Genomic DNA, 56,627 nt, shown 5'->3' on the forward strand with positions numbered 1-56,627 from the left:
GTGCCGGTGTCCTCACCGGCGGCCGGCTGACCGTCGAGGACGCCTACGCGTACAGCAAGTTCGCGCGCGTGGCGCTCGACACCAACGACATCGACTTCCGCGCGCGCGTGCACAGCGCCGAGGAGACCGACTTCCTGGCGGCCCGGGTGGCCGGCCGCGGCCGCGACCTGGACGGCACGGGCGTCACGTACACCTCCCTGGAGAAGGCACCCGCCGTCCTGCTGGTCGGCTTCGAGTCGGAGGAGGAGGCACCCGGCGTCTTCCTGCGGCTGCGCAAGGCCTGGCGCAAGCACAAGCAGCAGGTGTTCGCGCTGGCCACGCACGCCACCCGCGGCCTGGAGAAGACCGGCGGCACGCTGCTGCCGGCCGCTCCTGGCACCGAGACGGAGTGGCTGGACGCCCTCGCGGGCGGCGTCGGCCTGGAGGAACCCGGCACACGCGCCGCCGAGGCCCTGCGCGCCGAGGGCGCGGTCATCGTCGTGGGCGAGCGGCTGGCCGCCGTGGCGGGCGGCCTCACCGCCGCCCTGCGCGCCGCCACCGCGACCGGCGCCGGACTGGTCTGGATCCCCCGCCGCGCCGGTGAGCGCGGCGCCGTCGAGGCGGGCGCGCTGCCCTCGCTGCTGCCGGGAGGCCGCCCGGCGACCGACCCGCGCGCGCGGGACGAGGTCGCCGCCGCCTGGGGACTGGCCGAACTGCCCCTGCGCTACGGCCGCGACACCCAGCAGATCATCGAGGCCGCCGCCGGCGGCGAACTCTCCGCGCTCGTGGTCGCCGGTGTGGAGGTCGCCGACCTGCCCGACCCGGCACGCGCGCGTGAGGCGCTGGAAAGTGTCGGCTTCCTGGTGTCGCTGGAACTGCGGCCCAGCGAGGTCACCGAACGCGCCGACGTCGTCCTTCCGGTCGCCGCGGTCGCCGAGAAGGCGGGCACCTTCCTCAACTGGGAAGGCCGCGTCCGCTTCTTCGAGGCCGCGCTCAAGCCCGACCAGATGACCCGCAGGCTCGCGCCGACCGACACCCGCGTCCTGCAGATGCTCGCCGACGCCATGGACGTCCACCTGGGTCTGCCGGACCTGCGCACCACGCGCGCGGAGATCGACCGGCTCGGCCCCTGGGACGGCCCCCGCGCCTCCGCACCCATGGAGTCCGCGGGCGTGCTGCCCCGCCCGGCCGTCGGCGAGGCCGTACTCGCCGGACACCGGCTCCTGCTCGACCGGGGCGTCCTCCAGGAGGGCGACGAGGCGCTCGCCGGCACCCGGCACGCCGCACGCGCGCGCGTGTCCGCCGCGACGGCCGCCGAGGCGGGCGTCGAGAACGGCGACGCACTGGCCGTCACCGGCTCCGCCGGCACGGTCGAGCTGCCGGTCCAGATCACCGAGATGCCCGACCGGGTGGTCTGGCTTCCGCTGAACTCCGCGGGCGCCGGCGTCGCCTCCGACACCGGGGCGCGGCCCGGTTCCCTCGTCCGCATCGGCCCGGCGGCAGTCGCCGGAGAGGCCCCCAAGGAGGTGGAGGCATGAGCACGTACCTCGCCGCTGAAGACCTCTCGATGTTCGGCCGCGACCCCTGGTGGCTGGTCGTCGTCAAGGCGGTGTTCTGCTTTGCCTTCCTGATGGTGACCGTGCTGTTCTCCATCGTCTGGGAGCGCAAGGTCGTCGCCTGGATGCAGCTGCGCATCGGCCCCAACCGGCACGGCCCCTGGGGCATGCTCCAGTCGCTCGCCGACGGCATCAAGCTGATGCTCAAGGAAGACGTCATCGTCAAACGCGCGGACAAGGTGGTCTACGTCCTCGCGCCGATCGTCGCGGCCATCCCGGCCTTCATGGCGATCGCGGTGATCCCGTTCGGCCCGGCCGGCAACGAGATCTCGATCTTCGGCCACCGCACCACGATGCAGCTCACCGACCTGCCCATCGCGATGCTGTACGTCCTCGCGGTCGCCTCGGTCGGCATCTACGGCATCGTGCTGGCGGGTTGGAGTTCCGGATCCACCTACCCGCTCCTCGGCGGCCTGCGCTCCTGCGCGCAGATGATCTCCTACGAGATCGCCATGGGCGCCGCGTTCGCCTCCGTGTTCCTCTACTCGGGGTCGATGTCGACGTCCACCATCGTCGAGCAGCAGCACGACCGCTGGTACATCCTGCTGCTGCCGGTCTCCTTCATCCTCTACATCGTCACGATGGTCGGCGAGACCAACCGGGCCCCCTTCGACATGCCGGAGTCCGAGGGCGACCTGGTCGGCGGCTTCAACACCGAGTACTCGTCCATCAAGTTCGCGATGTTCATGCTCGCCGAGTACGTCAACATGGTCACCGTCTCGGCCGTCTCGACCACCCTCTTCCTCGGCGGCTGGCGCGCCCCCTGGCCGATCAGCGGCTTCTGGGAGGGCGCGAACCACGGCTGGTGGCCGCTGCTCTGGTTCGTCATCAAGGTCCAGCTGCTGCTGTTCTTCTTCATCTGGCTGCGCGGCACGCTCCCGCGCGTGCGCTACGACCAGCTGATGAAGCTCGGCTGGAAGGTCCTCATCCCGGTCTCCGTGACCTGGCTGATGCTGGTCGCGACCGTCCGCGCCCTGCGCAACGAGAACTACGACTTCGCCGACATCGCCCTCTACGTCGGCGGCGGTGTCCTCGCCCTGCTGCTCATCTCCTTCGTCGCCGACATGTTCCGCGTGAAGGCGAAGACGGCCGAGCAGTCCGCCGACCAGCAGCCGGGCTTCGACCCGCTGGCGGGCGGATTCCCCGTACCGCCGCTGCCCGGACAGGAGCTGCCGGCGGTGCCGCGGCGCCGCCCGCGCCGCGACCGGGAGCTGATTGTCAGTGGCGGGTCGGAGACTGTCAGTGACGGATCTACGGATGGAAAGGAGGCGTCCGATGGCTGAGGAGCCTCAGGAGCCCGGGCAGACCAAGCCCGGCTTCCAGAACCCCGTGGCCGGCTTCGGCGTGACCTTCAAGGCCATGTTCAAGAAGCGGCTGACCGAGCAGTACCCGGAGCAGAAGAAGACCACGGCTCCGCGGTTCCACGGACGGCACCAGCTCAACCGCCATCCGGACGGCCTGGAGAAGTGCGTCGGCTGCGAGCTGTGCGCCTGGGCCTGCCCCGCCGACGCCATCTACGTGGAAGGCGCCGACAACACCGACGAGGAACGCTACTCGCCGGGCGAGCGGTACGGCCGCGTCTACCAGATCAACTACGCCCGCTGCATCCTGTGCGGACTGTGCATCGAAGCGTGCCCCACGCGCGCGTTGACGATGACGAACGAGTTCGAGCTGGCCGACTCCAGCCGCGCCAACCTCATCTACACCAAGGAGCAGCTGCTCGCCGGCCTCGAAGAGGGCATGGTGGACACGCCCCACGCGATCTTCCCCGGGACGGACGAACAGGACTACTACCGGGGCCTGGTGACACAGGCCGCTCCCGGCACGGTCCAGCAGGTCGCCGTCTCCAAGGGCGAAGTCCCGCAGGAGGCCGCGTCCACCTTCGGCGAGGACGAGCCGGCCTCGGAGAAGGTGATCGGCCGATGAACGCGCAGCACCTCGCCGCCTACACCACCTCCACCGGTGAGGCCTTCCAGTTCTGGGTCCTCGGCACGATCGCGGTGATCGGCGCCCTGTGCACCGTCTTCATGAAGAAGGCCGTGCACAGCGCGCTCTGCCTCGCCGGGACCATGATCATCCTGGCGATCTTCTACCTCGCCAACGGCGCCTACTTCCTCGGGATCGTGCAGATCGTCGTCTACACCGGCGCGATCATGATGCTGTTCCTGTTCGTGGTGATGCTCGTCGGCGTCACGGCCGCGGACTCCCTGAAGGAGACCATCAAGGGCCAGCGCTGGCTGGCCCTTCTGTGTGGCGTCGGCTTCGGTGTCCTGCTGTTCGCAGGCATCGGCAACGCGTCCCTGAAGGAGTTCAACGGCACCGGCCAGGCGAACGCGAACGGCAACGTCGAGGGCCTCGCGTCCCTCATCTTCACCAAGTACGTCTTCGCCTTCGAAATCACCGGCGCCCTGCTCATCACGGCCGCCGTCGGCGCCATGGTGCTCACCCACCGCGAACGCACCGAGCGCGCCAAGACCCAGCGCGAGCTGTCCGAACAGCGCATCCGCGAGGGCAGGCACGTCCCGCCGCTGCCCGCCCCCGGTGTCTACGCCCGGCACAACGCCGTGGACATCGCGGGCCTGCTGCCCGACGGCACCCCGTCCGAGCTGACCGTCAGCAAGACGCTGCGCGAACGCGGCCAGATCCGTGATGTGTCCACGGAGGCGCTCAACGACCTGCGGGCGCTGGAGCAGCGCGCGGAGGAACGCCTGGAGCGCACGGCCATCGAGCCGGAGACGTTCAAGCGGCCCGAGGAGGCGTCGAAGTGAACCCGGTCAACTACCTCTACCTCGCCGCCCTGCTGTTCACGATCGGCGCGACCGGCGTCCTCATCCGGCGCAACGCCATCGTGGTCTTCATGTGCATCGAACTGATGCTGAACGCCTGCAACCTCGCGTTCGTCGCCTTCTCCCGGATGCACGGCAACCTCGACGGCCAGATCATCGCCTTCTTCACGATGGTCGTCGCCGCCGCGGAGGTCGTGGTGGGCCTCGCGATCATCGTGTCGCTGTTCCGTACCCGCCACTCGGCCTCGGTCGACGACGCCAGCCTGATGAAGCTGTAAGGGGTCGGAAGAATCGTGGAGAACCTGATCGCGCCGCTCATCGCGGCGCCCCTGCTCGGAGCGGCCGTCCTCCTGGTCGGCGGCCGGCGCCTGGACCGCGTCGGCCACTGGATCGGCACGCTCCTGTCGACCGCCTCCTTCGTGTTCGGCCTGATCCTCTTCGCCGACCTGCTCGGCAAGAACGCCGAACACCGCACGCTGACCCAGCACCTGTGGACCTGGATCTCGGTGGGCGGCTTCCAGGCGGACGTCACCTTCCGCCTCGACCAGCTGTCCATGACGTTCGTCCTGCTCATCACGGGCGTCGGATCACTGATCCACCTGTACTCGGTCGGCTACATGGAGCACGACGAGCGGCGCCGCCGCTTCTTCGGCTACCTGAACCTGTTCCTCGCGGCGATGCTGCTGCTCGTCCTCGCCGACAACTACCTGCTGCTGTACGTCGGCTGGGAGGGCGTCGGTCTCGCCTCCTACCTGCTGATCGGCTTCTGGCAGCACAAGCCCAGCGCGGCCACGGCCGCCAAGAAGGCATTCCTCGTCAACCGCGTCGGCGACATGGGCCTGTCGATCGCGATCATGCTGATGTTCACCACCTTCGGCAGCTTCGCCTTCGGCCCGGTCCTCAGTCACACCGGTGACGCCTCCGAGGGCAAGCTCACCGCGATCGGCCTGATGCTGCTGCTCGCCGCCTGCGGCAAGTCCGCCCAGGTGCCGCTGCAGTCCTGGCTCGGGGACGCCATGGAGGGCCCGACCCCGGTCTCGGCCCTCATCCACGCCGCGACGATGGTGACCGCGGGCGTCTACCTGATCGTCCGCTCCGGCGCCGTCTTCAACGCCGCCCCCGACGCCCAGCTGGCCGTCACCGTCGTCGGCGCCGTCACGCTCCTGTTCGGTGCGATCGTCGGTTGCGCCAAGGACGACATCAAGAAGGCGCTGGCCGGCTCGACCATGTCGCAGATCGGCTACATGGTCCTCGCCGCCGGCCTCGGCCCCATCGGCTACGTCTTCGCGATCATGCACCTGGTGACGCACGGCTTCTTCAAGGCCGGACTGTTCCTCGGGGCCGGTTCCGTGATGCACGGCATGAACGACGAGGTCGACATGCGCCGCTACGGCGGCCTGCGCAAGTACATGCCGGTCACGTTCATCACGTTCGGCCTCGGCTACCTCGCCATCATCGGCTTCCCGGGCCTGTCCGGCTTCTTCTCCAAGGACAAGATCATCGAGGCGGCGTTCGCCAAGGGCGGCACCGAGGGCTGGATCCTCGGCGGCGCGGCCCTGCTGGGCGCGGCCATCACCGCCTTCTACATGACACGCGTGATGCTGATGACGTTCTTCGGAGAGGAGCGTTGGAAGAACCAACCCACTCGCTCCCCGGAGGCGCCGAGCGCCGAGCCCGCCGCCGAGACCCGCGGCGAACACAGCGAGCCGCACCCGCACGAGTCCCCGAAGGTCATGACGATCCCCATGATCGTGCTGGCCGTCGGATCCGTCTTCGGCGGTGCCTTCTTCAGCATCGGCGACCGCTTCCTGCACTGGCTGGAGCCTGTCACCGGCCACAGCGAAGGCGACTCCCCGCTCAGCGCGACCGCGGTCACCGGCGCCACCATGGTCTGCCTCGTCATCGGCGTCGCCATCGCCTGGGCCCGGTACGGCCGCAAACCCGTCCCGGCCGTCGCCCCGCGCGGCTCGCTGCTCACCCGCGCGGCCCGCCGCGACCTGTTCCAGGACGACTTCAACCACGTGGTCCTGGTGCGCGGCGGCGAGCACTTGACGCGCTCCCTGGTCTACGTCGACCACACCCTGGTCGACGGGGTCGTCAACGGCACCGCGGCCGGCTTCGGCGGCCTGTCCGGACGACTGCGCCGGCTCCAGAACGGCTTCGCCCGCTCCTACGCGGTCTCGATGTTCGGCGGTGCGGCACTCCTCGTCGCCGCGACCCTGCTGATGAGGGCGGTCTGATACCGATGTCCTTTCCTCTGCTGACAGCGACGGCGGCGCTCCCGGCGCTCGGGGCCGTCGCCACGGCCGCCGTGCCGGCCGCACAACGCACCGCCGCCAAGTGGCTGGCGCTGCTCGTCTCGCTCGCCACACTCGCCCTGGCGATCACCGTGCTGCTCCGCTTCGACCCGGACGGCGCCCGCTACCAGCTCACCGAATCCCACGCCTGGATCAAGGACTTCGGGGTCAGGTACGAGCTGGGCGTCGACGGCATCGCGGTGGCGCTGATCGCGCTGACCGCCGTACTGATCCCGTTCATCATCCTCGCGGGCTGGCACGACGCCGACCCGCTGGAGACCGGCAGCCGCCGCTGGCGGCCCACCCAGGGCTTCTTCGCGCTGATCCTCGCCGTCGAGGCGATGGTGGTCATCTCCTTCGAGGCCACCGACGTCTTCCTCTTCTACATCTTCTTCGAAGCCATGCTCATCCCGATGTACTTCCTCATCGGCGGCTTCGGGGACCGTGCCCACGAGCACGGCGAGGAGACGGCGGCCACCCAGCGGTCGTACGCCGCGGTGAAGTTCCTCCTCTACAACCTGGTCGGCGGCCTGATCATGCTGGCCGCGGTGATCGGCCTCTACGTGGTGGCCGACAACTTCAGCCTCCAGGAGATCGCCTCGGCCCGCGCGAACGGCTCGCTGCACATGGCGACCAGCACCGAACGCTGGCTGTTCCTCGGCTTCTTCTTCGCCTTCGCGGTGAAGGCGCCGTTGTGGCCGCTGCACACCTGGCTGCCCAACGCCATGCAGGAGTCCACCGCACCGGTCGCCGTCCTCATCACCGCGGTCGTCGACAAGGTGGGCACGTTCGCGATGCTCCGCTTCTGCCTCCAGCTGTTCCCGGAGGCCAGCAGGTGGGCGACGCCCGTCATCCTCGTACTGGCGCTCATCAGCATCGTCTACGGCGCGCTGCTCGCCGTCGGCCAGCGGGACATCAAGCGCCTGGTGGCCTACGCGTCGATCTCGCACTTCGGCTTCATCATCATGGGCATCTTCGCGATGACCAGCCAGGGCCAGTCCGGCGCCACGCTCTACATGGTCAACCACGGCATCTCCACGGCCGCGCTGATGCTGGTCGCCGGCTTCCTCATCTCCCGGCGCGGCTCGCGGCTCATCGCCGACTACGGAGGCGTGCAGAAGGTCGCCCCGGTGCTCGCCGGCACCTTCCTGATCGGCGGCCTCGCCACCCTCTCCCTGCCCGGACTCGCGCCGTTCGTGAGCGAGTTCCTGGTCCTGGTCGGAACGTTCACCCGCTACCCGGTGATCGGCATCATCGCCACCTTCGGCATCGTCCTCGCCGCTCTGTACGTCCTCGTCCTGTACCAGCGGACGATGACGGGACCGGTGAAACCCGAGGTCTCCGCGATGCCCGACCTCCGCGTGCGCGAGCTGGTCGTCGTCGCCCCGCTGATCGCGCTGCTGATCTTCCTGGGCGTCTACCCGAAGCCCGTCACGGACATCGTCAATCCGGCGGTCAAGCAGACCATGTCCGACGTACACAAGAAGGACCCCAAGCCCGAGGTGGAGGCGGCCAAGTGAGCGCACCAGCCGTCCACAGCCTGTGGACAACAGCGGCCGAACCGATCTCGAAGATCGACGCGCCGAAGATCGAATACGGACAATTGTCGCCGACGCTGATCGTCGTCGGTGCGGCGCTGATCGGGGTCCTCATCGAGGCGTTCGTCCCGCGCAAGTCCCGCTACTACGCGCAGGTGTTCGTGTCCGTCGTCGCCCTGTGCGCCGCGTTCGCCGCGGTCGTCGCACTCGCGGCCGACGGATACGGCACCACGAAGGCGCACATCGCGGCCATGGGCGCGATCGCGGTCGACGGCCCGGCCCTCTTTCTCCAGGGCACGATCGTGCTGGCCGGCCTGGTCGGCCTGTTCACCTTCGCCGAACGGCGCCTGGACCCGGTCGCGCACGGCAGCCGCGTCGACTCCTTCGCCGCGCAGGCCGCCTCCGTGCCCGGCAGCGACAGCGAAAAGGCGGCGGTGAAGGCCGGCTTCACCACCACGGAGGTCTTCCCGCTCCTCCTCTTCGCGATCAGCGGCATGCTGATCTTCCCGGCGGCCAACGACCTGCTGACCCTGTTCGTGGCCCTGGAGGTCTTCTCCCTGCCGCTGTACCTGCTGTGCGCACTGGCCCGCCGCAAGCGGCTCATGTCACAGGAAGCCGCGGTCAAGTACTTCCTGCTGGGCGCGTTCGCCTCGGCGTTCACCCTGTTCGGCATCGCCCTGCTGTACGGCTACGCGGGCTCGGTGTCGTACGCGCGGATCGCCCAGGTCGTCGACGGCACCGTCACCGACGTCGACCCGGCACTGGCCAACACCATGGGCAACGACGCGCTGCTGCTGATCGGCGGCGCCATGCTCGTCATGGGCCTGCTGTTCAAGGTGGGCGCGGTGCCGTTCCACATGTGGACACCCGACGTCTACCAGGGCGCGCCCACCCCGGTCACCGGCTTCATGGCGGCGGCCACGAAGGTGGCCGCGTTCGGCGCGCTGCTGCGGCTGCTCTACGTCGTCCTGCCCGGACTGCGCTGGGACTGGCGGCCGGTCATGTGGGCGGTCGCGATCATCACCATGCTGGGCGGTGCGATCGTCGCCATCACGCAGACCGACATCAAGCGACTGCTGGCGTACTCGTCCATCGCACACGCGGGATTCATCCTCGCGGGTGTCATCGCCACGTCGAAGGACGGCGTGTCGTCGGTCCTCTTCTACCTGGCGGGCTACTCGTTCGTGACGATCGGCGCGTTCGCGGTGGTCACCCTGGTGCGGGACCCGGGCGGCGAGGCCACCCACCTGTCGAAGTGGGCCGGTCTCGGCCGCCGCTCGCCGCTGGTGGCGGCCGTGTTCGCGGTGTTCCTGTTGGCTTTCGCCGGTATCCCGCTGACCTCCGGGTTCGCCGGGAAGTTCGCCGTGTTCAAGGCGGCGGCGGACGGCGGCGCGGTCCCGCTGGTCGTGATCGGTGTGATCTCCTCGGCCATCGCCGCGTTCTTCTACATCCGCGTGATCGTGCTGATGTTCTTCAGCGAGCCGAAACCGGAAGGCCCCACCGTCGCCGTACCGTCCCCGCTGACCATGCTGGCGATCGGCATGGGCGTGGCGGTGACCTTGGTCCTCGGTGTGGCACCGCAGTACTTCCTGGACCTGGCGAACCAGGCGGGAGTCTTCGTGCGCTGACGGGTTCCTCACACACGCCGCTGCCCGGCGCCCTCCGGATCGAGAGCGCCGGGCAGCGGCATGTCCCCGGAACGACGGGCCGGCGCGGCAGCCCGGCCCCGCGGAACGCCCGCCCGCCATCCACGTCACGACACGCCCCGTCACCAAGAGTGACGCCAGAGACCGGACGAACCTGTGGATAACTCCGAGGCTGTCGGTCCGGACCCCTATGGTGGAGGCAGCGGTCGTAAGACGACACACGGGGGACCGACGGGGGCCAGGACGATGGGCGTGACGGGCGGGATCAGCGAGATGCCACAGGTGACCGAAGGGCCGGGCACGGCCGACAGTGAGGCGCTGGCCACGCTGCACCGGGTCTTCGGATACGAGGCCTTCCGGGGTGAGCAGCAGGCGATCATCGAGCATGTCGTGGCGGGCGGCGACGCCCTCGTCCTCATGCCGACCGGCGGCGGCAAGTCGCTCTGCTACCAGATCCCGGCCCTGGTCAGACCCGGCACAGGCGTCGTGATCTCGCCGCTGATCGCCCTCATGCAGGACCAGGTGGACGCCCTGCGGGCCCTCGGCGTCCGGGCGGGCTTCGTCAACTCCACGCAGGACTTCGACGAGCGGCGCATGGTCGAGGCCGAGTTCCTGGCCGGCGAGCTGGACCTGCTCTACCTGGCGCCGGAGCGGCTGCGCCTGGACGCCACGCAGGATCTGCTCTCCCGCGGCAAGATCTCCGTCTTCGCCATCGACGAGGCGCACTGCGTGTCCCAGTGGGGCCACGACTTCCGCCCCGACTACCTCACCCTGTCCCTGCTCGGTGAGCGCTGGCCGGACGTCCCGCGGATCGCCCTCACCGCGACGGCCACCCGCGCCACCCACGAGGAGATCACCCAGCGGCTGAACCTGCCGGCGGCCCGCCACTTCGTCGCCAGCTTCGACCGGCCCAACATCCAGTACCGGATCGTGCCCAAGGCAGACCCCAAGAAGCAGCTGCTCGCCTTCCTCCGGGAGGAACACGCGGGCGACGCCGGCATCGTGTACTGCCTCTCACGCAACTCCGTCGAGCGGACGGCGGAGTTCCTGACCGCCAACGGCATCGAGGCGGTGCCGTACCACGCGGGCCTGGACGCGGGCACACGCGCGGCGCACCAGTCCCGGTTCCTCCGCGAGGACGGCCTGGTCGTGGTCGCGACCATCGCCTTCGGCATGGGCATCGACAAGCCGGACGTCCGCTTCGTCGCCCACCTGGACCTGCCCAAGTCGATCGAGGGCTACTACCAGGAGACCGGCCGCGCGGGCCGCGACGGCCTGCCGTCCACGGCCTGGATGGCGTACGGCCTGAACGACGTCATACAGCAGCGCAAGCTGATCCAGTCCGGCGAGGGCGACGAGGCGTTCCGCCGCCGGGCCGCCGCCCACCTCGACGCCATGCTCGCGCTGTGCGAGACCGCCCAGTGCCGCCGCGGCCAGCTGCTCGCCTACTTCGGCCAGGACCCCGACGCCGCGGGCTGCGGCAACTGCGACACCTGCCTCACCCCGCCGGAGACCTGGGACGGCACGATCGCCGCTCAGAAGGTGCTGTCCACGGTGGTGCGGCTCCAGCGGGAGCGCGGCCAGAAGTTCGGCGCGATCCAGATCGTCGACATCCTGCTCGGCAAGCGCACCGGCAAAGTGATCCAGTTCGACCACGACCAGCTGTCCGTCTTCGGCATCGGCCAGGACCTGACCGAGGGCGAGTGGCGGGGCGCCATCCGCCAGCTCTTGGCCCAGGGACTGCTCGCGGTGGAAGGGGAGTACGGCACGCTGGGGCTCACCGAGGCGAGCGGCTCGGTACTGCGGCGCGAGCGCGAGGTGCCGCTGCGCAAGGAACCCAAGAAGCCGGCCGCCACCCGGCAGCGGTCCGCCGGCGCCTCCGCAGGCTCCGGAAAGGCCAAGGCCGCCGCGGTCGAGCTGCCCGACGAGCTGCTCCCCGCCTTCGAGGCCCTGCGGGCCTGGCGCGCCGAACAGGCCAGGGAGCAGGGCGTCCCGGCGTACGTCATCTTCCACGACGCCACCCTGCGGGAGATCGTGACCCGCAGGCCCGGTTCGGTGCGGGACCTGGGCACGGTGAACGGCGTCGGCGAGAAGAAGCTGGCGACGTACGGGGAAGGCGTGCTCCAGGTGCTGGCCTCCCTGGACGGTGCGGCGCCGGCCGCGGCCGACGACACACCGGACGCCGACTGGCCCGAGCCGGCCGACGAGCCGGAGCCGGACGACTGGATATAGCCCGGCCCGGCCGGCCTCGGCACGGGACTCACAGCCCCCGCGCCGCGTAGGCCCGGACGTCCGCGTCCGAGTCGGCCGTGGCCGTGGCGAGTGCCGCCCGCGCCTCCGCCGAGGCCCGGTGCCGGCCAAGGGCCAGCACCGCCGCCTTGCGGACGTCCGCGTTGACGTCCGCGAGGGCCTTGGCAAGGGCGGGCACGGCCGTATCGACGGCCGCGGCCGACAGCGCGCCCGCGGCGCCCGACCGGACCTGCCAGGCCGGGTCGGACAGGGCGGCCACGGCACGGGCGGCGAGCGGCGGCGGGCAGCCGGTGGCGGCCAGCGCGCCGAGCGCCGCACCACGCACCAGCGGGTCGGCGTCCTCGGTGAGCCGGCCCAGCGTGACGGTCAGCAGATCCCGGTCGGAGGCGGAAACGGGCGCCGCACCGAGCGTCGCCAGGGCCTTGGCCACGGTGACCCGGACCTCCCGGGAGGGATCGTCCGCCGCGGCCGACACAGGCCGGACCGCGTCCACCGAGACCAGCGCCCGTACGGCCTCCGTCCGGACGGCGATGTCGGGGTCGTCCAGCGCCGCCGCGAACACCCCGGCCTCGGCGAGCCGCAGCGCCCGCAGCACATCGAGGGCGGCGGCACGGACCACCGGATCCGCCTGGGCGAGCGCACCGGTGAGGGCGGCACCCAGAGAGGGTTCGGGCGGCAACGTCTCGACGAGTTCACGCAGTGAGGCGGCGGCGGTCGCGCGGACCTCGGCATCGGGATCGGCGAGCGCACCGGCGAGGGCCTGCCCGGTGCCCGGCGGCAGGGTCTCCGTGAGCACCGAGACGGCGGTGCGGCGGACCGCGGGATCCGCGTCGGTCAGATAGGGCTCGACCGCGGCGAGATCGGGCTCCGCCTCGGCCAGCCCCAGCAGCTCCAGCAGCCGGGGCGAGGCGGAGCCGCCGGCGTCCGTCCGGTCCACGAAGCCGGCGGCACGCGCGGACGAGGGCCCCGCGGCCACCGGCGCCACCTCGCGCGGCCCGGCCGTGGCCACGTGTTCGGGACGGACCTCGCCCAGGTGCCGGGAGGGACCGCCGACAGGCGTGAACTCCTCCACCGGAACCAGATAGGGAGCCACGGGACGAGCCGTGAACTCCATCGCACCAGAGGGGGACTTGTGCAGATCGAGATGGTGGAACCAGGAGACGTCGTCGCGCCCGGGGTGGTCGAGACGTTCGTGATAGAGGCCCCAGCGGGACTCGGTACGGGCCAGGGAAGCGCGGGCGGCCATCTCCGCGCAGTCACGTATGAAGGTGACCTCGGCGCAGCGCATCAACTCGTGCGGCGTGCGGGCACCCATCGCGTCGATGTCGGCGCGCATCCGCTCGAACGCCTCCAGCGCCAGGGAGAGCCGCGCGCCGGACTTCGGCGGTGCCACGTAGTCGTTCACGAAGCGGCGCAGCTTGTACTCGACCTGGGGCTGCGGCGGGCCGTCCGGGTTGCGCAGCGGACGGTAGATCAGCTCGTGCGCCTCGCGCACCTGGTCCGCGGGAAGCTCGCCTTCGTACGCCGAGTACCGGGCGGCGTCGGCACCGGCGAGGTCACCGAAGACGAAGGCGCCGATCATGTAGTTGTGCGGGACGCAGGCGAGGTCGCCGGCGGCGTACAGACGAGGGACGGTCGTGCGCGCGTGGTCGTCGACGCGGACTCCGGAGGCGGAGTGGCCGCCGCACAGGCCGATCTCGGAGATGTGCATCTCGATGTCGTGGGTGCGGTAGTCGTGCCCGCGGCCGGCGTGGAAGGTGCCGCGGGTCGGCCGCTCGGTGGAGTGCAGGATGGACTCCAGCGCGGAGACGGACTCCTCGGGCAGATGGCTGAGCTTGAGGTAGACCGGGCCGCGGTCGCTGGCGACCTCGGCGGCGAACTCGGCCATCATCTGCCCGGACCAGTAGTCGGAGTCGACGAAGCGCTCGCCGTGCCGGTTGACCTGGTAGCCGCCGAAGGGATTGGCGACGTAGGCACAGGCCGGCCCGTTGTAGTCCTTGATCAACGGGTTGATCTGGAAGCACTCGATACCGGTCAGCTCGGCGCCCGCGTGGTAGGCCATGGCGTACCCGTCACCGGCGTTGGTGGGGTTCTCGTAGGTGCCGTAGAGGTAACCGGACGCGGGCAGGCCGAGCCGGCCGCAGGCACCGGTCGCGAGGATCACCGCGCCCGCGCGGACGGTGACGAAGCCGCCGGTACGCGTGTTGAAACCGACCGCGCCCACGGCCTGCCCCCGGGCGGTGAGGACCCGGACCGGCATCACCCGGTTCTCGATCCGGATCCGCTCCCGCATCTCGCGCCGCCGCAACTGCCGGTACAGGACCTTTTTGACGTCCTTGCCCTCTGGCATCGGCAGTACGTACGAGCCGGAGCGATGGACCTGGCGGACCGCGTACTCGCCGTGCTCGTCCTTCTCGAACTTGACCCCGTACGACTCCAGCCGCTGCACCATCGCGAAGCCACGGATGGCGGTCTGACGGACGGTGGACTGGTCGACGATGCCGTCGTTGGCGCGGGTGATCTCGGCGACGTAGTCGTCGGGCTCGGCACGACCGGGGATGACCGCGTTGTTGACGCCGTCCATGCCCATGGCGAGCGCGCCGGAGTGCCGGACATGGGCCTTCTCCAGCAGCAGGACGCTCGCGCCGCGCTCGGCGGCGGTCAGCGCGGCCATGGTGCCGGCGGTCCCTCCGCCAATGACGAGGACGTCGCAGGTCAGCTCCTCGGCGTCGGTGACGGCGGGAATCTGCAAGGGGGTGGGCGCGGGGGAGGTCACCGGGATGCCTTTCAGGAACCGAGCGAGGTCAGGATGTCGCGGCGCAGCGCCGCGCGGGCCGGATCGTCGAAGGCCGTACGGTCACGGGGGCGCGGCACCTCGCGCACGGCGGACACGCGCCCGGAGCCGATCAGGGCCACACGGTCGCCGAGGAAGAGGGCCTCGTCCACGTCGTGCGTAACGAAGACGACGGTCGCGCCCGTACCGCGCAACACCTCCACCAGCAGGTCCTGCATGCCGGAGCGGGTCTGGGCGTCGAGGGCGCCGAAGGGCTCGTCCATGAGGACCGCGCGCGGGCTGTCGGCCAGGGCTCGGGCCAACTGGGCGCGCTGGCGCTGCCCGCCGGACACCCGGTGCGGCAACTGCCCCGCCTGCACGCTGAGGCCCACCCGCGCGAGCCACGCCTCGGCCCGGGAGCGCCGCTCCGCGCGGGGGACGCCCCTGATGGCGAGGGGGAGTTCGACGTTTCCGCGCAGGGTGCGCCAGGGCAGCAGCGCGTCCTCCTGGAAGACCAGCGCGCGGTCGGCGGACGGCCCGGTGAGCGGCCTGCCGTCCACCTCGGCCGTGCCGCCCAGCGGCGGCAGCAGCCCGGCGAGCGTGCGCAACAACGTGGACTTGCCGCAGCCGGAAGGGCCGACGACGGTGAGGATCTCGCCGGCGGCGACCTCCAGGTCGACGCCGTCGAGGACCGGGGCGTCCGGGCGGCCGAGGACGGCCGAGCGAAAGGCGAGGCGGGTGCCGCGCACCGCCTTGGGTGCTGGTGCGGCGGGAGCGGTGACGGTCTCAGACGAGGTGCTCATCGCGGGCCTCCTCGGCGTCGTTCTGGCCCTGTTGCTCGGACTGGGCCTGCTGCTCGGGATCGTTGTCGGGGTGAGCGGGGGCGGCCAGGGGCCGGGGAGCGCGGGTGCGGCCTGCGGGCACGTACGAGGTGCGGGGCAGCCAGCGGGTCAGCCGGCGGCCGAGGAGTTCCACGGCCGTCGAGGTGATCCAGCCGAGCACACCGATCGTGACCATGCCGACGAAGACGTCCGGGTAGTCGACCACCGTGTAGTCCTGCCAGGTGCGGTAGCCGACGCCGTACTGGCCGGAGATCATCTCCGCGGAGATCACACAGATCCAGGACACGCCGATCCCCACCGACAGCCCGCCGAAGATGCCGGGCAGCGCGCCCGGCAGTACGACCGAGCCGAGGATCCGCAGCCGGCCGCCGCCCATGGTGCGCACCGCCTCCTCCCAGACCGGGGTCAGCGCGCGGACCGCGTGCCGGGTGGAGACGAGCACGGGGAAGAAGGCGGCGGTGCAGGTGATGAAGACGATGCCCTGTTCGTTCGAGGGGAACAGGAGGATCGCGACCGGGACGAGGGCGATCGCCGGGATCGGGCGGACGACCTCGAGCACCGGGCCGAGCAGGTCCTCGGCCAGACGGGAGCGGGCCACGAGCACGCCCGTCGCCACGCCGAGGACGGCCGCGAGCGCGAAGCCGGTCAGGATGCGGGTGAGGCTGTCGGTGAGGTCGGTCCAGTAGTCGTCCCCGGAGAGCCGGCCGGCGAAGGCGTGAGCCACGTCGGTGACCGTCGGGAACTGCGAGAAACGCAGCCACAGGTCGATGTCCAGGCTGGTCAACAGCTGCCACAGACCGAGAGCGGCGGCCAGGGAGGCGGTCCGCAGCGCATACCGGGACAGGGGCCGCCGGGTCATGAGGCCCGCTCCAGGGCCTCACGGTACGACACCGTCCGCGCGCCGCCGTGGGCGGAGACGTAGTCCTGTGCGGTGGCCGGTGTGACGAAGGGCAGTAGCTGGTCGCCGTCGGACACCCAGACCGCCTTGTCGGCGAACCAGAGGGTGCCGGTGGTGGCGTCGGGCACGTAGGCGGCGCGGATGCCGTCCTGGTGTGCCGCCAGGTGGGCCAGCAGTTGCTTCGGCGACTTGAAGGAGAGTGTCTTGTCGCTTCCCTCGGCCCAGGCCTCGCTCGCGGCCGGCGGGGGCGGCGCGGTGAGCCGCTTGGCGTACGACGCGCCGAGGGCCTTCTTCACGTACCGGTCGTCGACGAAGGAGTCCACGTCGATGTCGCCGGTCAGTTTGGCGGCCTTCAACACGGACACGTCCTTCTTCAGGGCGGAGACCAGCCGCGGTGCCAGAGCCGGGTTGAACGTGGCTATGCCGTGGGCGCCGTTGTAGAGGTAGACGACCTCGGCGGGCAGGCCGGTGGCCTCGGCGACCTTCTCGGCGGCGGTGACGGGATGGCTGTCGAGGTAGTCCGTCGCCTGGTCCTGGGCCTTGAGGAAGGCTTCCAGGACGGCCGGGTGCTGCTGGGAGAAGTCCTCGCGGGCGGTGACGCCGTGGAACGTGGGCAGGTTCAGCTGGGCGCCGTCGTACAGGGCCTTCGCCTTGCCCTGGTAGGCGAGCAGGCCCGGCCAGGCCACGAACTGGGACAGTGCGTCCACGCTGCCGGAGGACAGCGCTGAAGCGCCTACCGCGGGCTGCTGGTTGAGCTTGGAGATCCCCTTGTCCGGGTCGATGCCGGCGCGCTGCAGGGCGCGTACGAGGGTGCCGTCGGCAGCCGAGCCGACGCTCGTGGAGACCTTCTTGTCCTTCAGTTCCTTCAGGGACGTGAGGGTGGAGTCCGGTGCGGTGACGACGGTGTTGAGTCCGCCGCGCAGGTTGTAGCCGGTGACGGAGACCAGGTGGGTCGGGCGGCCGAGCTGCTTGCCGCGGGCCGCGTTGAGCAGCAGCGGGAAGTCACCCATCGAACCGATGTCGATCTTGCCGGCGGTCATCTGTGCGGTGATCGGGGCGCCGGTGGCGTAGTCCTGCCAGTCGACCTTGTAGGTGTGGCCGTCGTGCAGGGAGTTGAGCTGCTTCTCGAAGTATCCGAGGGAGCGCAGCAGGGTCCCCGCGGTGACGGTATTGATGGTCTTGGACTGGTAGCCGACGGTCACGGTGACCGTGGAGCCGCTGCCCGCCTCCGCGCTGCCGCCGCAGGCGGTCAGGGGCAGCAGGAGCGTGGCGGCGGACAGGGCGACTGCCGTGCGTCGTTTCATGGTGGTTGTACCTCTCACCGCAGCAGGTAGGGCATGTTGACCGTGACGGCCCCGGTGGGGCAGCGCGCCGCGCACGGGCCGCAGTACCAGCACTCGTCGACGTGCATGTACGCCGTGCCGCTGCTGTCGTCGATGGCGAGGGAGTCCAGCGGGCACATGTCCACGCAGAGGGTGCAGCCGTCGATGCACTTCGACTCGTCGATGGTCACGGGCACGTCGGCCCGCTGGGGCGCCAAGGGCATGGCTGTCTCCAGGAAACGTGCAGGCAGGGTGGTTACGACCGGTGCAGCAGGCCGCTCATGGTGATGCGGTCGCCGCGGAAGCGGATGAACTCCAGGTCGACGGGGCGGCCGTCGGCGAGGTGTGTGAGCCGCTCCAGCATCAGCACGGCGGCGCCGCGCGGGGCCTGGAGGACGGCCGCGGAATGTGCGTCCGCGTTCACCGCCTCCAGGGTGATCTCGGCGTGGCCGAGAGGCCGGCCGGTGATGGCTTCCAGGAGCCGGAAGACATCGGTGTTCTCCAGGTCGGCGCCGAGCAGGGAGGCGCCGATGTCGAGCGGGATGTAGGTGACGTCGAGAGAGAGGGGGAGGCCGTTCAGGCGGCGCAGGCGTTCGATGTAGAGGACGTCGGCGCCGGCCGGGACGCGGAGGCGTTCGGCCACGGGGACGGGTGCGGGAGCGGGGCCCATGGTGCGGACCTCGTTGGTGACGCGGCCGTGTTCGCGGAGGGTTTCCGCGAGGCCCATGAGGCGGTCGAGCCCGTGGGGGTATTTCCGGGCGACGACGACGGTGCCGACTCCGGGCAGCCGGTCCACCAGGCCCTCGGCCCGGAGCAGGTCCAGGGCCTGACGGACGGTGTTGCGGGAGGCGCGGTAGTCGGTGGCGAGGATGGACTCGTGAGGAAGGGTGCCGCCGTCCTGGTAAGCGCCGGTGAGGATCTGGCGGCGTAGTAGGTCGGCGAGCTGCCGAGCCCGGTCCGCACGCAGCCGACGCCGTGCGCGGTGGGCTGCGACGGTAGTCGCGGCGCCCTGCCCGGCATGGTCTCGGGGGCGGTCGTTGGCTGGCATGGCTGGAACCATACCTATGAGGTAGGGAAAGACGTGTTGCTGAAGTGTTGCGCCAGGTGACGATTCCTCGGATAAGTCGCTGACATGGGCTTTTACCTCCGGGCGGGGCAAGATCTGCCACCCGGCGGCACGGTCAGGACAGCGCCGTCAGACCCGGAGCGAAGGTGATCAGCAGCGGCAGCAGTGGCACCAGCGCCGCCACCGTCGTCGTCAGCGCCCGGTGCCGGCGCAGCAGCCGTGGTGGTGGCTCCAGCAGGCGGTCCACGCGTTCCCCGAGGAAGCGGCGGCTGGAGTCGCAGGAGAGGACACCCCGGTGCTGGTTCAGCTCGATCAGGGCGAGGGCGGTGGTGAGGTGGCCACAGCGCCGGGACGCCGTGTCGTCGGCGGCCAGCTCGACCAGACGGTGCGTCTGGTCGCAGAAGTGGGTGAAGAGCGGCACGCGCGGGAAGCCCGTGGCGAGTGCGGTGGACAGGTGCAGCAGCCAGTCGTGGTGGGCGCGGGCGTGCCCCCGCTCGTGGGTGAGGACGGCGTCCAGTTGCAGGTCGGTGAGGCGGTGCAGCGCCCCCGTGGTGACGACCAGTTGCGGCGGGTGTCCCGGCATCCACCAGGCGTCCGGGTACTCGTCCTCGAGCACCAGCATCGGCCCGCGTGCCGCGGGCAGCCCGGCTGGCAGCTCGGGGGCGCGTTCGCGCAGATTCGCCCGGGCCTGGCCCCGGCTGCGGCGGGCCTCGACGAGTTCGCGGGCCAGCATCGCCGTCGTCCAGGCGGCCCCGCAGGCCAGCACCACGGTGAGTACGGCGGCCCACGCCGGTGCGGTGGACAGGTCGTAGGCGGCGGTGACGGCGGGCGGCGCGGGGGCGAACACGCGGTCGCGGACGGTGTGGAAGACGGCCGCCGCGCCCAGGACCAGTGCGGTCAGGCAGCACAGCAGGACGGTGGCGACCAGGCACTGCCACACCCACAGCGCGACGACGGGGTCCCGCTCGGGCCAGGCCGCCCGGGTCAGCGCACGCGGCGCCGGCACGGCGGCCGTCAGGGCGACGACGCTCAGCAGGAGCAGGCAGACGGTCATGCCGGGGCTCCGGTTCCTGGTCGGAGAGTGTGCGGGTGTCGGTGGTGCCGGGCACGCGGTGCACGGCCGTGTGCCGTGCGGGGTGCGTGTCCCTGTCAGTATGGCGAAGACGGGCGGTATGAGTCAGGTGCCGGCGGCGATCCGCCCGTATGGCGGCACGCGCGCGTGAGCGGCCCGCCGGACCCGGTGCACCGGCAGGCGTTCCCGTCGGCCGTTCCCGGTGCCTGCGCCTGGATGGCGAAGGCACCGGCGGGCCGGCTGCGTGAGGCGGGCGCGAAAGCACGTGCCGTGTACCCACCGCCTGTATCGAGCGGTGGGTACACGACGCTTCCAGGGCGGACTTGTCAGCCGCTTGCCGCGGGCCGGCCGGCGGTGTCGCCGCTCAGCCCGTCACGACCCGTCCGACGACCTCGCCCAGCCCGACCCGGCGGCCGTCCGCGCCCGGTGCCCATGCCGACAGGGTCACCACGTCCCCGTCCTCCAGGAACGTGCGCTTGCCGTCCGGCAGTTCGAGGGGGTCGCGGCCGTTCCAGGTCAGTTCCAGCAGCGAGCCGCGCTGCTGTTCGGCCGGACCGCTCACCGTGCCCGAGCCGTACAGGTCCCCCGTGCGCAGCGAGGCGCCGTTCACCGTCATGTGGGCGAGCTGCTGGGCGGCCGTCCAGTACATGGTGGAGAACGGGGGCTCGGAGACCACGTGGCCGTTGATCGCGACGGAGATGCGCAGGTCGTAGCCGTCGGGTTCCGCGCCGGGTGCCGAGTCGTCCAGGTAGGGCAGCAGCGGGTGCGTACGCTTTGGAGGTGCCACGCGCGCGTGCTCCAGCGCCTCCAGCGGGGTGATCCACGCCGACACCGACGTCGCGAAGGACTTGCCGAGGAACGGGCCGAGGGGGACGTACTCCCAGGCCTGGATGTCCCGTGCGGACCAGTCGTTCAGCAGGCACAGCCCGAAGACGTGCTCCCGGAAGTCGCCGAGCGGGACCGGGCTGCCCATGTCCGACGGCACGCCGACGACGAAGCCGACCTCGGCCTCGATGTCCAGCCGGATCGACGGGCCGAAGACGGGTGCGGGGTCGGCCGGGCCCTTGCGCTGCCCGGAGGGCCGTACGACGTCCGTGCCGGAGACGACGACCGTGCCGGAGCGGCCGTGGTAACCGATCGGCAGGTGCTTCCAGTTCGGGGTGAGGGAGTCGGCGGCGTCCGGGCGGAAGATCTGACCGACGTTCCGGGAGTGGTTCTCCGAGGCGTAGAAGTCGACGTAGTCCGCCACCTCGAAGGGCAGGTGCAGGGTCACCTCGGACAGCGGGCGGAACAGCGGCTCGACCGTCTCGCGGTGTGCCGGGTCGGTGACCCAGGACGTGACGGCGCGGCGTACCTCCGACCAGGTGGTGCGTCCTGCGGCCAGCAGCGGGTTGAGCGTGGGCCGGGCGAGGAGCGCCTGGTGGGGTGAGCCGAGCGCCGCGGCCGTGGCGCCCGCGTCGAGGACGTGGTTCCCGAGTCGGACGCCGATCCTCCGCTCCGTGCTGCCGGCAGGCGAGAACACGCCATAGGGGAGGTTGTGCGGGCCGAAGGGGTCACCCTCGGGGACGTCGAAGGGGGGCATGGGGTACTGCCTCGCTCTCATCCGGGCCATGCATGGCGATGCGTTCCATGTGGTCGAGCCACACGTTACGGCCGTACTGCGTGTCTTGGGCAGTGCCTCACGACGTGCTCGAAAGGTTGCTCGCACAGTGCCTAAAGAGTTCTTGATGCCCGAATAAGTCTTGTTGGCGGTGGTAATTCTGGCTTAGCCCCCTTTGGGGCACGGGCGGGGTGGGTCCGTGCCGCTTGGGGGACACGTGTACGCCATCACCGAGGACATACGCCGGCGGCCTCCTCGCGTTAACTGAAGAAGGCGTTCGTGTGGCGGACGACCGGTGCGGAGGACCAGGGCCGCCTTGCCCGCCGCCTGGCCGGCAAGCAGGGGCTGCACGAACTGTCGGCCACGAGCTGCGCACCCGGCTCGCGGTGAGCCGCGGCGCACCACGGCTCGGCCCGGGTTACGTCTCCTCCGTACCGGGCCTGTACTTCACCGGCCTGCCGTCGGCGCCGTCGTACGGCCCGGTGATGCGCTCCGTGTGCGGTACGGAGTTCGCCTCCCCGCGCCTGGCGAACCACCTGGCCGCGGCCCATCGTTGAGCACGCTCGCCGTACCGGGCCGCTTCGTAGTCGTCATCGGCCCCTCGACAGAGGGAACTTGGGGCGGACCAGCACGTAAGTACGTGGATCCGGTGGTGAGTCGGCGGTGTGTGGTGTCCGTATTCTCTGATCATGGATCCCACCCCGGCATATGCACTGATCGCCACGGACCTGGACGGGACGCTGCTGCGCGGTGACGACACGGTCTCCGACCGGTCGATCGCCGCGCTCGCGCGGGTGGCGCGGGCGGGTGCCCGGCACCTGGTGGTGACGGGCCGCCCGGCACCGCGGGTACGGCCCCTGCTCGCGGACCTCGGCTGCACGGGGCTCGCGGTGTGCGGGCAGGGGGCACAGGTCTACGACGCCGGTGCCGGCCGTCTGCTGTGGTCGGTCCGGCTGGACCGGGAACTGGCGGAGACCGCGCTCGGCAAGATCGAGGCGGAGGTGGGACAGGTCTACGCGGCGGTCGACCAGGACGGCGTGGACGGGCTCACGCTCATCGAGCCCGGCTACCTGATGCCCCACCCGACGCTGCCCGCGGTGCGGGTCGGCCGGCGCGACGACCTGTGGTGCGAGCCCATCAGCAAGGTGCTGCTGCGGCATGCCACCCTGTCGGACGACGAGTTGGCGGCCGTGGCGCGCGCGGCGGTGGGCTCGCTAGCCACGGTCACCATGTCGGGGCCCGGCACCGTGGAGCTCCAGCCGAGCGGGGTGACGAAGGCGACCGGGCTGGCACTGGCCGCCGACCGGCTGGGGATCCGGGCCGAGCAGGCCCTCGCCTTCGGTGACATGCCCAACGACATCCCGATGTTCGAGTGGGCCGGGCGCGGAGTCGCCATGGCCAACGCGCATCCCGAACTCAAGGCGGTGGCCGACGAGATCACCTTGTCGAACGAGGACGACGGCATCGCCGTCGTCCTCGAAGGACTCTTCCCGACCGACTGACCGGCCCGTCGGCGGGCACCGGCCCGACGGTGCGGCCGGGGGCCGGCCGCCGTGCGCCGGCCCCCGGCCGCGGGCTGTCAGTACGCGCCGAACACGTTGTCGATCGACCCGTACCGTGCGGCCGCGTAGTTGCAGGCGGCGGTGATGTTCGCGACCGGGTCGTAGATGTTGAACGAGGTTCCGGCGACGTGGTACGCGTTGAAGGTCGGGTCGATGACCTGGAGCAGGCCCTTGGACGGGATGCCCTTGGCGGCGTTGGAGTCCCAGAGGTTGATGGCGGACGGGTTGCCCGAGGACTCCCGGATGATGTTGCGGTGGATGCCGTTGTAAGTGCCAGGGATCTTCTTTTCGGCCATGATCGCGAGCGACTCGCGGATCCATCCGTCGAGGTTGTTCGGGTAACCGGCGAGGGTGGTGGAGGGCGTGGAGCTGCCGGTGGCGGCGGAGGCACCGGTGGCGCCGATGAGCGGCAGGGCGAGGACGGCGGCGCCGGTGCCGGCGGCGACGAGGGCGCGGACGAGGCGGCTGTTGCGGGTGCGGCGGGGCTGAGCGGCAGCAGACATGGGGAAGTTCCTCTCCGGCGCCTGCGAGGTGAGCTGTCGGGTTCGGGCGGGGAGGTGCCCGGCCGTGCCCCGGAAGGGACACGGCTTCACCCCGAGCCGTTCCGTGCGGCGAATGCCGTCCGGCCCGGCGACTTACCTGGGTCCCCCGCTCCTGCCCTACGAATGAGTTCGTCGATGGGTATGCGGGCGGCGGCAGGATTAGGCGTCCGCCCGACGACCCGGAACGTATGCGGGAGCACATGCCGGGAACAAGTACTGAATTCATACAACGTGCGATTTGACCTTGATCGTCGTCGTATGGGGCGCTTGATCCTTTGCGGTTGCCAACGCTCAACTCGCCGACGGGGCAAGGGGTCGGAGGGGGTCGGCGGGCGGGGTGGGTCGGCCGGGCGCGTGACCCAACTCACGAAATAGCAAAATACTTCAATTCAGACATGGGGGATTAGGGGGATTCGGGCCTGAAGTCTGAGTGGTGGTGGAATCGGCGGTGCGATCCGCCTCGTTGGCGTAGTGCCGACGGGGGAGAAGTGAGGGGAAAGGGGCGTGAAGAGGTCGCGACACAGTGCCCGGATTACTGTTAAGTCAGTAAATGTCCGTTCTTACCGTGTGATCAAAACCATGCCGGTCGTGATCCGATACCGCCCAGGCTGGACCGGTGGGCGCTATCGGTGATCGAAACAGGACCGGATACGCTGACTTGAGTGATGGCAGCGACCTATCGACAAACCGTGTAATCGCCAGCAGACACCAGCAGACAGGAGACCCCTCGTGACCGTCGTCGGGCCGTTCGGGCTGAGCGTGCGGGACCAGGCTCTGGAAGCCGATGTCCAGGCCGGATTGGCGGCTGTCGAGGAAGGCTTGCTCGATGCCACCAAGAGCGAGGTCCCGTTCATCACGGAAGCCGCACAGCACCTCGTACGGGCCGGGGGCAAACGATTCCGGCCACTGCTCGTGATGCTCGCGGCCCAGTTCGGCGACCCGTACGCGCCGGGCATCGTGCCGTCGGCCGTCGTCGTGGAGCTGACCCACCTGGCCACGCTGTACCACGACGACGTCATGGACGAGGCGGCCGTCCGCCGCGGCGTGGACAGCGCCAACACGCGCTGGGGCAACTCCGTCGCGGTCCTCACCGGCGACTTCCTCTTCGCCCGCGCCTCCCAGATCCTCGCCGACCTCGGCCCGGAGGCGGTACGCGTACAGGCCCTGGCGTTCGAACGGCTGGTCACCGGCCAGATCCTGGAGACCGCGGGTCCCTCGGACGGGCGCGACCCGGTCGAGCACTACCTGGACGTCCTCGCCGGCAAGACGGGCTCCCTGGTGGCGGTGTCGTGCAGGTTCGGCGCGATGATGTCCGGCGCCGACGAGACGGTCGTCGACGTGCTCACCCAGTACGGCGAACGGCTCGGGGTCGCCTTCCAGCTCGCGGACGACGTCCTGGACATCGCCTCCGACTCCCACGAGTCCGGCAAGACCCCGGGCACCGACCTGCGCGAGGGCATCCCGACCCTGCCCGTGCTCCGGCTGCGCGAACGGGCCGCCAAGCTGGGGCTGGCCGAGGACATCGCGCTGTGTGAACTGCTGGCCTCCGACCTCAGCGACGACGCCCGGCACGCCGAGGCGCTGGCCGGCCTGCGCGCACACCCCGCGCTGGAGCAGGCCCGCCGCGACACGATCCGGTACGCGGAGGAGGCGCGGGCCGCGCTGGCCCCGCTGCGCGAGTGCGACGCCAAGGCCGCGCTGATGGAACTGTGCGACGCGGTGGTGCACCGCGCCGGCTGACCCGGCCGAGGACACCCGCCGGACCTCCACCGCACACCCCGTCGGCCCCTGACCGGCCCCACCGCACACCCATTCGGGCGGCATCGTCCCGCACGACCCCTACGGGTCGGGGGAGATGCCGCCGTCGTGTGTCATACCGCAGGCGTACACGCAGTTGCCTCCGAGGGCTGACGCTTCCTCATGGCCGATCTGGTCATATGGAAACCACGGAAATCACCACTCCTCACCGATTCGGGTGAGAATGGCGGCCAGGGGGACCAGCGTGAGGACAGCCGCCGCCGACGACGGAGGTAAGGCACACATGGCACCGTACGAATCCGACGACGCAGTGGGCGCCGCGCGGGACGAGGACTCGCGCTCCGGCCGGCGCAAGGCCGCCCGGTACGCCGTACCGGTCGCGGTGGTGGGGGTGGCGGCGGCCACGATCGGGCTCGTCCCGGCGCTCGCCGACTCCGGCGACCCCGACCTGCCGAAGATCAGCGCGCAGCAGCTCATCGAGAAGATGGCCAAGTCGGACGTGCAGCAGCTGTCCGGCACCGTGAAGATCAGCACCGACCTCGGCCTGCCCGACCTCGGCGGCCTGGAGGACGGCCTGCTCTCCGGGGCGGGCAAGGGCTCGGGCGACGGCTCCTCCGCCGACCCGCAGGCCAGGCTCACCGAGCTGGTGACCGGCACGCACACCCTGCGCGTCGCCGCCGACGGCCCCGACCGGCACAAACTGTCGGTGCTGGAGAGCGGCGCCGAGTACAGCCTCATCCACGACGGCAAGGACGTCTGGGGCTACGACAGCAAGAGCAACGAGGTCTACCACTCCACCGCGGCCGGCTCCGGCAAGCACCGCGACGCCGAACCGCCGGCGACGCCCAAGGACTTCGCCGACCAGGCCCTGAAGGCGGTCGACGACACCACGTCCGTCACCGTCGACGGCACCGCGCAGGTCGCCGGCCGCGACGCCTACAAGCTGCTGATCCAGCCCAGGCAGTCCGGCACCACGGTCGGCGCCATCAGCATCGCCGTGGACGCGAAGACGGGCCTGCCGCTGAAGTTCACGCTGACCCCGAAGAGCGGCGGCGCCGCCGTGGTGGACGCGGGCTTCACCCAGGTCTCCTTCGCCCGGCCGGCCGCCTCCACCTTCGACTTCACCCCGCCCAAGGGCGCGAAGGTCACCGAGGAGGAGGACGCGGCCGAGGCGCCGAAGCACACGCCGAAGGGCGGCGAGGACTTCCCCGGGGGCCTGGACGGACTGAACGTCCTCGGTGAGGGCTGGACCTCCGTCGCCACCTTCGACACTGGCGCCAAGGGCGGACTGCCGACCGGCTCCGAGGGCGGTGACCTCGGCGGCTTCCTCGGCTCGCTGGGCGACCAGGTCTCCGGCAAGTTCGGCAAGGGCACGGTCTTCTCCACCCGCCTGGTCAACGCCCTGATCACCGACGACGGCAAGGTGTACGCCGGCGCGGTGACCAAGGACGCCCTGGTGAAGGCGGCCGACGCGGGGAAGTGATTCTCCGCGGGAACTACGGCGCGTAACCGGGCGTTGACCCTTCGGGGCACGACGAATCGAGGGGGAGCCGATGGACGAACCGTCCGCCGCGGAGCGTGATCCGGACGGCGCGCCCGCGCTCTCCCCGGAGGGCGCACCCGCGCGCGTACCGGACGGCGCGCCCGCGACCGTGCCGGAAGGCATGACCGAGCGTCACGGCACCGGCGTTCCGGAGCGTGGCCGGGACGGTGCGCCGGAGGGCGATCCGGCGGCGGCACGGGCGAGTGTGATCGTCACGCGCGGCCTCACCAAGCGCTACCGCGGCGGACAGCTCGCCGTGGACGGTCTCGACCTGACCGTCCCGGCGGGCAGCGTCTTCGGCTTCCTCGGCCCCAACGGCTCCGGCAAGACGACCACCATCCGCATGCTGATGGGCCTGATCGAGCCGACCGGAGGCACGGTCCGGGTGCTCGGCCGGCCCATGCCCCGGGCGGCCCGTACGGTCCTTCCCCAGGTCGGCGCGCTCATCGAGGGCCCCGCCCTGTACGGCTTCCTCTCCGGCCGGGACAACCTGCTGCGCTACGACGCCGCGGACCCGACCGCCGACCCGCGCACCCGTCGCGCCCGGGTCGCCGCGGCACTGGACCGGGTCGGTCTCGCGGCGGCCGCGGGGAAGAAGGCCAAGGCGTACTCGCTCGGCATGAAGCAGCGACTGGGCCTGGCCGCCGCACTGCTCCAGCCGCGCCGACTGCTCGTCCTGGACGAGCCCACCAACGGCCTCGACCCGCAGGGCATGCGCGAGATCCGCACCCTGATCAGAGAACTGGCCGCCGACGGCACGACCGTTTTCCTCTCCTCCCACCTCCTCGACGAGATCGAGCAGGTGTGTACCCATGCGGCGGTCATGGCGCAGGGCCGGCTCGTCGTCCAGGGCGCGGTGGCCGACCTCGCGGCCGGGGCGCGCGGACTGCTGGTGGTGACGACTCCGGACGCGGCCGAGGCGGCCCGCGTGCTGAAGGAACTGGGGGTCGGGGATGTGACCGCCGACGGCGACCGGGTCACCGGCGAACCGCCCGACCGGGACCTCGCCGAGGTGACCGCGGCCCTGGTCACCGCGGGCGTTCGCGTCCGGGGCCTCATCGTCGAACGCGCCTCGCTGGAGGACGCGTTCGTGGCGCTGACCGGAGAGGGTTTCGATGTCGCGGGCTGACCTGCAACTCCCGGCGGCCGCACGCCGGCCCGGTCCCCTGTGGACCTTCGGGCTGTTGCGCAGCGAGCTGTTCACCACCGTCCGCCGCTGGCGCACGCTCGCCCTGCTCGGGGTGCTGGCCGCGGTGCCGGTGCTGGTCGGGATCGCGGTGCGGATCGAGACGCGGGGCGGCGCGCCGGCGGGCGGCGGGAACGGCGAGGGCCCGGCCTTCATCACGCAGATCACCAACAACGGCCTGTTCCTCGTGTTCACCGCGCTGGCCGCGACCCTGCCGTTCTTCCTGCCGATGGCGGTCGGCGTCGTCGCCGGGGACGCGATCGCCGGGGAGGCGGGTGCGGGCACCCTGCGCTATCTGCTGGTGGCCCCGGCCGGCCGCACCCGGCTGCTGCTCACCAAGTACACGACGGTGATGGCCTTCTGTCTGCTGGCCACATTGGTGGTCGCCGTATCGGCGCTGATCGTCGGCGCGCTGCTCTTCCCGCTGGGGGAGCTGACGACGATCTCCGGCACCCGGATCAGCTTCGCCGAAGGGCTCGGCCGCGCCCTGCTGATCGCCTTGGTGGTCGCGGCCTCACTGGTCGGTGTGGCGGCTCTCGGACTGTTCGTGTCGACCCTCACCAACAGCGGTATCGCCGCGATGGCGACCACGGTCGGCCTGCTCATCACGGTGCAGATCGTCGACCAGATACCTCAGCTGCACGCGGTGCAGCCCTACTTGTTCCCGCACTACTGGCTGTCCTTCGCCGACCTGATGCGCGACCCCGTTTACTGGGACGACCTGGTGCGCAACCTCGGCCTCCAGGGCCTGTACGCGGCCGTGTTCGGCTCCGCGGCCTGGGCGCGGTTCACGGCGAAGGACATCAGCGCGTAACGGCTAGGCGCCGATGGTCTCGTGCGGGAAGCGGGCCAGGGGCGCGTCCTGCGCGAAGAACGTCTTCGCGTGCGCGAGCGCCTCTGTGTCCGTCAGTACGTCCCCGGGCTTGCTGCCGCTGCCCAGCAGGACCCCGCCGAAGCGCATGCCCATGTAGGCGGCCGAGTTGTTGAGGGTGCCCACGTACGGATCGGCGACGGAAGGCTCGCTGTCCGCCAGCGCGGCGACGCCCCAGAGTGTGCGGCCGGCCAGCGTCGCCTTGAAGTCGATGCCCGGGGTGCGCAGCCACCCGGACCAGTGGTCCAGGTAGGACTTGGTGAAGGCGGACACCGAGTACCAGTACACCGGCGACGCGATCACGATGTCCGTGGCCGCCAGGGTGGCGTCCAGCAGCAGGCCGGCCGAGGTGTCGGGTGCCGGACGCACGTGGTCGCTGTCGTGCCGCAGGTCCACGAAGTCGGGCAGCGGCTGCTCGGCGAGGCGGATCCAGCGCTGTTCCACGCCGGCGGGCAGCTGCTCGGCGGCCTTGCGGGCCAGCAGTTCGGTGTTGCCCTCGGCGCGGGTGCTGCCCAGGACGAAGAGGAAACGGCGGCTCATGGTGTCCCCCAGGTGCGTGATGTCGTACCAAAAATAAAGGCGTGTGCATTTTATGCATACGCAAGTAGATTCGGCCAGGGGCCGCTGGTGCGAGGCTGTGACGTCGCGGTGACGCGGAAGCCGAAGGTGAGGCGACACACTGGTGGGCAGGACGCGTACGACCGGATCGCGACGCCGGGGGAGTGAGGACACCGATGGCCCGACTCAGCTTCGAGAAGAAGCGGACGCAGCAGCCCGTGGGGCATCCGGCGGTACCCGTCCGGGTGTTCGGCGCGGGGAGCGCGTCGGTGGGCGGGACGTCGGTCCTGGCGGCGCCCGGTGAGGAGATCCAGCAGGCCGTGCTGAACCACCTCCAGCGCCTGGCCATCAGCCTCGGCGCCCCCATACAGGCCACGATTCAGGACGACCTCGCGGGCTGCGTGGTGCCTCTGGAGGTCTCCGCGGACGGCTCCAGCCGGATGACGGGGGAACCGGTCCCGACGGCCGCTCCGAAGGCGCCGGTCACGCTCGCGCGGACCGTGCCGCCGGCTACCGTGCAGCCGGGAACCGTACAGATGCCGACCGGCCGGTTCGGACCTCCGCCCATGATGGACGCAGCGGCGACGGGCATGGACGTGCCGGTCGTGGGCGTGGACGTGCCGGTCATGGGTGGGGACGCACAGTTCGTGGACGCGGGTGCCCGGGTACCGGCGGAAGCCCTCGCTCCCGCGCCGGCGGCAATCGTCGCTCCCGCGCCGGCGGAAGTCACCGCTCCCGCGCCTGTGAACCCCGTCGCCCTGGTGCCCGCGGAAGCCGTCGCCGCCCTGCTGTCGGAGCCGCCCGCTCCCGCCTCCACCCACACCCCGGCCCGCGGGTTCGACGCCGTCGCCGAGGAGGTGCTGGGGGACGGGCCGCTGACCGAGACCGCCGAGGGTGCGGAGCTGCTCACCGAGCCGATGAGCCGTATCAACGAGGCCGTGCGGGCGGGTCGTATCGACACGGCGGCGGAACTGGCCGACCGGACACTCACCGAGGCCTCCGCCGTGCTCGGCCCGCGCCATGCCGAGGTGCTGCACCTGCGCGAGCTGTCCGCCTACATCGCGTACCTGGGCGACGACCCGGCTCGCGCCTGCCGGCTGTCCGTGGACGTCGCCCGGCTGCGCCGCCAGGCGGGGGACGGGGACGCCGCGTACGGCAACGTGCGGAGCGCAGCCACGGCCTGGCGCGCGGTGCGCGATCCCGAGGAGGGGCTGCGGCTGGGCCGCGACCTGATCGACCTGTGGACGGACCTCACGGCCGAGCCGGGCCCCGCCGCGGACGACGAGCGCCCGCTGGAGGCCGCCCGCGCCCGCATGGTCCGCCTGACCGCCCGCGCGGCCAAGGCGGCACAGGTGTGACCGCCCGCGCGGCCAAGGCGGCGCAGGTGTGACCGCCCGCGTGATCGGGGCGGCGCAGGTATGACCGGCCGCGCGGCGACGCCCCAGCGGACTCACGTGGCCAGGGCGGCGTGGACGGGACCCACCCCGAGCGGCGAGGGCGCCGTCCGGCACTGATCGGCGAGAGGGGCGCGGTCGCGACCGGCCCCATCGGCGAGAGCCGCGCGGATGCGACCGGCCCCGGCCGGCCGCGGACCCGCGACCACACCGGCCCGCAGCCGGCCGGCCGCGGACCCGCGGGCGTCCCGGCTCCATGGTCCCGGACGGCCTAATGCACGCAGAACTCGTTGCCCTCCGGGTCCGCCATCAGCACCCACTGGCCCGAGGGCTCCTTGACCTCCCGCAGTACCCGCGCCCCCAGCGCCTGAAGGCGTGTCACCTCCTCCGTGCGCCGGTCCGGGCCGGCATGGAGGTCGAGATGGAGCCGGTTCTTGACGGTCTTCGACTCCGGTACCCGCTGGAACAGCAACCGCCGGCCGAGCCCGGTGCCGGTCTGCTGGTCGTACGGGTCGTCGGGGTGCCGTACCGCGATCAGGTCACGGAAGGCGGCCCGCCCGTGGTACTCGACGGTGGCCTCCCCGGACAGCGCGCCGGCGGACAGCAGCCGTTCGACGAGGGCGCTGTTGTCCTCGGCCGTGTAGTGCAGCGCGGCGGCCCAGAAGTCGGCCTGGGTGTGCGGGTCGGCCGCGTCGATGACGAGCTTCCAGTGCAGCGGGGCGGGCGCCTGTGTGGTCATGGCCCTCACTTATAGCCGGGCGTGCCCGTGGAGGAGGTGGTTCCGCGCCGCTCAGGCGTCCGCCGGAGCCGACGTGGGGGTCTCGACGGCGCGGGCCGCCGGCACGACGAGCCGTGCCGGCCGCCTCGCGGAGCGCAGCGCGTCGCCGGTGAGGAGGATCAGCGCCAGCCAGACCAGCCCGAACCCGGCCCACCGCTCGGCCGGCATCGCCTCGTGGAAGTAGAAGATGCCGAGGAGGAACTGGAAGAGCGGGGCCAGGTACTGCAACAGGCCCAGCGTGGACAGCGGCACGCGGATCGCCGCCGCGCCGAAGCAGACCAGGGGCAGGGCGGTGACGATGCCGGTGGAGGCGAGCAGCGCGGCGTGTCCGGCTCCGTCGTTCACGAAACTGGCGTCGCCGTGCGCGGTCAGCCACAGCAGATAGGCGAGCGCCGGGAGAAACTGGATCGCGGTCTCGGCGGCCAGCGACTCGACACCACCGAGGCCGACCTTCTTCTTCACCAGTCCGTAGGTGGCGAACGAGAAGGCGAGACAGAGGGAGATCCACGGCGGGCGGCCGTAGCCGATGGTCAGTACGACGACGGCGGCGAGGCCGACCGCGACCGCCGCCCACTGCACGGGCCGCAGCCGCTCCTTGAGGAGCAGCACGCCCATGGCGATGGTGACCAGCGGGTTGATGAAGTAGCCGAGCGAGGCCTCGACGACATGGCCGGCGTTCACCGCCCAGATGTAGACGCCCCAGTTCACGGTGATCACCGCGGCCGCCACGGCGACCAGGCCGAGCCGCCGGGGCCGGCGCAGCAGCTCCCCGGCCCAGGCCCAGCGGCGGACGAAGAGCAGCGCGACGGCCACGAACACCGCGGACCACGCCATCCGGTGGGCCAGGATCTCCACGGCCCCGGCCGGTTTGAGCAGCGGCCAGAACAGGGGCACCAGCCCCCACATCCCATACGCGGCGAAACCGTTCAGCAGGCCTATGCGGTGCTCACCCTCGGACGTCCCGGCCACGGCCCCTCCTTCTTGCCCGCGCTCCCGGCATGGGCGCGCGAGGACGAAGGTAGCGCGGGCGCCCGCTACTGTCATGTCCGTCCCGCAATACGGTCATGACAAGTGGCGTGTGCGGCCTCCGGGACCCATCTGGCGGGTCTGCCTCAGCCTCGGAACGCGAACCGGGTCTGCCTCGGCCCTGGAGCGCGACCCGGATTGGCCTCGGCCCCGGAACCCGGCCCGGTCCTGCCTCGGCCCTGGAACCCGGCGCGGTCCTGCCTCGGTCCTGGAGCCCGGCCCGGGCCTGCCTCCGCCCTGGAACCCCGACCGGGCCTGGCTCAGCCCTTGAGCGCGGCTGTGACGGCCTGCGTCAGGGGCGTGGTGGGGCGGCCGATCAGCCGGGACAGGTCGCCGGAGGAGACGGCCAGCTCGCCCTTCTCGATCGAGGCGTCCACGCCGGCCAGGACCGCGGCCAGCGGCGCGGGCAGCCCGGCGCCGGTCAGGATGCCGGCGAGGGCCTCCGTGCTGATCGGGCTGTAGACGATCTCCCTGCCGGTCTGCCGGCTCAGCTCGGCCGCGTACTCGGCGAAGCTCCACGCCTCGTCGCCGCCCAGCTCGTACGTCGTGTTCTCGTGGCCCTCGCCGGTCAGTACCGCGACCGCCGCGGCGGCGTAGTCGGCGCGGGAGGCGGAGGCGACCCGGCCGTCACCGGCGGCCTGCACGACCGCGTTGTGCTCGAGCACGGGTGCCAGGTTCTCGGTGTAGTTCTCGTGGTACCAGGCGTTGCGCAGCAGGCTGTACGGCAGGCCGGAGGCGAGCAGCACCTCCTCGGTCGCCCGGTGGTCGTCCGCCAGTGCGGCCGTCAGGCTGCCGGGGGCGCTGGTGTAGGCGAGGAGCGCCACGCCGGCCGCCTTCGCCGCCTCGATGACGACCGTGTGCTGCCGCACCCGGCCCTTGTCGAACTCGTTGCCGGAGATCAGCAGGACCTTGTCGCCGGCGGTGAACAGGTGGTCGAAGGTCTCGGGCGCGTTGTAGTCGGCGACGGCCAGCCGCACTCCGCGGGCGGCGAAGTCGGCGGCCTTCTCCTTGTCGCGCACGACGGCGGTGATCTGCTCCGCCGGGACCTTCTCCAGCAACTGCTCCACCACGTGACGGCCGAGGTGCCCGGTGGCTCCGGTGACGACGATGCTCATGGTTGAGAAACTCCTTCGGGATGCCGTGATGACACTCACCGTAGGAGATGCACTGTCTTTAAGAAAGTACCCACTTTGAAGTAAGGTACTGGCATGCGGGTAAGTGGAAATGCGGGGGACTCCGAGGCGATGTGCCCCTACCGCCTCGTCCTGGAGCACGTGACCAGCCGTTGGGGCGTTCTCGTCCTCATCGAGCTGCTGGACCGGCCGTACCGGTTCAGCGAGCTGCGCCGGGCGGTCAGCGGCTACGGCGGCCGGGGCGTCAGCGAGAAGATGCTCACCCGGACCCTCCAGACCCTGGAGCGCGACGGCCTGGTCCACCGGGACGCCAAGCCGGTCATCCCGCCCCGCGTCGACTACTCCCTCACCGCCCTCGGCCGCGAGGCGGCGGAGCAGGTGCGGGCCCTCGCCCACTGGACCGGCGAGCGCATGAGCCAGGTGGAGCAGGCCCGGCACGCCTACGACGAGAACCGCCGGGCGGTCGAGGAGAGCCGCCGGGCAGACGACGAGGCCCGGGAAATCCAGTCCCGGGCCTCGTGAATCACAGCGGAACTCAGCCGACGACCGTCCAGGTGTCCCCGCCCGCCAGCAGGGCGCCCAGGTCGCCCTTGCCGCGCTGCTCGACGGCGGCGTCGAGCTGGTCGGCCATCTGCGAGTCGTAGACCGGCCGTTCGACCGAGCGGAACACGCCGATCGGGGTGTGGTGCAGGGTGTCCGGGTCGGCCAGCCGGGACAGGGCGAAGGCGGTGGTGGGGGACGCGGCGTGGGCGTCGTGCACCAGGACGTCCGCCTCGTTCTGCGGGGTCACCGTCACCACCTTCAGATCACCGGTCTGCCGGTCGCGTACGACCCCTCTGGCGCCGTCGCTCCCGAAGCGGATCGGCTGCCCGTGCTCCAGCCGGATCAGCGCCTCCTCGGCCTGCTGCCGGTCCTTCAGGGCGTCGAAGGCGCCGTCGTTGAAGATGTTGCAGTTCTGGTAGATCTCGATCAGCGCGGTGCCCGGGTGGTCGGCGGCGGCGCGCAGCACCTCGGTCAGGTGCTTGCGGTCGGAGTCGATCGTGCGTGCCACGAAGGACGCCTCCGCGCCGAGCGCCAGCGACACCGGGTTGAACGGCGCGTCCAGCGAACCCATGGGCGTCGACTTGGTGATCTTGCCGACCTCGGAGGTCGGCGAATACTGCCCCTTGGTCAGGCCGTAGATCCGGTTGTTGAACAGCAGGATCTTCAGGTTGACGTTGCGGCGCAGGGCATGGATCAGATGGTTGCCGCCGATGGACAGCGCGTCGCCGTCACCGGTGACCACCCACACGCTCAGGTCCCGGCGGGAGGACGCCAGCCCGGTCGCGATGGCCGGGGCACGGCCGTGGATGGAGTGCATCCCGTAGGTGTTCATGTAGTACGGGAAGCGGGAGGAGCAGCCGATACCGGAGACGAAGACGATGTTCTCCCGCGCCAGGCCCAGCTCGGGCATGAAGCCCTGCACGGCCGCGAGGATCGCGTAGTCACCGCAGCCCGGGCACCAGCGCACCTCCTGGTCCGACTTGAAGTCCTTCATCGACTGCTTGGCCTCGGCCTTGGGGACCAGCTGCAGCAGCCCGTTGCCGGCGTCAGTCATCGATGGCCTCCTTCAGCGCCGCGGCGAGCTGTTCCGCCTTGAACGGCATGCCGTTGACCTGGTTGTAGGAGTGGGCGTCGACCAGGTACTTCGCCCGGATGAGGGTGGCGAGCTGACCGAGGTTCATCTCGGGAATGACCACCTTGTCGTAGTCCTTCAGCACCGCGCCGAGATTGCGCGGGAAGGGATTGAGGTGACGCAGATGGGCCTGGGCGATCGGCTCGCCGGCCGCGCGCAGCCGCCGTACCGCCGCAGTGATCGGGCCGTAGGTGGAGCCCCAGCCGAGGACCAGGGTCCGCGCGCCGTGCGGGTCGTCGACCTCGACGTCCGGGACCTCGATGCCGTCGATCTTGGCCTGGCGCGTGCGGACCATGAAGTCGTGGTTGGCCGGGTCGTAGGAGATGTTGCCCGTGCCGTCCTGCTTCTCGATGCCGCCGATGCGGTGCTCCAGGCCCGGGGTGCCCGGGACCGCCCACGGCCGGGCCAGGGTCTGCGGGTCCCGCTTGTACGGCCAGAAGACCTCGGTGCCGTCCGCGAGCGTGTGGTTCGGCCCGGAGGCGAACTGCACCCGCAGGTCGGGCAGCTCGTCCAGGTCGGGGATGCGCCACGGCTCGGAGCCGTTGGCCAGGTAGCCGTCCGACAGCAGCATCACCGGCGTGCGGTAGGTCAGCGCGATCCGGGCCGCCTCCAGAGCGGCGTCGAAGCAGTCGGCCGGAGTCATCGGCGCGACCACCGGTACCGGTGCCTCGCCGTTGCGGCCGTACATCGCCTGGAGCAGGTCGGCCTGCTCGGTCTTGGTCGGCAGACCCGTCGACGGGCCGCCGCGCTGGATGTCCACCACCAGCAGCGGCAGCTCCAGCGACACCGCGAGGCCGATCGTCTCGCTCTTCAGCGCCACGCCCGGCCCGGACGTCGTCGTCACCGCGAGCGAGCCGCCGAACGCCGCGCCGAGCGCCGCGCCGATGCCCGCGATCTCGTCCTCGGCCTGGAAGGTGCGGACGCCGAAGTTCTTGTGCTTGCTCAGCTCGTGCAGGATGTCCGAGGCCGGCGTGATCGGGTACGACCCCAGGAACAGCGGCAGATCCGCCTGCTGGGACGCCGTGATCAGGCCGTAGGCCAGGGCGAGGTTGCCGGAGATGTTCCGGTAGGTGCCCACGGGGAAGGCCTTGGCGGCCGGTGCGACCTCGTAGGAGACCGCGAAGTCCTCGGTCGTCTCGCCGAAGTTCCAGCCCGCGCGGAACGCGGCGATGTTGGCCTCCGCGATGTCCGGCTTCTTCGCGAACTTCGACTTCAGGAACTTCTCGGTGCCCTCGGTGGGCCGGTGGTACATCCAGCTCAGCAGGCCCAGCGCGAACATGTTCTTGCTGCGCTCGGCCTCCTTGCGGGAGAGGTCGAACTCCTTCAGCGCCTCGACGGTGAGCGTGGTCAGCGGCACCGGGTGGAGGCTGTAGCCGTCGAGCGAGCCGTCCTCCAGCGGGGAGCTGTCGTACCCGACCTTCTGCAGGGCGCGCTTGGTGAACTCGTCGGTGTTGACGATGATCTCGGCCCCGCGCGGGAGGTCGCCGATGTTGGCCTTCAGGGCGGCCGGGTTCATCGCGACCAGGACGTTGGGTGCGTCGCCGGGGGTGAGGATGTCGTGGTCGGCGAAGTGGAGCTGGAAGGACGAGACGCCCGGCAGGGTGCCTGCGGGGGCGCGGATCTCGGCCGGGAAGTTGGGGAGTGTGGAGAGGTCGTTGCCGAAAGTAGCGGTCTCCGAGGTGAACCGGTCACCGGTGAGCTGCATGCCGTCACCCGAGTCCCCCGCGAACCGGATGATCACCCGGTCCAGGCGCCGCACGTCTTTCGTGCCGCCCGGTTTGCGCTGCTCTCCCACGACGGTTCCGTCGGTCTGCTCCGCTGGGCTGCTGACCTGGCTGGTCACTGAACTGGACCTCCTTCGAGGCGGCTGTCCGAGGCCGGTCGTCCCACGGACCGTCCCAGGATCAACCCTACGTCGGTTAGGGTCGCCTTCCCGAGGCCGTCCGTGGATTGGACGGCGTTCGAGACGGCCTGTCGCGCTGACTTCACATCATGTCTCGCGTCGCCGGAGCGCCGCTCAAGGCGCTCCCCGCGCGTGTTCCAGGTTCTCTCCTCCGGCTGCCGTCAGGGCCCCCGACCGCCCCCTACGGGTCTCACCGGACTGTTGTCCGGGTACCCCCTGGTACAGGGGAGGGCCGAGTCGCCAGGACGCCGGCACGGTGCGGCCACGGGCGGCCGGCTAGGAGTTCAGATAGGTGAGGACGGCCAGGACCCGCCGGTGGTCCCCGTCGCTCGGCGTCAGGCCGAGCTTGAGGAAGATGTTGCTGACGTGCTTCTCCACGGCGCCGTCGCTGACCACGAGCTGGCGGGCGATCGCCGAGTTGGTGCGCCCTTCCGCCATCAGCCCGAGGACCTCGCGCTCCCGGGGCGTGAGCCCCGTCAGCACGTCCTGCTTGCGGCTGCGGCCGAGCAGCTGCGCGACCACCTCCGGGTCCAGTGCCGTACCGCCGTCGGCGACGCGTACCACGGCGTCGACGAACTCCCGTACGTCCGCGACCCGGTCCTTGAGGAGGTAGCCGACGCCCCGGCTGGAACCGGCCAGCAATTCGGTGGCGTAGCGTTCCTCCACGTACTGCGACAGCACCAGCACCCCGAGCCGCGGGTGCAGTCGGCGCAGGGCCACGGCCGCCCGGACACCTTCGTCGGTGTGGGTCGGCGGCATCCGCACGTCGGCCACGACCACGTCGGGCAGCTCGCCCCGGTCGTCGAGGTCGGCGATCGTCTTCATCAGCGTGTCCGCGTCGGCGACGCCGGCCACGACGTCGTGCCCGCGGTCGGTCAGCAGCCGGGTCAGGCCCTCTCTCAGCAGCACCGAGTCCTCGGCTATGACCACTCGCACCCTGTCCTCCACGATCTACCGGCCCCCCCAGCCCGTTCCCGCGGCGACGCCCGTCCGCACGCGCGCGTGTGTGCCGCGTGCGGGCGTGACGTGTGTCCGCGGTGCCCCCGTCGTCCGTGACGTGCGTCGTCCGTGACGTCCTACGGAGATCCAGCATTCCAGGAATCGGGCCGGACCGCCGCCGAACTCGGGGATTGCGGTCGCGGGGCCGCCGGCCACCGCCCCCGTTCGGGGACCGCGGGAGCGGTCCGACGCCCGCGGCCGGGCCGGGGAGTGCCGGGCCGTCGCCGGGCCGGGAGGAGTGCCGGGCGATGGGGCGAGGCCGTTGCCCGGCCGGGGAGTGCCGGGCGGTGGGGTGAGGGCCCGTGTCAGGCGCCCGGACGCCAGGGCAGTTCCGCGATGACCCGGGTGGGGCCGCCGGCCGGGGAGTCCACCAGGAGGACGCCGTCCACCGCGTCCAGGCGGGCCGCGAGGCCGGCCAGCCCGGAGCCCCGGGCGACGTCGGCGCCGCCCACGCCGTCGTCGGTCACCTGGAGCATCAGCCGGTCCTCCGCACGCCACACGTCCACCGAGGCGGTACGGGCCCGGCTGTGCTTGCTGATGTTCTGCAGCAGCTCGGAGACGGTGAAGTAGGCGATGCCCTCGATGGCCGGCGCGGGCCGGGCCGGCAGGTCGACCTCCACCTTCACCGGCACCGTGCAGCGGGAGGCGACGGCCGACAGCGCCGCGTCCAGGCCGCGGTCGGTGAGCACGGCCGGGTGGATGCCCCGGGCGAGGTCACGCAGCTCCTGGAGGGCCGTCTTCACCTCGCCGTGCGCCTCCTCCACCATCCGGGCCGCCGTCCGCGGATCCTCCCGCAGCTTCTCCTTCGCCAGCCCCAGGTCCATCGCCAGGCCGACCAGCCGCGCCTGCGCCCCGTCGTGCAGATCACGCTCGATCCGCCGCAGGTCGGCGGCGGCCGTGTCGACCACGGTCCCCCGGTCCGACTCCAGTTCCACCACCCGCGCCGACAGCGGCGACGGTCCGAGCAGCCCGCGCACCAGCAGTCCGTCCACGGTCGTCAGGGCTCGTACGAGCCACGGCGTGAACAGCGTGAACACCAGCCCGACCAGGGCGGTCACGGTGATCTCGAACGGGTTGTCGAGATAGACGCTGTGGTGGGCGTCGCCGTACAGCTGGAGTCCGCCCCGGCCGACGTACGCCGGGAAGACCCAGAACCACAGCGGATAGGTCAGCAGCCCCCAGCCGCAGGTCCAGAAGGTCACCGCAACCGAGAACGCGAACACCGCCCACGGGAACTGCACCAGGGCGTACAGCGCGTGCCGCCAGGAGGCACCGCTCTTGAGCAGCGCGCCCATCCAGGCCGCCGGGCCGGGCTTGCGCATCCGCAGCGGTTCCGGGTCGGCGACGTCCACCCCGAGCAGCCCGCGCGCCCGGCCCCGCTCCAGCACGCCGAAGCCCCGGCAGCCGGCGAGCGCCGCCGCCAGCACCGGGATGCCGAGGAAGGTCACCAGCAGGCCCGCGCCGAGGGCGACCATGGTCACCGTCCAGCTGAACAGCACCACGGAGACCGGCAGGCTCAGCAGCACGTAGCCGAACTCGCGCCAGGTGCGCGCCTCGAACGGCGCCCGCAGGGCGGCCGGCAGCCGGTGGCCGGTTCCGGCCGCCTGCCCGTACCCGTGTCCGTACTCCATGGCCATCGAATGTCGTCCCGTTCTCGTCGTCCGAGCGGCGGTTCAGCCGTATCTCCAGGGTCGTCCGCACCGGAACCCCGGGCCATGGAGTCCGTCGGCGTCTTGAACGGGGGGTTTTCCCCACCCCGGCGCTCCGCCCGGCACCAGGGCCCGCCCCGCGTACGCCGTCGTCCCCGCATCCACGGGCGGGGCCGCCTTTGCGGTGCGGCCCGCCTCCACGCGCGCGTGCCGCTGCCGAGCGCGCCGCACGCGCGCGTGGAGGCGTGGTGCGCGGCCGGGCGGCCGGGCGGCCGGGTGGCGGGGTGGCGGGGTGGCGGGGTGGCGGGGTGGCGGGGTGGCGGGGTGGCGGGCGAGGCTAGTCCTGCCGGTCCCGCCACGGCAGTTCCGCGGTGACCACCGTCGGACCGCCGTCGGGGGAGTCGACGACGAACAGGCCGTCCACCGCGCCCAGCCGCTCCGCGAGGCCCCGCATGCCGCTGCCGTCGTCCAGCCGGGCCCCGCCCCGGCCGTCGTCCCGGACCTGGATGAGCAGCCGGTCGTCCGCACGCCAGACGTCCACCGAGGCGGTACGGGCCTGGCTGTGCTTGCTGATGTTCTGCAGCAGCTCGGAGACGGTGAAGTAGGCGATGCCCTCGATGGCCGCCGCCGGCCGGGCCGGCATGTCCACGGTCACCTTCACCGGCACCGTGCAGCGCGAGGAGACCGAGGACAGCGCCGCGTCCAGGCCGCGGTCGGTGAGCACGGCCGGGTGGATGCCCCGGGCGAGGTCACGCAGCTCCTGGAGGGCCAGCTTCACCTCGCCGTGCGCCTCCTCCACCATCGCCGCCGCCGTGTCGGGGTCCTCCAGCAGCTTCTCCTTGGCCAGACCGAGGCCCATGGCCAGGTTCACCAGCCGCGCCTGCGCCCCGTCGTGCAGGTCCCGCTCGATCCGCCGCAGATCCGCCGCCGCCGTGTCGACCACGATCCCGCGGTCGGACTCCAGTTCGGCGATACGGCGTTCCAGCTCGTCCGAGGGCGACAGCAGCCCGCGCACCATCGCCCGGTCCACGTTCGCCATGGCCCGCGTCAGGTACGGCAGCACCGGCCACAGCACGAACAACGAGGTCAGCACGGTGCAGAAGGTGAAGATGCCCCAGGGCAGCCGGATGGCGTCGTACAGCAGGGTGCGCCAGCCCACCGGGTCCTTCAGTGCCATCCACAGCCGCTGCACCGGGCCACCGCTCCTGGCGAGCGGCAGCGGCGTCGGCTCCTCCACCAGCACCCCGAGCAGCTTCCGGGCCCGGGTCCGCTCCAGTTTCCCCAGCTGCCGGGCGCCCAGCAGACTGAGCGCGAGCAGCGGCAGACCGATCACGGTGAGGGTGAGGGCGCCGCCGACCGACAGCATGGTGACTGCGTAGATGAACCCGAACAGCGTCACCGGCAGGTTCAGCAGGAGATAGACGATCTCCTTCCAGGTGTGCGCGTCGTAGGCCGGACGGGGCGGTGGCAGACGGTGCAGGCCGTCGCGTCCGTCGCGTTCGTCGGAGCCGCCGGTCCGGTCGGCGGCGGGGCTGGGAGCGGTCATGCCGATCAGCCTGCCGTGCCCGGCACCTTTCACGCCATGCGGTACGCCGCCCTCCGCCGCCGGGGGAAAACCCCACCTCACCGGCCCCGGCCGTCTCATGGCGTGACAGGCTGCTTACCCGCTCTTTATCAGGGCCTAGACTCCCGTGCGTACAGATCCTCGAATCACGTTGCATCACAGAGTTCACCAGGACACGAGGTCAGGGAGCGAGGGACGGACCGTGCGGGAGACGTTGGGGGACTCGACGGCCGCCGCGGCGCACGTCGTCGCGGCCGGCTACTTCCGGTCGTACTCGGTGGTAGGACTGCTCGGCCTCATCGGCGTGCTGTTCGTTGCGGTCGCCTTCGGCGCCGGCCGCCTGCTGCGCCCGGTCGTGCCGACGCCGGAGAAACTCCTGACCTACGAGTGCGGTGTCGACCCCGTCGGCGAGGGCTGGGCCCACACCCAGGTCCGCTACTACGTCTACGCTTTCCTGTACGTGATCTTCGCGGTCGACTCGATCTTCCTGTTCCCCTGGGCGACGGTCTTCGCCGCCCCCGGCTACGGCGCGACGACCTTGGTGGAGATGTTCATCTTCCTCGGCTTCCTCGCCGTGGGCCTGCTGTACGCATACAAGAAGGGCGTCCTGGCATGGACGTGACCCCGGATCCCGTTTACCTGCCGGAGCCCAAGCGGCTCGGCGCGCTGGCCCGCCTGGCCCCCGAGCCGATGAAGGTGGTCCTGAACTGGGGCCGCCGCTATTCGCTGTGGGTGTTCAACTTCGGCCTCGCCTGCTGTGCGATCGAGTTCATCGCCGCCTCGATGGCCCGCCACGACTTCATCCGGCTCGGCGTCATCCCGTTCGCACCGGGGCCCCGCCAGGCCGACCTGATGGTCGTGTCGGGCACGGTCACGGACAAGATGGCCCCGGCCGTGAAGCGCCTGTACGAGCAGATGCCCGAGCCGAAGTACGTCATCTCCTTCGGCGCCTGCTCCAACTGCGGCGGCCCGTACTGGGACTCGTACTCCGTCACCAAGGGCGTCGACCAGATCATCCCGGTGGACGTGTACGTCCCCGGCTGCCCGCCGCGACCCGAGGCGCTGCTCCAGGGCATCCTCAAGCTCCAGGAGAAGATCGCCCGCGAGTCGCTGGGGGAGCGGTACGGCACCGGCGACGCCCGCCCGTCGGCCGCCGCGCTCCAGAGCGACCTGGTCAGACCCCCGGTCCCGGCGTCCGCCCCGGCCGAGGGGGACGCCCGATGAGCACGGCCGGCTGGCTGCCCGCCCCCGCCGAGGAACTCTTCGGCGCGGACGCCACGGCCGAGGAGTCGTACGACCTCCTGACCGTGGACGTACCGCCGTCCGCCTGGCTCACCGCCCTGGAGACGGCCCGTACGACGCTGTCCTGCACCTACTTCGACTGGCTGAGCGCGGTCGACGAACCGGGCACGGGCTTCCGGGTCTCCGCGCACGTGGTCGCCCTGAATCCGGTCCGCCGCCTCCTCGTCCGTACGACGGTCCCGCACGAGGCGCCCGTCCTGCCCTCCGCCGTCGGCGTCTACGCGGGCGCGGCCTGGCACGAGCGCGAGACCCACGAGATGTTCGGTGTCGACTTCGAGGGTCACCCGGGGCTCGACCACCTGCTGCTCCCCGAGAACTTCGAGGGCCACCCGCTCCGCAAGGACTTCGTCCTCGCCGCCCGCGTCGCCAAGGCGTGGCCCGGCGCGAAGGAACCCGGCGAGTCCGAGCACGGCGGCCCCAAGCGCCGCCAGATGCTGCCTCCCGGCGTCCCCGACCCGAACGAGTGGGGCCCCCTCAAGGGCCAGCTTCCCCCGGCCCCGGCCCGCCCGGCCCGGGCGGCGGGACGCGCGGCGGGGGCAGCGGGACGCGCGGCGGGGGAACGTCCGGCGCGTGCCGCCGGCGAACGTCCGGTACGGCGTGCCCGCTCGGCCGCGGAGGGCTCGGCCAGCCAGGCGGCCCAGGCCGGCGCGGCTGCCGCAGCGGACGCGACCGGAGCGCCGACCGCGGAGCAGGCGGCGGCGGGTCCGGGTGCGGCTTCTGGTGCCGGTGCTGGTGCGGCTTCCGGTGCCGGTGCCGGTGCTCCCGCACGGCCGCGTCGGACGCGCAGCGCCAGCCAGGGCTCGGTGAGCCAGGCGGCGGCCCGGGAGGAGGACGCGGCGACGCGCAAGCAGGCCGCGGCCGAGGGTGACACCGCCCGGGCCGCGACGGCAGCGCCGACGGAGGGACCGGCCGCCGAGGCATCGGTGGCTCAAGAGGCATCAGCGGCTCAAGAGGCATCTGCGGCGGCCCAGGGAGCGTCGGTGGCTCAAGAGGCATCGGTGGCTCAAGAGCCCACCCCCGCGAGCCCCGCGCCCACGCCCGCCGGTCCGCGCCGCGCACGCAGCGCCTCGGAGGGCTCGGCCTCCCAGCGGACCGGTACCCAGGAGCCGGCCCCGACGGAAACGCCGGCACCGGCGACCCCTGAAGCACCGGCGGCCTCTGGGGCACCGGCTGCCTCCACGACACCGGCGGTCCCTGGAGGACCGGCAGAACCGGTGGCACCGGCGGAGTCGGCGGCATCATCCGAGTCGGCATCATCCGAGTCGGCGGCACCAGTGGCACCGGAGGCACCGCCGGAGTCGGACGGCTCCGACCGCCCCGCCCGTCGGAGCACGGCGCCGCGCAGCTCGGACGCGCCGTGGCACCACGCCCGCCCGGCCTTCGACGAGCCGGAGCGGGCCCCAGAGCCGGAGCGGGCTCCTGAGGCGGAACGGCCCTCCGAGGTGGACCGGCCTTCCGATGCGGAACGGCCCTCCGAGCCGGATCAGCCCTCCGAGCCTGAGCAGGCCCCTCAGCCGGAGCGCCCCTCCGATCCGGAGCGCCCCTCCGATCCGGAGCGCCCCTCCGATCCGGAGCCGCGAAAGGCAGCCGAACCCCCTACCCCCGACAACCCCCGCACCCCCGACGACCCCGACCCCACCGGAGGCCCGCAGTGAACGACGCACTCGACGTCGCCCTGCGACTCCTGGCCGTCTTCGTCGTCTTCCTCACCTTCCCGCTGATCGTCGGCCAGACCGAGCACAAGGTGATGGCCCACATGCAGGGCCGCCTCGGCCCGATGTACGCCGGCGGCTTCCACGGCTGGGCCCAGCTCGTCGCCGACGGCGTGAAGTTCGCGCAGAAGGAGGACGTGGTCCCGGCGGGCGCCGACCGCCGCGTCTTCCAGCTCGCCCCCGCCGTCGCCCTGCTGCCGTACCTCCTCGTCCTGCTCGCCATCCCGATCGGCCCGAGCGAGGGCGCCGTCGGCCAGGTCCTCGACGCGGGCGTGTTCTTCGTGCTCGCGGTGATGGGCGTCGGCGTGCTCGGCTCCCTGATGGCCGGCTGGGCCAGCGCCAACAAGTTCTCCCTGCTCGGCGGCCTGCGCACGGCCGCCCAGCTGCTCGCCTACGAACTCCCGATGCTGCTGGCGGCGGCCTCCGTCGCGATGGCGGCCGGCACGGTCTCCCTGCCGGGCATCCTGCACGCCTTCCACTGGTGGTGGGTGCCCTGGCAGATCGTCGGCGCGATCGTCTTCTTCGTCGCCGGACTCGCCGAGCTGCAGCGCCCGCCGTTCGACATGCCGGTCGCCGACTCGGAGATCATCTTCGGCGCGTACACCGAGTACACCGGCCTGCGCTTCGCCCTGTTCCTGCTCGCCGAGTACGCCGGCATCGTGGTCCTGTGCGGCCTGACCACCGTCCTCTTCCTGGGCGGCTGGCACGGCCCGTGGGGCGCCGACGGCCTCGGCTGGGTCTGGACCCTGCTGAAGGCCGCGATCCTCGCCTTCCTGGTCATCTGGCTCCGCGTGACCTACCCGCGGCTGCGCGAGGACCAGCTGCAGAAGCTCTCCTGGACCCTCCTCGTACCCCTCTCCCTCGCCCAGATCGCCCTCACCGGCATCGTCAAGGTGGTGATCAGCTAACCATGGCCCCCATCCCCGGCTCCGGCCTCGCCAAGGGCCTGGCCGTCACCCTGCGCACGATGACGAAGAAGACCGTCACCGAGCAGTACCCGGACGCCCTGCCCGAGCTGCCGCCCCGCACCCGCGGGGTGATCGGGCTGTTCGAGGAGAACTGCACGGTCTGCATGCTGTGCGCCCGTGAGTGCCCCGACTGGTGCATCTACATCGACTCCCACAAGGAGACCGTCCCGCCCGCCGCCCCCGGCGGCCGGGAGCGCAGCCGCAACGTCCTGGACCGGTTCGCGATCGACTTCTCCCTGTGCATGTACTGCGGTATCTGCATCGAGGTCTGTCCTTTCGACGCGCTGTTCTGGTCCCCCGAGTTCGAGTACGCCGAGACCGACATCCGCGAACTCACCCACGAGCGGGACAAGCTCCGCGAATGGATGTGGACCGTGCCGGCCCCGCCCGCCCTGGACCCCGGCGCCGAGGAGCCCAAGGAGATCGCCGCCGCCCGCAAGACCGCCGAGAAACTGGCCGCCGCCCAGGCCGAACCGCAGGAGGGCGAGTCGTGAACCTCGCCGCAGCCGCGCCCCTCGCCGATGCCGCGCACGCCCCGCACGGCTTCCTGTCCCCGACCGGTGTCGAGATCGCCTTCCTCCTCGTCGGACTGGCCACCCTCGGCGCCGCGCTGGTCACCGTCACCACCCGGCAGCTGGTGCACGCCGCCCTGTGGCTGGTGGTCGCGCTCGGCGGTCTCGCCGTGGAGTACCTGCTGCTCACGGCCGAGTTCATCGCCTGGGTGCAGGTCCTGATCTACGTCGGTTCCGTCGTCGTCCTCCTCCTGTTCGGTCTGATGCTCACCAGGGCGCCCATCGGCCGCTCCCCGGACGCCGACTCCGGCAACCGCTGGGCCGCCCTGGCCGTCGCGATCGCCTCCGCCGTCGCCCTGGTGTGGGTGGTAGTCGACGCCTTCCGCACCACCTGGATCGACCTGGACGGCCCGGCCGCCGGCAGCACCCGGGTCACCGGCGCGAGCCTGTTCCGGCACTGGGTGCTGCCCTTCGAGGCGCTGTCCGTGCTGCTCCTCGCGGCACTGGTCGGCGCGATCGTCCTGTCCCGCAAGGCCAAGGCGGACACGGCCCCCGGCCCCTCCGCCGACCTCGACGTCCCCGGTGAGAAGGAAGGCGCCCGCTGATGCACCTCGCCTATCCCGCCGTACTGTCCGCCCTCCTCTTCTGCACCGGCCTGTACGGCGTCCTCGCCCGCCGCAACGCGATCCTGGTCCTGATGTCGGTCGAGATCATGCTCAACGCCGTCAACCTCAACCTGGTCGCCTTCGACGTCTGGCTCAGCCGGACCGCCCAGGAGACCCTGCACTCCGGCCAGGCGCTGACCCTGTTCACCATCACCATCGCCGCCGCCGAGATCGGCATCGGCCTGGCGATCGTGCTCGCCGTCTACCGCAACCGCGGCACCTCCGACATCGACAAGCTCCGCGACACCGCCGAGGGCCCCGACCCCGAGGGCCCCGGCACCCCCGCGGCCGAGAAGGCTGAGGCCTCCGCGTGACCACGACCACCCTCGCCGTCCTCGTCCCCCTCCTGCCGTTCCTGGGGGCCGCGGCCGGCCTGCTCCTCGGCCGCACCGCACCCGGGTTCGTCCGCCCGCTCGCCGTGCTGCCGCCGCTGGCCTCGCTCGTGCTGGCCGCGCTGGTCGCCGTGCGCCAGGGCGGCGGCCCGGCCATCGACGCCCACACCGAGCTGACGCCCACCGGGTCCGTCCCCATCGAGCTGGCCCTGCACATCGACGGCTTCGCAGCGCTCGTCGCCGTCCTGGTCGCGTTCGTCGCGACCTGCGTGCAGATCTACTCCACCGGCTACCTGCGCGACGACCCCCGCTACCCCTCGTACGCCGCCCTCGTCTCCCTGTTCACCTCCGCGATGCTCCTGGTCGTCTACTCCGGCGACCTGATCGTGCTGCTGGTCGGCTGGGAAGTCATGGGCATCTGCTCCTACTTCCTGGTCGGCCACTACTGGGAGACCCCCGAGGCCCGCGCCGCCTCGCTGAAGGCCTTCCTGGTCACCAAGCTCGGCGACGTACCGTTCCTCATCGGCCTGTTCGCCCTCGGCACCGACGCCGGCTCGTTCCGCATCACCCGCGTCCTCGGCACCGTCGCGAGCGGCGGCCTCGACCACCCGACACTGATCGCGCTGCTGCTGCTCGCGGGCGTCGCGGGCAAGTCGGCGCAGTTCCCGCTGCACACCTGGCTCCCGGACGCGATGGCCGGTCCGACGCCGGTCTCGGCACTGATCCACGCCGCGACGATGGTGGCCGCCGGTGTCTACTTCATCGCCCGTCTCCTCCCGGTGTTCGAGGCCTCCCAGGCCGCGATGGTGGTCCTCGCCGTCATGGCCGCCGTGACGATGGCCGGCTCCGGCCTCGCCGCGCTCGCCCAGGACGACATCAAGCGCGTCCTCGCCTACTCGACCATCGGCCAGCTCGGGTACATGACCGGCGCCCTCGCCGTGGGCGACCGCGGTGCCGCCGTGTTCCACCTCCTGTCCCACGGCGCCTTCAAGGCGCTGCTGTTCCTCGCGGCCGGCGTGATCATCCACGCCGCCGGCACCAACTCGCTGGCCGCCATGTCCCGCATGCACGGGCTGCGCGACCGCGTCCCGGACGCCTACTGGACGATGACCGTGGCGCTCCTCGCGCTCGCCGCGATCCCGCCCTTCAGCGGCTTCTTCTCCAAGGAGTCCGTCCTCGGCGCCGCCGAGCACGCGACCGCCGGCCACACCGAGAACGTCCCCGGCGCCGCCGGCTGGATCGTCCTAGTCGCCGGCCTGCTCACCGCCCTGCTGACCGCCGCGTACGCCACCCGGCTGTGGCTGCTGGCCTTCCGCGGCCGGGGCGCCGAGGCCCCCGACCACGGCAGGCAGCCGCTGACCATGACGGTCGTGCTGTGGGTCCTGGCGGTCCCCTCCCTCGCCTTCGGCGGGCTCGCCTACCGCTCGCTGCCCGGCTGGTTCGACGGCCGCGACCTGACCCCGACCCTGCTCACCTCGATCCTGGGCACGGGCCTCGCCGTGGTCGGCGGGCTGCTCACCTACGGCGCCTGGCAGCGCACCAGCGCACTCGCCGCCCGCACGCCCCTGGGCGCCGTCGCCGCCCACCCCGAGGGCGACGCCGGACTGGTCGAGGCCGAGGCCATCGCCACCCACGAGCCGGCCTACGGCGACATCGCCTACGCCCCCGACCCGGCCGACCCGTCACGGCTGCTGCTCGGCCCGCTGCGCCGGCCCGCGGCGGCCGGCTTCCACCTGGACGCCGTGTACACGGCGCTGTTCGTCCGGCCGGTCCAGGCCGCGGCCGGCCTCGTCCGGTTCCTCGACCGCGAGGTCGTCGACACCTACGTACGCGCCGCCGCCGCCGCGCCCCGGCTGCTCGGGGCCGCCGTACGGCGCGCGCAGACCGGCAATGTGCAGACCTATGTGAGCGCGCTGCTCGCCGGCACCGTCGTCCTGGCGGTCGCCGTCCTCCTCGTCGCCACGGGAGCGTGAGCAGGCGTGATCGATATCAACGAGTCCGTGATGCAGTTCCTTCTGGCATTCGTCGTCGTCGGCCCGCTCCTCGGCGCCGCCGCCGCTCTCCTGCCGGCTCCGCCCGGACTGAAGGGGAAGTCACCCGGGCAGGCGGTGCTGCGGCACGGCGTGGCCGTCACCGGCGCGGTCCTCATCGCCGCGATCGTCCTCGCGCTCGGCTTCGACCACGACCATCCGTCGAAGATGCAGGCCACGACCGACATCAGCTGGATCCCCGCACTCGACGTGCGGATCCACCTCGGCATCGACGGCATCTCCCTCCCCCTTCTGGTCCTGACCGCGCTGCTGACCTTCCTCTGCGCGCTCTACTCGTACTTCAAGCCGCCGGCGGGCCCGACCCCGAAGGCGTTCGTCGCGCTGGTCCTCCTGCTCGAGTCCGGCACCCTCGCCACCTTCGCCGTCCTCGACCTGCTGCTGTTCTTCCTCGCGTTCGAGACGGTGCTCATCCCGATGTACTTCCTCATCGCCCGCTGGGGCGGCGAGGGCCGGACCCGGGCCGCCTGGAGGTTCATCCTCTTCACGCTGCTCGGCTCCGTGGTCATGCTGCTCGGCCTGCTCCTGATCGGAATCAAGGCGGGCACGTTCGACATGGTGGCACTCGCCACTGACAACGGCCGGTCGCTGACCGCGTCCGTGCAGGTCATCGCCGTTCTGGCGATCGGGATCGGGCTCGCGGTGAAGACGCCGATGTGGCCGCTGCACAGCTGGCTGCCCGACGCCCACACCGCCGCGCCGACCGTCGGCTCGGTGCTGCTGGCCGGCGTCCTGCTGAAGATGGGCACCTACGGGTTCGTGCGCATCCTGCTGCCGGTCGCACCGGACGGCTTCCGCACGTTCGCGCCGTACCTCGCCGCGTTCGCCGTCGTCGGCATCATCTACGGATCCCTGGCCTGCCTGGCCCTCGCCAAGCAGGGCGCGAAGGGCGACCTCAAGCGCCTCATCGCCTACTCCTCCGTCGGCCACATGGGCTTCGTCCTGCTCGGCATCGCCACCATGACCCCGACCGGCGTGAACGGCGCCCTCTTCGCCAACATCGCCCACGGCCTCATCACCGGCCTGCTGTTCTTCCTGGTCGGCGCGCTGAAGGACCGCACCGGCAGCACCGACCTCGACACCCTTGCCGAGGAGACCGGCGCCGCCCTGTACGGCAAGGCCCCGCACCTCGGCGGGCTCCTCGCCTTCGGCGCCGTCGCCTCCCTCGGCCTGCCCGGACTCGCCGGCTTCTGGGGCGAGATGCTCGCCCTGTTCGGCTCCTTCGAGCCCGCCGCGGGCCTCAGCCGGCCGGCCTTCCTCACCTTCATGGCGATCGGCGCGTTCGGCACCCTGCTGACGGCCGCGTACATGCTGATCGTGGTCCGCCGGGTCTGCATGGGCGGCATCGAGAACGAGACCCCGAAGCTCGCCGACGTCCACGGGTACGAGTTCGCCGCCTGGACCCCGCTCGTCGCCCTCACCGTCCTCGCCGGACTGTGGCCGAAGACCCTGCTCGGCCTGACCGACCCGGCCGTGCAGCAGCTCCTCGCAGGAGGCTCCCGATGAGCACCCAGCCCCTTGCCGAGTCGCTCGTCCAGTCCGTCGACTGGCTCGCGATCGCCCCGCCCACCATCACGGCCGTCGTGGCGCTCGGTGTCCTCGTCGCCGACCTGTTCGTACCGGAGACCCGGAAGGCCGTGCTCGGCTGGGTCTCGGTCGCGGGACTCGCCGCGGCGGCCGTGATGCTCCTGCCCCTGCTGGACGGCGACCGCAGCACCTTCTGCCTCACCGGCCCCACGCGCGCGTGCAGCTACACGGCCGACCACTTCACCCTCGTCATCCAGTTCCTGGTCCTCGGCGGCGCCCTGCTCGCGGCCCTGCTGTCCGTCACCCACCTGGACGACGACCGGCGGCGCGTCCCGGCCGGCGAGTTCTGGTTCCTGCTGCTGTCCTCCGCGGCCGGCGCCGCCCTGCTGCCCGCCTCCCGCGACCTGGCCACCCTGATCGTCGCCCTGGAGGTCGCCTCCCTGCCCGCCTTCGCCCTCGTCGGCATCCGGCACGGCGACAAGCGGTCCTCCGAGGCCGCCCTGAAGTTCTTCCTGTCCTCGGTCACCGCCACCGCGGTCAGCCTGATGGGCATCAGCTTCGTCTACGCCTCCACCGGCACCCTCTACCTCACCCAGGTCGCCCAGCGCCTGCCGCACGTCGACGGACAACTGCACACCCTCGCCCAGGCCGGTGTCGTCCTCACCCTCGTCGGCTTCGCCTTCAAAACGGCCGCCGTGCCCTTCCACTTCTGGGTGCCCGACACCTATGTGGGCGCGCCCCTGCCCGTCGCCGCCTACCTGTCCGTCGTCGGCAAGGCCGTCGGCTTCTCCGGGCTCATCCTCGTCACCGTCGTCGCGTTCCCCTCGTACGCCGACGTCTGGGGGCCCGCGCTCGCCGCCCTCGCCGCCCTCACCATGACCGTCGGCAACGTCGCCGCCCTGCGCCAGCAGGCCACGCGCGCGTACAGCGCCGTACGGCTGCTCGCCTGGTCCTCCGTCGGCCAGGCCGGCTACCTGCTGGTGCCGATCGCCGCCGCCGGTTACACCAAGGACGCCGAGAAGGCGATCGGCTCCACGGTCGCCTACGCCCTGATGTACGCCGCCGTGAACCTCGGCGCCTTCGCCGTCGCCGCCCTCGTGGGCCGCGGCCGGGCGCTGAACCGGATCAGCGACTACCGGGGCCTGTACGCCACCAACCCGCTCAGCGCACTCCTGCTGGCCTTCTTCCTGCTGTGCCTGGCCGGCCTGCCGCCGGGCGTCATCGGGCTGTTCGCCAAGGTCACCGTGTTCTCGGCGGCCGTGGACGCGGGCCTCGGCTGGCTCGCCGTCGTCATGGCCGTCAACGTCGTGATCGCCCTCTTCTACTACCTCCAGTGGACGGCCCTGCTGTTCCGTGCCCCCGAGGGCGAGCCCGCACGGCACCGCGTCCCGGCCCCCCTCACGGCCGCCCTCGCCCTCACCGGAGTCCTCGGCGTCGCCCTCTCCGGAGTGCCCCAGCTGGTCCTCCGCTTCGCGGCCACCGGACTGTTCTAGTCCGCGGCCACCGGCTGTTCCGGTCCGCGGCCACGCGGCTGTTCCAGGACTCTTCACGCGCGCGCGGGGCACCCGTTGCACCACGCGCGCGTGAGGCCGAACCAGTACGTCACCCACTCGGCCCATGCGCGCCACCGCACGTACCAGGGAACTCGTGGCCGCCGCCTGGCGTTGTCCTCAGCGGGAGGGTCCACTGGATCAGAGTGTTCCCCAGCTGCACGACTTGGAGGGCGCACCGTGCACCGCCGGCACAACGGGCTCAGGACCGCAGTACTCCTCGGGGGTCTGTCCGCACTCATCATCGTCATCGGCAGCTTCTTCGGCCGCGCCGGGCTGATCGTCGCCGTCGTGGTGGCGCTCGCCACGAACGCGTACGCGTACTGGAACAGCGACAAGCTGGCGCTCCGCGCGATGCGCGCCCGCCCGGTCAGCGAGTTCGAGGCCCCGGCGCTGTACCGGATGGTGCGCGAGCTCTCCACGCAGGCCCGCCAGCCCATGCCCCGGCTGTACATCTCGCCGACGGAGGCCCCGAACGCCTTCGCCACGGGCCGCAACCCGCGCAACGCGGCCGTGTGCTGCACCGAGGGCATCCTGCGCCTGCTGGACGAGCGCGAGCTGCGCGGCGTCATCGGCCACGAGCTGAGCCACGTCTACAACCGGGACATCCTCATCTCCTCGGTCGCCGGCGCCCTCGCCTCCGTGATCATGTTCCTGGTGAACTTCGCCTGGCTGATCCCGGTGGGCCGCTCGGACGACGACGAGGGCCCCGGCCTGTTCGGCATGCTGCTGATCATGATCCTCGGCCCGCTCGCCGCCACCCTCATCCAGCTGGCCGTGAGCCGCTCCCGGGAGTACGAGGCGGACGCCTCCGGAGCCCAGCTCACCGGCGACCCGCTCGCCCTCGCCAGCGCCCTGCGCAAGCTGGAGACGGGCACCAAGCAGCTTCCGCTGCCCCCCGAGCCCCGGATCGAGACGGCGAGCCACATGATGATCGCCAACCCCTTCCGCCCGGGGCAGGGGCTCTCCAAGATGTTCTCCACGCACCCGCCGATGGCGGAGCGCATCGCCCGACTCGAGAAGATGGCAGGTCGCCCGTGAAGACCATCCTGAACGTCATCTGGCTCGTCCTGAGCGGCTTCTGGCTGTTCCTCGCCTACCTGCTCGCCGGCCTCCTGCTGTGCATCACGATCATCGGCATCCCCTTCGGGATCGCCGCCTTCCGCATCGGCCTCTACGCCCTCTGGCCGTTCGGGTACACCACGGTCGAGCGGCATGACGCGGGCGCCCCGTCCTGCGTCGGCAACGTCCTGTGGCTGGTCCTGGCCGGCTGGTGGCTGGCGCTCGCCCACATCGCCACCGGCATCGCCCTGTGCATCACGATCATCGGCATCCCGTTCGGCATCGCCAACTTCAAACTGATCCCGGTCTCCCTGCTTCCGCTGGGCCGCGAGATCGTCCGCACCGACGAGCCGTTCGCCGTCCGCTGACCCATCCGGCCCCGAACGCCCGTCAGGCCCGCCGACGGCACCCTCACGCCCCGCGCCGGCCCGCCCGCCACGTCCGTACGCCATAGGCCGCCACGCCCACCGCGAGCACGCCCGCACCCACGGCCACCGAGGCCGCGGGCAGCGCGCACGCCAGGGTCGCGCAGCCCAGGAGACCCACCGCGGGCACCACGCGGGACGGCGGGGCCGCGCTCAGCGTCCAGGCCGAGGCGTTGGCGACGGCGTAGTAGACCAGCACGCCGAAGGACGAGAAACCGATCGCGCCGCGCACGTCCACCGTCGCGGCCAGTACGGCGACCACCGCGCCCACGGCCGCCTCCGCCCGGTGCGGCACCCGGAACCGCGGGTGCACGGCCGCCAGCGCACCCGGCAGGTGCCCGTCCCGCGCCATGGCGAGCGTCGTACGCGACACCCCGAGGATCAGCGAGAGCAGAGCCCCCAGCGCGGCCACGGCCGCCCCGGCCCGCACCACCGGCACGAGCCCCGGCACCCCGGCCGCCCGCACCGCGTCGGCCAGCGGCGCCGCCGTCTGCCCGAGCCGGCCGGCACCGAGGACGGCGAGCACGGCGATGGTCACGCACGCGTACACCACCAGAGCGATGCCCAGGGCCCACGGGATCGCCCGCGGAATCGTGCGCGCAGGATCGCGCACCTCCTCCCCGAGGGTGGCGATCCGCGCGTATCCGGCGAACGCGAAGAACAGCAGCCCAGCCGCCTGGAGCACCCCGCCCGCACCCGACGACAGGCCGACGTCCAGCCGGCCCGCCTCGGCCCGCCCGGAGGTGAGGCACGCGGCGACCACGGCCGTGAGAACGGCCAGCACGACGGCCACGATCAGCCGCGTCAACCACGCCGACTTCTGGATGCCGCCGTAGTTCACGGCGGTCAGGGCCAGCACGGCGGCGACCGCCACCGCGTGCGCCTGTCCCGGCCACACGTACGCGCCCACGGTGAGCGCCATCGCCGCACAGGAGGCCGTCTTGCCGACCACGAACGCCCAGCCGGCCAGGTGCCCCCAGAAGGAACCCAGCCGCTCCCTGCCGTACACGTACGTGCCGCCCGACGCCGGGTAGCGGGCGGCGAGCCGGGCCGAGGACATGGCGTTGCAGTAGGCCACCACGGCCGCGACGGCCAGCCCGGCCGGCAGCCCGGACCCGGCCGCCCGTGCGGCCGGTCCCGGAGCGGAGAAGACGCCGGCGCCGATCATCGCACCGAGGCCGACGACCACGGCGTCCCGCACCCCCAGACCGCGGCGCAGACCAGTACCTGTAGGTGTCATGCGCCGCACCCTACTGAGCGCGGCAACCGGCGGCCGGGCCCGTGACGTCCTCTTCATCGACACGGCACGAACACGCGCGCGACGGACGGCGGGTCCTCACCGGAAACCTAGGGCCCGGACAGTGCGGACACAGCGCGGAAGGGCAGGTTCACGGCATGAGCATCATCGGTTGGATCATCCTCGGACTGCTGGCCGGAGCCATCGCCAAGGTCCTGCTGCCGGGACGTGACCCCGGCGGCTTCATCGGCACGACTCTCATCGGCGTCGCGGGCGCGTTCATCGGGGGCTGGATCTCGGCCCGCTGGCTCGACCACCCGGTCAGCAAGCACTTCTACGACGGCGCGACCTGGGCCGCGGCCATCGGCGGCTCCCTGGTGCTGCTGATCGTCTACCGCATCCTGTTCGGCAACTCCCGCGACTGAGCGCGGCACGCCGGTGCGGGGCGCCGGTTCAGCACGGAAGGGTGGGCACCACGGGGGTGCCCACCCTTCTCCTCAGGCTTCTTCGTCCTGCCTGTCCTACCGGTAGTTCACGAACTGCAGCGCGAAGTCGAAGTCCTTGCCCTTGAGCAGGGCGATCACGGTCTGCAGGTCGTCGCGGCTCTTGGAGCTGACCCGCAGCTCGTCACCCTGGACCTGGGCCTTGATGCCCTTGGGGCCCTCGTCGCGGATGATCTTCGCCACCTTCTTCGCGTTCTCCTGGGAGATGCCCTCCTCGATCGAGGCGAAGATCTTGTACTCCTTGCCGGAGAGCTGGGGCTCGCCCGCGTCCAGTGCCTTCAGCGAGATACCGCGCTTGATCAGCTTGGACTGGAAGACGTCGAGGACGGCCTTCACCCGGTCTTCGGAGTTCGCCTCCATGAGGATCTTTTCACCGGACCACGAGATCGAGGCACCCACGCCCTTGAAGTCGTAGCGCTGCGAGATCTCCTTGGCGGCCTGGTTGAGGGCGTTGTCGACCTCCTGCCGCTCGACCTTCGAGACGATGTCGAAACTGGAGTCGGCCATGTCCTGTGGCTCCTTGTATCGGGTGCGTATCGGGTGCGTGCCGGCGTGCGCGGCGGCGACCGCCGGGCCCGGTCCAGGACCGGGCCGCATCCGCACCAGCCTAGCCACCTCGCGACCCCGGGGGTGGAGATCAACCGGGTGGCGGAGCACCCCCGTCTATCGGGTATTGTTTACGTCGTTGCCGGGGAACACCGCCGAAAGCGGGGTTCGAGCGGCATCAAAACCCGGCGGTGTGCCCGAGCGGCCAAAGGGAGCAGACTGTAAATCTGCCGGCTCAGCCTTCCCAGGTTCGAATCCTGGCGCCGCCACGCTGAGTAAGGCCCCCTCCTAACTGCGGATACGCAGAGTGGAGGGGGTCTTTGCGTTGGTCGGCGACATTCGAGCAGATCCAGAAATTGCCGACTTGTCTCACTTGTTCCGCGGCTGAAGCACCCGCGCTGGAGCACCTGCG

At 71.5% G+C, this 56,627-nt stretch carries 49 protein-coding genes, 1 tRNA gene, 1 pseudogene and 1 riboswitch (1 of these 52 only partly in view); of the genes and pseudogenes, 31 read left to right on the top strand and 20 right to left on the bottom strand.

Translation table 11 applies throughout. The annotated features are described in order from the left end of the window. The 9 genes from JK361_RS13090 to recQ form a co-directional block, all read left to right on the top strand. Window positions 1–1,517, top strand: partial view of an NADH-quinone oxidoreductase subunit G gene (locus JK361_RS13090; RefSeq protein WP_201816496.1) — the 3' portion only. It extends 988 nt beyond the left edge of the window; only the last 1,517 of its 2,505 coding nucleotides appear in the window; its start codon lies beyond the left edge, outside the window; its stop codon occupies window positions 1,515–1,517. Further along, window positions 1,514–2,878, top strand: a complete 1,365-nt coding sequence (nuoH, locus tag JK361_RS13095; RefSeq protein ID WP_201816504.1) for an NADH-quinone oxidoreductase subunit NuoH — start codon at window positions 1,514–1,516, stop codon at window positions 2,876–2,878. Before JK361_RS13090 ends, nuoH begins: the two co-directional genes overlap by 4 nt. After that, the gene (gene nuoI / locus JK361_RS13100) at window positions 2,871–3,521 is read left to right on the top strand and encodes an NADH-quinone oxidoreductase subunit NuoI (RefSeq protein WP_201816507.1); all 651 of its coding nucleotides are present in this window, start codon (window positions 2,871–2,873) and stop codon (window positions 3,519–3,521) included. The genes nuoH and nuoI overlap by 8 nt, the downstream gene beginning before the upstream one ends. After that, entirely contained in the window at window positions 3,518–4,363 is an 846-nt protein-coding gene (locus tag JK361_RS13105) for an NADH-quinone oxidoreductase subunit J (protein WP_201816509.1), read from the top strand. Before nuoI ends, JK361_RS13105 begins: the two co-directional genes overlap by 4 nt. Next, window positions 4,360–4,659: an NADH-quinone oxidoreductase subunit NuoK gene (nuoK, locus tag JK361_RS13110; RefSeq protein WP_028420845.1), complete on the top strand. Its 300-nt coding sequence runs from the start codon at window positions 4,360–4,362 to the stop codon at window positions 4,657–4,659. The genes JK361_RS13105 and nuoK (JK361_RS13110) overlap by 4 nt, the downstream gene beginning before the upstream one ends. 15 nt (window positions 4,660–4,674) lie before the next feature. Further along, on the top strand, window positions 4,675–6,621 hold the full coding sequence (nuoL, locus tag JK361_RS13115; protein WP_201816518.1) for an NADH-quinone oxidoreductase subunit L: 1,947 nt from the start codon (window positions 4,675–4,677) through the stop codon (window positions 6,619–6,621). Between the two features lie 5 nt (window positions 6,622–6,626). Beyond that, window positions 6,627–8,198 carry an NADH-quinone oxidoreductase subunit M gene (locus JK361_RS13120; RefSeq protein WP_201816520.1) on the top strand — a complete coding sequence of 524 codons (1,572 nt, stop codon included), beginning with the start codon at window positions 6,627–6,629 and terminating at the stop codon, window positions 8,196–8,198. Further along, window positions 8,195–9,844: an NADH-quinone oxidoreductase subunit NuoN gene (nuoN, locus tag JK361_RS13125; protein WP_201816521.1), complete on the top strand. Its 1,650-nt coding sequence runs from the start codon at window positions 8,195–8,197 to the stop codon at window positions 9,842–9,844. The genes JK361_RS13120 and nuoN overlap by 4 nt, the downstream gene beginning before the upstream one ends. Window positions 9,845–10,108: 264 nt before the next feature. Continuing rightward, on the top strand, window positions 10,109–12,094 hold the full coding sequence (gene recQ / locus JK361_RS13130; protein ID WP_201816524.1) for a DNA helicase RecQ: 1,986 nt from the start codon (window positions 10,109–10,111) through the stop codon (window positions 12,092–12,094). A gap of 28 nt (window positions 12,095–12,122) precedes the next feature. On the opposite strand, the gene JK361_RS13135 is transcribed toward recQ, so the two are convergent. The 8 genes from JK361_RS13135 to fahA form a co-directional block, all read right to left on the bottom strand. After that, entirely contained in the window at window positions 12,123–14,888 is a 2,766-nt protein-coding gene (locus JK361_RS13135; RefSeq protein ID WP_201816527.1) for a fumarate reductase/succinate dehydrogenase flavoprotein subunit, read from the bottom strand. A gap of 11 nt (window positions 14,889–14,899) precedes the next feature. Further along, window positions 14,900–15,688: an ABC transporter ATP-binding protein gene (locus JK361_RS13140; protein WP_201816530.1), complete on the bottom strand. Its 789-nt coding sequence runs from the start codon at window positions 15,686–15,688 to the stop codon at window positions 14,900–14,902. Further along, complete coding sequence (locus JK361_RS13145) at window positions 15,672–16,586, bottom strand: ABC transporter permease (protein ID WP_236052909.1); 915 nt, start codon at window positions 16,584–16,586, stop codon at window positions 15,672–15,674. The genes JK361_RS13140 and JK361_RS13145 overlap by 17 nt, the downstream gene beginning before the upstream one ends. Further along, a complete protein-coding gene (locus tag JK361_RS13150; protein WP_201816534.1) occupies window positions 16,583–17,929 on the bottom strand; it encodes an ABC transporter substrate-binding protein in 1,347 nt (448 codons plus the stop codon). Before JK361_RS13150 ends, JK361_RS13145 begins: the two co-directional genes overlap by 4 nt. A gap of 14 nt (window positions 17,930–17,943) precedes the next feature. Continuing rightward, window positions 17,944–18,171 (bottom strand): 4Fe-4S dicluster domain-containing protein, encoded by a 228-nt coding sequence (locus tag JK361_RS13155; RefSeq protein WP_201816536.1) that lies wholly within the window; start codon window positions 18,169–18,171, stop codon window positions 17,944–17,946. A 32-nt stretch (window positions 18,172–18,203) separates the two neighbouring features. Next, entirely contained in the window at window positions 18,204–18,995 is a 792-nt protein-coding gene (locus JK361_RS13160) for a GntR family transcriptional regulator (protein ID WP_201816538.1), read from the bottom strand. A 133-nt stretch (window positions 18,996–19,128) separates the two neighbouring features. Continuing rightward, on the bottom strand, window positions 19,129–20,067 hold the full coding sequence (locus tag JK361_RS13165; RefSeq protein WP_201816540.1) for a M56 family metallopeptidase: 939 nt from the start codon (window positions 20,065–20,067) through the stop codon (window positions 19,129–19,131). Between the two features lie 382 nt (window positions 20,068–20,449). After that, window positions 20,450–21,667 carry a fumarylacetoacetase gene (gene fahA / locus JK361_RS13170; protein ID WP_201816541.1) on the bottom strand — a complete coding sequence of 406 codons (1,218 nt, stop codon included), beginning with the start codon at window positions 21,665–21,667 and terminating at the stop codon, window positions 20,450–20,452. A gap of 374 nt (window positions 21,668–22,041) precedes the next feature. Here fahA and JK361_RS13175 point away from each other — a divergent pair. Together JK361_RS13175 and JK361_RS13180 are read left to right on the top strand one after the other, a co-directional pair. Continuing rightward, a pseudogene (locus JK361_RS13175) lies at window positions 22,042–22,242 on the top strand (NAD(P)/FAD-dependent oxidoreductase); the annotation flags it as partial. A 132-nt stretch (window positions 22,243–22,374) separates the two neighbouring features. Beyond that, complete coding sequence (locus JK361_RS13180; protein WP_201816544.1) at window positions 22,375–23,187, top strand: HAD family hydrolase; 813 nt, start codon at window positions 22,375–22,377, stop codon at window positions 23,185–23,187. Window positions 23,188–23,264: 77 nt separating this feature from the next. Here the strand turns inward: JK361_RS13180 and JK361_RS13185 are convergent, their stop codons facing one another. Further along, window positions 23,265–23,750 (bottom strand): transglycosylase SLT domain-containing protein, encoded by a 486-nt coding sequence (locus JK361_RS13185; protein ID WP_201816563.1) that lies wholly within the window; start codon window positions 23,748–23,750, stop codon window positions 23,265–23,267. 3 nt (window positions 23,751–23,753) lie between these two features. Next, window positions 23,754–23,934, bottom strand: a riboswitch (cyclic di-AMP (ydaO/yuaA leader). Between the two features lie 584 nt (window positions 23,935–24,518). Here JK361_RS13185 and JK361_RS13190 point away from each other — a divergent pair. From JK361_RS13190 to JK361_RS13205, 4 genes are all read left to right on the top strand, one after another. Continuing rightward, window positions 24,519–25,529 (top strand): polyprenyl synthetase family protein, encoded by a 1,011-nt coding sequence (locus JK361_RS13190; RefSeq protein WP_201816565.1) that lies wholly within the window; start codon window positions 24,519–24,521, stop codon window positions 25,527–25,529. A gap of 301 nt (window positions 25,530–25,830) precedes the next feature. Next, entirely contained in the window at window positions 25,831–27,030 is a 1,200-nt protein-coding gene (locus tag JK361_RS13195) for a LolA family protein (protein WP_201816569.1), read from the top strand. Window positions 27,031–27,211: 181 nt separating this feature from the next. After that, window positions 27,212–28,219: an ABC transporter ATP-binding protein gene (locus JK361_RS13200; RefSeq protein ID WP_372448712.1), complete on the top strand. Its 1,008-nt coding sequence runs from the start codon at window positions 27,212–27,214 to the stop codon at window positions 28,217–28,219. Beyond that, complete coding sequence (locus JK361_RS13205) at window positions 28,206–29,090, top strand: ABC transporter permease (protein ID WP_201816572.1); 885 nt, start codon at window positions 28,206–28,208, stop codon at window positions 29,088–29,090. The genes JK361_RS13200 and JK361_RS13205 overlap by 14 nt, the downstream gene beginning before the upstream one ends. Before the next feature lie 3 nt (window positions 29,091–29,093). Here JK361_RS13205 and JK361_RS13210 read toward each other — a convergent pair whose 3' ends face one another. Then, a complete protein-coding gene (locus JK361_RS13210) occupies window positions 29,094–29,687 on the bottom strand; it encodes a flavodoxin family protein (protein ID WP_201816574.1) in 594 nt (197 codons plus the stop codon). 194 nt (window positions 29,688–29,881) lie between these two features. Between JK361_RS13210 and JK361_RS13215 the strand changes: the two genes are divergently transcribed. Further along, window positions 29,882–31,063: a hypothetical protein gene (locus JK361_RS13215; protein ID WP_201816583.1), complete on the top strand. Its 1,182-nt coding sequence runs from the start codon at window positions 29,882–29,884 to the stop codon at window positions 31,061–31,063. A 307-nt stretch (window positions 31,064–31,370) separates the two neighbouring features. Here JK361_RS13215 and JK361_RS13220 read toward each other — a convergent pair whose 3' ends face one another. The 3 genes from JK361_RS13220 to JK361_RS13230 form a co-directional block, all read right to left on the bottom strand. Next, window positions 31,371–31,838 carry a VOC family protein gene (locus tag JK361_RS13220; RefSeq protein ID WP_201816593.1) on the bottom strand — a complete coding sequence of 156 codons (468 nt, stop codon included), beginning with the start codon at window positions 31,836–31,838 and terminating at the stop codon, window positions 31,371–31,373. A gap of 51 nt (window positions 31,839–31,889) precedes the next feature. Then, window positions 31,890–32,846: an EamA family transporter RarD gene (rarD, locus tag JK361_RS13225; protein ID WP_201816602.1), complete on the bottom strand. Its 957-nt coding sequence runs from the start codon at window positions 32,844–32,846 to the stop codon at window positions 31,890–31,892. 317 nt (window positions 32,847–33,163) lie between these two features. Next, window positions 33,164–34,018, bottom strand: a complete 855-nt coding sequence (locus tag JK361_RS13230) for an SDR family oxidoreductase (RefSeq protein ID WP_201816604.1) — start codon at window positions 34,016–34,018, stop codon at window positions 33,164–33,166. 93 nt (window positions 34,019–34,111) lie between these two features. Here JK361_RS13230 and JK361_RS13235 point away from each other — a divergent pair, with 93 nt between their 5' ends. After that, on the top strand, window positions 34,112–34,558 hold the full coding sequence (locus JK361_RS13235; RefSeq protein WP_201816607.1) for a winged helix-turn-helix transcriptional regulator: 447 nt from the start codon (window positions 34,112–34,114) through the stop codon (window positions 34,556–34,558). A gap of 13 nt (window positions 34,559–34,571) precedes the next feature. Here the strand turns inward: JK361_RS13235 and JK361_RS13240 are convergent, their stop codons facing one another. From JK361_RS13240 to JK361_RS13260, 5 genes are all read right to left on the bottom strand, one after another. After that, the gene (locus JK361_RS13240) at window positions 34,572–35,633 is read right to left on the bottom strand and encodes a 2-oxoacid:ferredoxin oxidoreductase subunit beta (RefSeq protein WP_201816609.1); all 1,062 of its coding nucleotides are present in this window, start codon (window positions 35,631–35,633) and stop codon (window positions 34,572–34,574) included. Further along, window positions 35,626–37,554 (bottom strand): 2-oxoacid:acceptor oxidoreductase subunit alpha, encoded by a 1,929-nt coding sequence (locus JK361_RS13245; RefSeq protein ID WP_201816612.1) that lies wholly within the window; start codon window positions 37,552–37,554, stop codon window positions 35,626–35,628. Before JK361_RS13245 ends, JK361_RS13240 begins: the two co-directional genes overlap by 8 nt. A gap of 336 nt (window positions 37,555–37,890) precedes the next feature. Further along, complete coding sequence (locus tag JK361_RS13250; protein WP_285440322.1) at window positions 37,891–38,550, bottom strand: response regulator transcription factor; 660 nt, start codon at window positions 38,548–38,550, stop codon at window positions 37,891–37,893. Between the two features lie 368 nt (window positions 38,551–38,918). Then, window positions 38,919–40,250, bottom strand: a complete 1,332-nt coding sequence (locus JK361_RS13255) for a sensor histidine kinase (protein WP_201816616.1) — start codon at window positions 40,248–40,250, stop codon at window positions 38,919–38,921. Between the two features lie 349 nt (window positions 40,251–40,599). Next, window positions 40,600–41,808 carry a sensor histidine kinase gene (locus JK361_RS13260; RefSeq protein WP_201816618.1) on the bottom strand — a complete coding sequence of 403 codons (1,209 nt, stop codon included), beginning with the start codon at window positions 41,806–41,808 and terminating at the stop codon, window positions 40,600–40,602. A 220-nt stretch (window positions 41,809–42,028) separates the two neighbouring features. Between JK361_RS13260 and JK361_RS13265 the strand changes: the two genes are divergently transcribed. From JK361_RS13265 to JK361_RS13320, 12 genes are all read left to right on the top strand, one after another. After that, complete coding sequence (locus JK361_RS13265) at window positions 42,029–42,448, top strand: NADH-quinone oxidoreductase subunit A (RefSeq protein ID WP_201816630.1); 420 nt, start codon at window positions 42,029–42,031, stop codon at window positions 42,446–42,448. Next, a complete protein-coding gene (locus JK361_RS13270) occupies window positions 42,439–43,050 on the top strand; it encodes an NADH-quinone oxidoreductase subunit B (protein ID WP_201816635.1) in 612 nt (203 codons plus the stop codon). Before JK361_RS13265 ends, JK361_RS13270 begins: the two co-directional genes overlap by 10 nt. Further along, on the top strand, window positions 43,047–44,783 hold the full coding sequence (locus JK361_RS13275) for an NADH-quinone oxidoreductase subunit C (protein ID WP_201816638.1): 1,737 nt from the start codon (window positions 43,047–43,049) through the stop codon (window positions 44,781–44,783). Before JK361_RS13270 ends, JK361_RS13275 begins: the two co-directional genes overlap by 4 nt. After that, on the top strand, window positions 44,780–45,748 hold the full coding sequence (locus JK361_RS13280) for a complex I subunit 1/NuoH family protein (protein WP_201816641.1): 969 nt from the start codon (window positions 44,780–44,782) through the stop codon (window positions 45,746–45,748). The genes JK361_RS13275 and JK361_RS13280 overlap by 4 nt, the downstream gene beginning before the upstream one ends. A gap of 2 nt (window positions 45,749–45,750) precedes the next feature. Continuing rightward, window positions 45,751–46,302 carry a NuoI/complex I 23 kDa subunit family protein gene (locus JK361_RS13285; protein WP_201816644.1) on the top strand — a complete coding sequence of 184 codons (552 nt, stop codon included), beginning with the start codon at window positions 45,751–45,753 and terminating at the stop codon, window positions 46,300–46,302. After that, window positions 46,299–46,925, top strand: a complete 627-nt coding sequence (locus JK361_RS13290; protein WP_201816649.1) for an NADH-quinone oxidoreductase subunit J family protein — start codon at window positions 46,299–46,301, stop codon at window positions 46,923–46,925. The genes JK361_RS13285 and JK361_RS13290 overlap by 4 nt, the downstream gene beginning before the upstream one ends. Next, on the top strand, window positions 46,925–47,299 hold the full coding sequence (gene nuoK, locus JK361_RS13295) for an NADH-quinone oxidoreductase subunit NuoK (protein ID WP_201816652.1): 375 nt from the start codon (window positions 46,925–46,927) through the stop codon (window positions 47,297–47,299). Before JK361_RS13290 ends, nuoK (JK361_RS13295) begins: the two co-directional genes overlap by 1 nt. Next, a complete protein-coding gene (locus tag JK361_RS13300) occupies window positions 47,296–49,290 on the top strand; it encodes an NADH-quinone oxidoreductase subunit 5 family protein (RefSeq protein WP_201816655.1) in 1,995 nt (664 codons plus the stop codon). The genes nuoK (JK361_RS13295) and JK361_RS13300 overlap by 4 nt, the downstream gene beginning before the upstream one ends. Window positions 49,291–49,296: 6 nt before the next feature. After that, entirely contained in the window at window positions 49,297–50,871 is a 1,575-nt protein-coding gene (locus JK361_RS13305) for a complex I subunit 4 family protein (RefSeq protein WP_201816658.1), read from the top strand. Next, window positions 50,868–52,385 (top strand): NADH-quinone oxidoreductase subunit N, encoded by a 1,518-nt coding sequence (locus tag JK361_RS13310; RefSeq protein WP_201816661.1) that lies wholly within the window; start codon window positions 50,868–50,870, stop codon window positions 52,383–52,385. The genes JK361_RS13305 and JK361_RS13310 overlap by 4 nt, the downstream gene beginning before the upstream one ends. A 237-nt stretch (window positions 52,386–52,622) precedes the next feature. Continuing rightward, entirely contained in the window at window positions 52,623–53,483 is an 861-nt protein-coding gene (gene htpX, locus JK361_RS13315; RefSeq protein WP_201816663.1) for a zinc metalloprotease HtpX, read from the top strand. Continuing rightward, window positions 53,480–53,872, top strand: a complete 393-nt coding sequence (locus tag JK361_RS13320) for a YccF domain-containing protein (protein ID WP_201816665.1) — start codon at window positions 53,480–53,482, stop codon at window positions 53,870–53,872. The genes htpX and JK361_RS13320 overlap by 4 nt, the downstream gene beginning before the upstream one ends. Before the next feature lie 43 nt (window positions 53,873–53,915). Here JK361_RS13320 and JK361_RS13325 read toward each other — a convergent pair whose 3' ends face one another. After that, complete coding sequence (locus tag JK361_RS13325; protein ID WP_201816667.1) at window positions 53,916–55,169, bottom strand: APC family permease; 1,254 nt, start codon at window positions 55,167–55,169, stop codon at window positions 53,916–53,918. Window positions 55,170–55,324: 155 nt separating this feature from the next. On the opposite strand from JK361_RS13325, the gene JK361_RS13330 reads away from it, so the two are divergent. Continuing rightward, window positions 55,325–55,591, top strand: coding sequence for a GlsB/YeaQ/YmgE family stress response membrane protein (locus tag JK361_RS13330; protein WP_132857171.1), 267 nt, complete (start codon window positions 55,325–55,327; stop codon window positions 55,589–55,591). Between the two features lie 96 nt (window positions 55,592–55,687). On the opposite strand, the gene JK361_RS13335 is transcribed toward JK361_RS13330, so the two are convergent. Continuing rightward, window positions 55,688–56,176 (bottom strand): YajQ family cyclic di-GMP-binding protein, encoded by a 489-nt coding sequence (locus tag JK361_RS13335; RefSeq protein WP_201816668.1) that lies wholly within the window; start codon window positions 56,174–56,176, stop codon window positions 55,688–55,690. 226 nt (window positions 56,177–56,402) lie between these two features. Here JK361_RS13335 and JK361_RS13340 point away from each other — a divergent pair. Then, window positions 56,403–56,484, top strand: a tRNA-Tyr gene (locus JK361_RS13340). Window positions 56,485–56,627 lie beyond the last annotated feature (143 nt).

The sequence above is a fragment of the Streptomyces musisoli genome (assembly GCF_016741855.1).
GTDB classification, from domain to species: Bacteria; Actinomycetota; Actinomycetes; order Streptomycetales; family Streptomycetaceae; genus Streptomyces; species Streptomyces musisoli.

What these genes read in the sequence shown, in the direction of transcription:
- nuoH (WP_201816504.1), top strand. Translation starts at nt 1,514, where the DNA reads ATGAGCACGTACCTCGCCGCTGAAGACCTCTCGATGTTCGGCCGCGAC.
- nuoI (WP_201816507.1), top strand. Translation starts at nt 2,871, where the DNA reads ATGGCTGAGGAGCCTCAGGAGCCCGGGCAGACCAAGCCCGGCTTCCAG.
- JK361_RS13105 (WP_201816509.1), top strand. Translation starts at nt 3,518, where the DNA reads ATGAACGCGCAGCACCTCGCCGCCTACACCACCTCCACCGGTGAGGCC.
- JK361_RS13120 (WP_201816520.1), top strand. Translation starts at nt 6,627, where the DNA reads ATGTCCTTTCCTCTGCTGACAGCGACGGCGGCGCTCCCGGCGCTCGGG.
- recQ (WP_201816524.1), top strand. Translation starts at nt 10,109, where the DNA reads ATGGGCGTGACGGGCGGGATCAGCGAGATGCCACAGGTGACCGAAGGG.
- JK361_RS13140 (WP_201816530.1), bottom strand. Translation starts at nt 15,688, where the DNA reads ATGAGCACCTCGTCTGAGACCGTCACCGCTCCCGCCGCACCAGCACCC.
- JK361_RS13145 (WP_236052909.1), bottom strand. Translation starts at nt 16,586, where the DNA reads ATGACCCGGCGGCCCCTGTCCCGGTATGCGCTGCGGACCGCCTCCCTG.
- JK361_RS13150 (WP_201816534.1), bottom strand. Translation starts at nt 17,929, where the DNA reads ATGAAACGACGCACGGCAGTCGCCCTGTCCGCCGCCACGCTCCTGCTG.
- JK361_RS13155 (WP_201816536.1), bottom strand. Translation starts at nt 18,171, where the DNA reads ATGCCCTTGGCGCCCCAGCGGGCCGACGTGCCCGTGACCATCGACGAG.
- JK361_RS13160 (WP_201816538.1), bottom strand. Translation starts at nt 18,995, where the DNA reads ATGCCAGCCAACGACCGCCCCCGAGACCATGCCGGGCAGGGCGCCGCG.
- JK361_RS13165 (WP_201816540.1), bottom strand. Translation starts at nt 20,067, where the DNA reads ATGACCGTCTGCCTGCTCCTGCTGAGCGTCGTCGCCCTGACGGCCGCC.
- fahA (WP_201816541.1), bottom strand. Translation starts at nt 21,667, where the DNA reads ATGCCCCCCTTCGACGTCCCCGAGGGTGACCCCTTCGGCCCGCACAAC.
- JK361_RS13180 (WP_201816544.1), top strand. Translation starts at nt 22,375, where the DNA reads ATGGATCCCACCCCGGCATATGCACTGATCGCCACGGACCTGGACGGG.
- JK361_RS13185 (WP_201816563.1), bottom strand. Translation starts at nt 23,750, where the DNA reads ATGTCTGCTGCCGCTCAGCCCCGCCGCACCCGCAACAGCCGCCTCGTC.
- JK361_RS13195 (WP_201816569.1), top strand. Translation starts at nt 25,831, where the DNA reads ATGGCACCGTACGAATCCGACGACGCAGTGGGCGCCGCGCGGGACGAG.
- JK361_RS13200 (WP_372448712.1), top strand. Translation starts at nt 27,212, where the DNA reads ATGACCGAGCGTCACGGCACCGGCGTTCCGGAGCGTGGCCGGGACGGT.
- JK361_RS13205 (WP_201816572.1), top strand. Translation starts at nt 28,206, where the DNA reads ATGTCGCGGGCTGACCTGCAACTCCCGGCGGCCGCACGCCGGCCCGGT.
- JK361_RS13210 (WP_201816574.1), bottom strand. Translation starts at nt 29,687, where the DNA reads ATGAGCCGCCGTTTCCTCTTCGTCCTGGGCAGCACCCGCGCCGAGGGC.
- JK361_RS13215 (WP_201816583.1), top strand. Translation starts at nt 29,882, where the DNA reads ATGGCCCGACTCAGCTTCGAGAAGAAGCGGACGCAGCAGCCCGTGGGG.
- JK361_RS13220 (WP_201816593.1), bottom strand. Translation starts at nt 31,838, where the DNA reads ATGACCACACAGGCGCCCGCCCCGCTGCACTGGAAGCTCGTCATCGAC.
- JK361_RS13230 (WP_201816604.1), bottom strand. Translation starts at nt 34,018, where the DNA reads ATGAGCATCGTCGTCACCGGAGCCACCGGGCACCTCGGCCGTCACGTG.
- JK361_RS13235 (WP_201816607.1), top strand. Translation starts at nt 34,112, where the DNA reads ATGCGGGTAAGTGGAAATGCGGGGGACTCCGAGGCGATGTGCCCCTAC.
- JK361_RS13240 (WP_201816609.1), bottom strand. Translation starts at nt 35,633, where the DNA reads ATGACTGACGCCGGCAACGGGCTGCTGCAGCTGGTCCCCAAGGCCGAG.
- JK361_RS13255 (WP_201816616.1), bottom strand. Translation starts at nt 40,250, where the DNA reads ATGGCCATGGAGTACGGACACGGGTACGGGCAGGCGGCCGGAACCGGC.
- JK361_RS13260 (WP_201816618.1), bottom strand. Translation starts at nt 41,808, where the DNA reads ATGACCGCTCCCAGCCCCGCCGCCGACCGGACCGGCGGCTCCGACGAA.
- JK361_RS13270 (WP_201816635.1), top strand. Translation starts at nt 42,439, where the DNA reads ATGGACGTGACCCCGGATCCCGTTTACCTGCCGGAGCCCAAGCGGCTC.
- JK361_RS13275 (WP_201816638.1), top strand. Translation starts at nt 43,047, where the DNA reads ATGAGCACGGCCGGCTGGCTGCCCGCCCCCGCCGAGGAACTCTTCGGC.
- JK361_RS13285 (WP_201816644.1), top strand. Translation starts at nt 45,751, where the DNA reads ATGGCCCCCATCCCCGGCTCCGGCCTCGCCAAGGGCCTGGCCGTCACC.
- nuoK (WP_201816652.1), top strand. Translation starts at nt 46,925, where the DNA reads ATGCACCTCGCCTATCCCGCCGTACTGTCCGCCCTCCTCTTCTGCACC.
- JK361_RS13310 (WP_201816661.1), top strand. Translation starts at nt 50,868, where the DNA reads ATGAGCACCCAGCCCCTTGCCGAGTCGCTCGTCCAGTCCGTCGACTGG.
- JK361_RS13325 (WP_201816667.1), bottom strand. Translation starts at nt 55,169, where the DNA reads ATGACACCTACAGGTACTGGTCTGCGCCGCGGTCTGGGGGTGCGGGAC.
- JK361_RS13330 (WP_132857171.1), top strand. Translation starts at nt 55,325, where the DNA reads ATGAGCATCATCGGTTGGATCATCCTCGGACTGCTGGCCGGAGCCATC.
- JK361_RS13335 (WP_201816668.1), bottom strand. Translation starts at nt 56,176, where the DNA reads ATGGCCGACTCCAGTTTCGACATCGTCTCGAAGGTCGAGCGGCAGGAG.